Origin of the sequence: Riemerella anatipestifer, from assembly GCF_035666175.1 — a bacterium.
Taxonomy (GTDB): Bacteria; Bacteroidota; Bacteroidia; order Flavobacteriales; family Weeksellaceae; genus Riemerella; species Riemerella anatipestifer_D.
Genome location: NZ_CP142016.1, coordinates 749257 through 806927 on the forward strand (window position 1 = coordinate 749257; position 57671 = coordinate 806927).

Here is a 57671-nt window from a genome sequence, read left to right on the forward strand (position 1 = left end):
GGTACTTATTAAAGACTTCATCTTTCAAGATTTCGTCTGTTCTTAATAAATCTTTAGGTAAAGTACACGCTTCTTTTATATTGATTTTGAAACTTTGCTTCGCTTTAAAGTTTGCAAAAGCATCTAGCAATTTTTGTAGCTTATCTTCAGTACAAGCCTCATTGAGTGCGATACTTACGATGCCTTCGGTAAAGTAGTTTAGGTTGATACTCTGACCTCTCATTAGCATCATCAAGTTAAGTTTTTCTTCCTCCGAAAGTGCTATTTTAACAGTATCAAAACTAGCTTCTTCTACCACTTGATAACCTAATATTTTTAAAGACTCTGCAAGTGCATTCGCTTTATAATGAATTTGGTCTGCAATAAACTCTAGACCTTTCGGTCCGTGATACACACAGTACATTCCTGCCATTACCGCTAAAAGAACTTGTGCTGTACAGATGTTAGAAGTCGCTTTTTCTCTTTTGATATGTTGTTCCCTGGTCTGTAATGCCATTCTTAACGCTCTCTTACCGTACATATCTTGAGAAACTCCTATAATTCTACCAGGTATATCTCTCTTGTAAGATTCTTGACAAGCAAAAAATGCCGCGTGTGGACCACCATATCCCATAGGAATACCAAATCTCTGTGTAGTACCTACCGCACAATCCGCACCCATAGAGGCAGGAGATTTCAGCTTAACCAATGCCATTGGGCTACAAGCCACCGCTACTTGTAGATTGTTTTCTTTATACTTAGCAATAGACTCTGTATAGTCTAATACCACTCCGTTTTTACCTGGATATTGAAGTAGCACACCAAAAAATCCTTCGCTTAGATTTTCTTTTTCGTGGCAACCTACTACAATTTCTATTCCTAGCCCTTCAGCTTTAGTTTGAAGTACAGCTACTGTCTGTGGCAACACCAATTCTGATACAAAAAAACGATTAGCTTCTGCTTTTTTCTGCTCTCTAGTTCGGTTTTCAAAGAACATATGCATAGCCTCTGCCGCTGCTGTACCTTCATCTAATAAAGAGGCATTAGCTAACGGAAAGCCCGTTAATGACGACACCACTGTCTGGAAATTAAGTAGTGCTTCTAGCCTACCTTGTGCTATCTCTGCCTGATATGGAGTATAAGCCGTGTACCAACTAGGATTTTCTAAAATATTTCTCTGAATTACCGACGGTAATATTACATTGTGATAACCAAACCCAATGTAATTATCAAAAAGATAATTCTTAGAGGCTAACTCCTTAGAATGAGAAAGCATTTCGTACTCCGATAAGGGTTCTGAAATGCTTAAATCTTTGTCCGCTCTAATGTCTGCTGGTATGGTTTGAGAAATGAGTTCCTCTATTGAAGATACTCCTATCTTAGAAAGCATCGCCTGTGTGTCTTGCTCGTTAAGACTAATGTGACGATTAACAAAGGCTTGTGTATTCATAAATTTTCTATTGTTTTTTTTATTAGATTACAGAGCGTAAATTTATTACTTTTTGGTTTTCTATACAAAGATTTTGTGTGCTTATATACCAATATTTTGTATTTGCACTGTGCTAATAGCCCCATTGTACTGAATTTTAAAAATCCCTCCACAAAGACACTTGACAAAAAAATCACAAGAACCAAAAATCCTTGTGATTTTAATAATAGGCTAACCCTTTCTAAATTATTTATCAGGATACGCTGCTTTAAAATCCAAGTGAATAGGATTTTGTTTTCTCAATCTATTTTTAATCATTTCTTCACTTACTTTTAAATTATCCTTGGTCAATAGAGTACCATCTTCTAATCGAATAGGTTGATTCCTATTTATCAAGCCTTTGGTAATACCACCAAAAGGATCATTGTAATTTTGGAGGAGCATTTTCTTAAATTTATCAATAGAAATAGTTACAGAATTGGTTTCTAATGTGGTTAAGAAATCAATGGTTTGAGTGGCAGGGAAATTTTGAACACCAATTAATTCAAAATGAAAATGACTCTGCGTATCCTTCAGACTCACTATCAATCCTGGCAAACCACTAAAAAGGTACGGTCCTACATAAAGAGGAAAATCCTTATCCCACCAAGCTTCCCATTGCCTTCCTCCGTAGTCTATCGTTGCTTTTTGCAGTGTCCTATTCCCCTCCAGACGAGTTTCTTTTTCTATCTTCCAATCTTTTGATTTTTTTATGTGGATTTTAAAAATATCTACACTCAGCATTTTATATTCTTCTGCATCGTCACTATTGGCAAAATTCACTTTTACAAAATCCGTCATTTTGAAATCCGAAAATCCAAACTCTCCTGTCTTTTTAAAAATAGAATCATTTACAAAGTAATTTCTATTGTAATAAATCCCAGTTTTCTTATGGGTATCTACATCAAGATAGTAAATTTCATCAACCCGTTCAGAACCAACACCTGATGACACCCTGTACACCAATCTCGTGGTTTGAGCATGAATAAAAATGCTGGTAAAAAAGATAAAAAAATATAAATATTTCATGATAATCAATTAAAAATTAAAAGGCTGTTATAAACAATTTTTTATAGTTTAAGATTTCTATTAGAACTCTTCCATTAGGTTTTACTTAACTGCTTTCTTGAAAACTTTGTTAAAGTCTTCATAATTGTAAAAATATTTAATTATGTGACTCTTAGCTCTTCAAATATAGAAATAATTTCTAATTTAACAAGATTTTTTTCATAGCATTATAAACACACTATGTAATACAAATAAAATATCATTAAAAATTCCCATATAATAATACATAGACAAATACTCGTTGTGCATTTTAAATAATACTGATTTTTAGATGATTTAATTTTCTTTGGAAGATAAATTTATTGATATATTGAATAACCGTTGCGGCGGTTATTTTACTGATTATCCTTGTTTTAAAGCCTTCAAAAGTTTTAGCATTGTTTCTTTTAATCATAAATTGGTCGCAAAGTTGAGAGAAAAATGTCTCAATTCGTTTTCGCTTTTTCTTGTACAATGAAAATTGAGGAATATAATCTTTCTGATTACTTCTCATTGGTGTATCTAATTTAATATTAGCATAGTTAAATAAATCTATTTGAACTTTTGCTGATAAATAGCCTCTATCTCCAATTAAAGTACAGTTTCGCATTTGCTCACCAATATCTTTTAAATAGTGGATGTCGTGAACGGATGCAGGGCTTATATCAAAATTCTTAATCACACCATTTAAAGAACATACTGCGTGTAGTTTATAGCCATAGAAATATAATTTCTGTGAAGCACAATAACCATATGTTGGTGAAGAATAGGATTGCTCTTTACAAATTTTTGAACGAGTAGAACGAGCGTTTTCACAAACTTTCATTGGCATGCTATCAACGATAAAAATATCTTCAAACTCATTGAACTCCATCGAAATACGCTGTCTAATTTGCTCTGTTTGTAGGGATAGTCTTCGTTTTCGCTTATTGTAAACACTTCTTTCAATTTTGTTTATCAGAGAGTTTGGCAATTTTCTAAATAACTGTAATTCGCTATCAATACTCAAGTATTCAGCAGTAATATTAAGACTTATGACTTCTAAATCGCTCATTTTAGGTGTTCTTCTCTGATAACTAATCAGTTGATTTTCTGAAAAAAGTCCTAAAACTTCCAAAATTCTTTCATATATTTGCTCTATGTTGTTCATTTATATCGTTTTATAGCAAAAACAATATACTGATTTTCAGTCTAATAAACAACTCTTGTTTTTTTCATTTCATAATGCACAACGGGTTTATCTAAATGATTTTCTAACTGGTCTAAAGGTATGTTGATGGCTCCATTAGCACTGCCTTCTGCAAATTCTTCTGGAGTCCTTACATCCACCAAAATACTATTGGGAGCATTTATAATTTTTTTGATATTTGCTTCGCTAGTATTTTTTGTATCGGCTACACACCAGATAATTCCAGTATCTTTGGCTTTACTAGTTGTTTGGCAGGAGGCAAGCCCCAGAGCTAAACCTCCGCCAAGTATCAACAGATGTATGGCTTTCATGGTTTAGAATTTAATTTTAGATTGACATACAAAATCAGTGGTAGGTACTGAAGTCTCCTTAATTTTAGCAAAACCACCATCTACTTCTGTAAAGTTTCGGATACCTCTAGAATTGAGTATGCTAGAGGCTATCATACTACGATAACCTCCTGCACAATGGATGTAGAAATGTGTATCGTCTAGTTCTTTTGCCCAATCGTTAATCTCCATAAGAGGGCGGCTAAGGGCGTCTTCTACATGCTCAGCAGAGTATTCTCCTATATTTCTTACATCTACTACTTTTGTGTCTTTGTGGTATTCATTCGCAAAGGCTTCGGCAGAAATTCTTTTAATAGTATCTATTTCTTTTCCTGAATTTTTCCACGAGTCAAAACCTCCTTTGAGGTAGCCCACCACATTATCAAACCCTACACGAGCGAGTCTAGTAATGGCTTCTTCTACGGTACCTTCTTCACAGACTAGTAGCAGGGGTTGTTTAACATCTACAATCATTGCACCTACCCAAGGCGCAAAACTGCCTTTAAGACCAATATTGATAGAGTTAGGCACAAAACCTTGGTGGAAATCAGCGGCATTTCTAGTGTCAAGGATTAAAGCTCCTGTATTCTCTGCCACGGTTTCAAAATCTCCTACAGATAGAGCCTCTTTACCATTTTTTAAAACTTCATCAAAGCTGGTGTAGCCTCCTTTGTTCATAGCTACATTCATTCCGAAGTATTGAGGAGGAGCGGTAAGCCCGTCTAAAACAGCGTCTATAAAAGCCTCTTTACTGGGTTGGTTGAGGGCATAGTTTATTTTCTTTTGGTTGCCAAGGCTGTCTACGGTTTCCTTCATCATATTTTTACCACAAGCAGAACCCGCTCCGTGTGCTGGATACACGGTAACCTCATCTGGTAGGGGAAGTATTTTGTTGTAAAGACTTTCGTACAATAGTCCAGCTAATTCTTCTTGAGTAAGATTAGTGGCCTTTTGTGCCAAGTCAGGACGCCCTACATCACCTAAAAATAGTGTGTCGCCACTAAACAATGCGGTTTCTTTTCCGTTTTCATCAAGGAGTAGAAAACACGCACTTTCCATCGTATGTCCTGGAGTGTGTAGCACTTTTATTTTAACATTTCCTAACTCAAAAATTTGATTGTCCTCTGCAATAATAGCTTCAAAACTAGGCTTTGCAGTAGGTCCGTAGATGATAGGAGCGCCTGTTTTTTTACTCAAATCTAAATGTCCTGATACAAAATCAGCATGGAAGTGAGTTTCAAAGATGTATTTTAGGGTAACACCATCTTTCTCTAAACGCTCTAAGTAAGGTTGTACTTCACGCAGTGGGTCTATAATGGCTGCTTCGCCGTTAGAAGTAATGTAGTAGGCTCCTTGTGCAAGGCAACCTGTGTATATTTGTTCTATTTTCATAATGATACTATTTTTATTTTAAAATTAATTCTTTAATTAGGATATAAACTCCCATACCTAACACAAACCAACCAAAAGCAGGTTTGAGTTTTTTACCATCTACTCTTTTAGATAAAGCCAAACCCAATAAAACTCCTAGAATAGATAGCCCTGTAAAAGATAAGAGAAATTGCCAGTCTATGGCAACTTTGTCTAAAGAGCTTATAAAACCTATGGTACTACTAAGGGTAATAATAAGTAGTGAGGTACCAATAGCTTCTTTCATTTTTAACCCTAAAATCATTACCAAAGCAGGAATGATAAGAAATCCTCCACCAGCACCTACCAGTCCTGTAATAATGCCTACCAACAGCCCTTGGGAAATAAGCAAGGTATTTCTAGATGGAGAAATCTCTAAGGTACTTGGTTCAGTTTTACTTCCCACAATCATTTTGTAGGAAGCCGAAAGCATCAGCGAGGCAAATAAGATGAGAAGGAACATATCTTTAGTGAGGCAAATGCCCCAACGGTTGATGATGTATTCGGGTAGATGTGGTACAACCACCCTCCTAGAGAAAAGCACTCCTAAGACGGAAGGGATACCAAATAGTAAAGCGGTATTGAGGTGTATTTGTTTCTCTTTAAAGTATCCCAAAGAGCCTACTAATCCATTACAAGCAACTACAAATAAAGAGAGTGTGGTTGAGGTAATAGCATCTAACCCAAAAAGGTAGGCAAAAACAGGTACGCTTAAAATACTACCGCCACCGCCCATAAGACCGAGTACCAAACCAATGATGACAGCAAAAAAATAACCTAGTAGTTCCATAATTTTTTACAAAGGTAAGACTTGTGCCGTTATAAGTAATGAAACTTGGGTTACAGAAGTCTGTTTTTTAACTAAGCTATGTCTATAATTTCAATTTGATGAGAGCCAAAATCAACCTTATCGCCAACTTTAGTGTCTTTTATTTTTGAATAAATAGGAGCCTCTTCGGAAATACAAATTACATCTTTTCCTTCATATTTGAACGGTGGCACTGAGATTCCAATAAAAATATAACTTTTGTCGGTTTTAATAAGGCAACCACTTTCAATACTTGTATGGTGTTCTTGGGTAGAATGTTCTATGAATGCTAAATGATTTTTTGCCGTATTTGCCATCTGTTCAAACCTAAGCTGCATATCTTTAGCCTCTGTTTGATGTGAAAAGTCTTCAGGGTTGTGGGTAGCATCTTCATCTATGTCAGACTCTATACGGTAGCGCTCTACAGATTTTTGTAGGTTATCCACTATCTTTTGTTGCTCGTTAGCAATGGCTTTTAAAATGATTTCTTTTTCCATAAGGATTATATCTTTTATAGAGTAACAAATATAAACAAAATCTACCATATTTAGGACTGGTTTGTCCTAGATGAGATTATTTAAGATAGATAAAAGAGCTATTATTCAGTTTTATTTCTTAATTTTATCCATCAAAAAATGTAAAATGGCAGACAAAACTAAATTTATAGAAGAACTAAGCAGTAGATATAGCTCCAAAGGAGATAGTATTATCCTAGGGAAGGGAATGCTAGATGGAGAGGTAATAAAAGAGGTAGATGTAAAACTTCCGTTAAAAACCTTAAACCGTCATGGTCTTATAGCTGGGGCTACAGGAACGGGAAAAACGAAGACTATACAGGTCTTTGTGGAGCAGCTTTCTCATGCAGGGATACCGTCTTTAGTAATGGATATTAAAGGTGATTTTTCAGGAATAGCAGAGGCTGGGGAGGAAAATAACATCATTAAAGAACGCTATGCTAAAACAGAGTTGCCGTATAAAGCTCAGCCTTTTCCGGTAGAGTTAATGACGATTTCTGGGGCTAAAGGTGTTCAGTTGAGGGCTACGGTTACAGAATTTGGACCAGTGCTACTTAGTAAAATATTGGGGCTTAATGATACCCAAAGTAGCATTATGTCTATAGTCTTTAAATATTGTGATGATAAAGGCTTACCTCTAATTGATTTAGAAGATATTAAAAAAGTATTACAGTATGTAACTACGGACGATAATGGTAAGAAAGAAATAGCAGAAAATTACGGCTCTATTGCACCAGCATCTTTAGGGGCTATTTTGAGGTCTATTGTAGCTTTAGAACAAGAGGGAGCAACAGCGTTCTTTGGTGAGCCGAGCTTTGAGGTTAATGATTTGTTACAAACTAGAGATGGGAAAGGTGTGGTAAATATTATGCGTGTAGATGACATTCAGAATAAACCGAACTTATTTTCTACCTTTATGCTGTCTTTGTTTGCCGAGATTTATCTTACTTTTCCAGAAGAAGGCGATAGTGGAAAACCGAAATTGGTGCTTTTTATAGATGAAGCTCACTTAATTTTTAAAGAAGCCTCCAAAACCTTGCTTTCACAGATAGAAACTATGGTGAAACTTATCCGTTCTAAAGGAGTTGGTATTTATTTTATTACTCAAATCCCTGGAGATGTGCCAGAGAATGTTTTAAGTCAGTTAGGTCTTAAGATTCAGCATGCATTGAGAGGATTTACAGCTAAAGATAGAAAAGAAATAGAAAAAGCCATACAAAACTATCCTGTTACAGAGTATTATAAGGCGGAGGAACTCATCCAAAATTTAGGAATAGGAGAGGCGTTTGTAACGGCATTAGATGAAAAAGGTATCCCAACACCTTTGGTGCAAACTTACCTTATTTCACCAGAAAGTAGAATGGGAGTATTAACGGCTACCGAGATAGATAATCTAACGGCAGGGTCAGCTTTAGTTAAGAAATATCAGAATAGTATAGATAAAGAAAATGCTTACGAGATTTTATCTAAAAGAATGGTTCCTGTAGCTGAGGGAAGTCAGGCGTCTCAAGAAGCACCTAAAACAACCGTGACTAAAGAACAAGAAGAACCTAGCCTATTTGATACTGTATTGAAAAGTCCTATGGCTAAAACTTTTGGTACAACTTTAATGAGAGAAGGAGCAAAAGCTATACTAGGTATGCTTGGATTAAAATCCACTTCTAGGAGAAGGTACTAAAAGTTAATATCATAACCTATAAAATTAAATGATTCAGATTTAATCTGAATCATTTTTTTTGTGGATTAAGCGGTGGTTAAATTTGCATTTAATGAAAAATATCCGCAAGTTTGCACCCTTTGATATTGTGAGATTGTTTTATTTTAAAAACTAAATGTATTCGGTAATAGACATAGAGAGTAATGGTGGTGCATTTCGAGAGGAGTGTATTATAGAGGTCGCTATTTATCGTTATGATGGGCATAAAATAGTAGACCAATTTATCTCTATGGTAAATCCAGAAGCCGATATTTCTCATTTTGTGCAAAAACTGACGGGTATTACACCTAAAATGGTTAAAACTGCTCCTAAATTTCACGAAATTGCTAAAAGAATTATAGAAATTACGAAAGGAAGCACCTTAGTAGGGCATAATGTAGATTTTGATTATAGAATGTTGAGGCAATCTTTTAAGAGGTTGGGCTATCATTTCAGTATAGAAACATTAGACACCATACCTTTAGCCAAAAAACTCATTCCTAATGAAGAAAGTTATTCTTTGGGGAAATTGGTGAAATCTTTAGGAATACCTTTAGCAGAACATCACAGGGCAAGTAGTGATGCCAGAGCAACGCTAGACCTTTTTAAACTGCTAATGACTAAGGATAAAGATAACGAGATTATCCAATCCCATTTTGAGGAAGCTAATGCAAAAACCTACCTCAATAAAGTTAAAACACTTACCCAAGATTTACCAGCAGAACGAGGGATTATTTATTTTCAAGACGCTAGTGGTAAAGTGATTTTAGCTGAAGCAACAGATGGTATTTATAAGTTTGCGAAGAAGATATTTAATGCTAAGTCGAAAAAGTGGCAAAAAATACAAAATGAAGTAGAACAGATTTCTTATGAACTAGTGGTGTCAGAGTTGTTTGCAAAGCTGATTATGAACACTAAAGGTCTTGCCAAAAAGATACATTTGCCGTACGGACTTTTTTTTGAAAATGATGAATGGTTAGTCAAACGAGTGCGTAGAGATATATCATTGTCGCCTATGATTAAATTTAAAACCCATTCGCAGGGGAGAAAAGTGCTTAATTTTATTAAAAATCACGAAGTTTTAAACAGTAAAGAAGCTCTCGAACAGTTTTTAAGTTTTAAAGATAAAAGTATGCTCCTTACAGGACAGGGCAGGACGAGAGGCGAAAAATCATTTTTGTTGATAGAAAAAGGACAAGTGTCGGGCTATGGATTTTACGATTGGTATCACCAGATAAGCACTTACGATAAACTTTCGAAGTTAAAAATAAGAGTAGACAAAGTTTCTTCTGATTTGAAAAACGAAATAAAGTTAGCCTTGCTCAGAAATGAGTTTAAAAAACAGGAGATTCCTAGCTAATATTTTCTTTCAGAGCTGAAAGTTAAATTCGTATTTTTGTACCTATGCTGAATAAAATTTACATACAAAATTTTGCCCTTATAGATAAATTGAGTTTAAATCTTAATAAGGGTTTGCAGGTCATTACAGGAGAAACGGGAGCTGGTAAATCTATTATTTTAGGAGCTTTAAGGTTGATACTTGGCGAGAGAGCTGACTTGAAAGCAGTGGCAGACGCAGAACAAAAAAGTGTTGTAGAAGCCGAATTTGAAGTTTCTAACGACTTAAAATCCTTTTTTGATGAAAATGATTTGGACTTTGAAAATCCCACCATCATCAGACGAGAGATTCTCCCAAGTGGCAAATCTAGGGCTTTTGTGAACGATGTCCCTGTAACATTAGATGTTCTTAAAAATTTATCATCTAAGTTGGTGGATATACATTCGCAGTTTGAAACTTCGTTGTTATTTACGGAGGCTTATCAGTTTAAGATTATAGATGGCATTGCACAAAATCAGTCTATTTTAGCAGAATATCAAAAGACTTTTTCGGCTTATCAGAATTTAAAGAAGGATTTAGAAGAAGCTCAAAATCATTTATCAGAAGGACTTAAAGAGAGAGATTATAAGTCTTTTCTACTCCAAGAATTAGAAGAATTAGCGTTAGATAAGATAGATTTTGAAGAGATTAAAAATCAATTAAATACGCAAGAAAATGCGGAATTTATATCGGAGAATTTAGCTGCGGTGATTTCTCGTTTTCATCAAGAGGAGATTGGGGTATTAGATGCTTTAGCGGACGCTAAAACGAAACTGTATAGAGTATCGGAGGCTTCCTCTCAATTTGATGAGGTTAGTCAGCGTTTAGATTCTGTGTTTGAGGAGTTTAAAGATATTGTAAGCGAAGTAGAAAATCAGGTAGAAAAAATAGAAATGAATCCACATTTACTATCTGAACTTACAACGATAGTTAATAAAATCAATACACTATTTGTAAAGCACCAAGTAGATACAGTGGAGGATTTACTAGCTATTAAAAATAAACTGTCCGAAGAGCAAAATAGCTTTGATACATTAGAGCAGAGGATAGGTGATATTACTCAAAAATTGGAACAATCTTTAACTCAGCTAGAAACTTTGTCAAAAGAATTGTCTTCAACTAGAGTTAATGCCAGTCTTGTGTTTAAAGATAAAATAGAGCAGCTACTGAAACAGTTAGGTCTAGAGAAAGCAAAAATAGAAGTTAGTTTTTCGGAGGTAGAAACATTTAATTCCTTTGGGAAAGAGAGCATCAATATTTTATTTCAAGCCAACACGGGGTTTCCGCTTAAACCTATACAGTCCGCAATTTCTGGCGGAGAGCGTTCTAGAGTGATGCTAAGTGTTAAGAAAATAATGGCGGAAACGACAGCTTTACCAACTTTAATTCTTGATGAAATAGATACAGGCGTTTCTGGAAGAGTGGCAGAGGAAATAGGAAAGGTGATGAAAGAAATGGCTAAAGATATGCAATTGATAGTGATTACCCATTTGGCACAGGTAGCGGCTAAAGGACACCATAATTACAAAGTGGTTAAAAGCGAGGTGGAAGGCAGAACGCAGTCTAGAATTATCTCGTTATCAGAAGATGAAAAACTACACGAGATAGCCCAAATCTTATCAGGAGCCAAGATTACAGACGCTGCTCTAGAACAGGCTAAGGAGCTGATGAAATAAGAAAAACAGTAATTATGTTGTAACAAATCCAATGGTTTTGCTACTTATTGTTTAGAATAAAATTTTAATTATGAAAAAAATAAATCTTTTAGTGTTACTTCTTTTAGCAGGGTTGTTTTCTGCACAGGAGGTTAATCGTTTCTTTTATGAAATGACTTTTAAACCAAGCAAAGATTCTGCTAACAAGGTGGAAAAAGAGCTTACGGTATTAGATGTGTGGAAAGATAAATCGGTTTATAGAGATTATATGGCGGTTTCTCAAGATTCGCTGATGAAGGCTTTTATGGAACAAGTTAAGAAAACAGGTAATATGTTTGACCAAGAAAAATTTGGATTAAAACAAGGTAAATTTACTTATTCTATAGTAAAGCCTTACCCAATTAAAGAGGTAGCTTATGAAGACTTTATTTTGGAAAAAAAGTTTGTATATAAAGAGCCTGTAAAACTAGATTGGAAAATAGAAACAGAAAAAGCTACGATAGAAAATTACTCTACACAAAAAGCAACCACTTCTTTTGGTGGAAGAAATTGGGTAGCTTGGTTTACTACAGATATTCCTTTTGCTGATGGTCCGTATAAATTTTATGGTTTACCGGGGCTTATTGTTAAAATAGAAGATACCCAAAACCACTATCAGTGGGTGCTTAAAGGAAATGAGAAACTTTCTGAAGAAAAAGCAACGCCATACTCTGAAAAAATGATGAAAGAATTTGGTATGGGGAATGGGATAGAGGTAACTCGCGAGAAGTTTGATAAAGCTTATCAAGCCTATAAGCAAGACCCATTTGCTTCTATCAAAACACATTTTAATAATCCAGCAATGAAAGAATATAAACTTCCAGACGGTTCTTATTTTGTAGATAAAATAAAAGAAGCGGAAGTGAAACTGAAAAAGTTTTTAAACGAAAATAATAACCCTATTGAACTAAAATAGGCTTTTGCTAAGAAAGTAAAATTAGAAGAGCAGTACATATAGATTTATTTGTACTGCTTTTTTGTGGAATGTAGAATGTATGAAATTTATTAAATTATGCTCCATAAAAATTAGACCTATGAAAAAAATATTTATGTTTTTGAGTTTTATCTGCTTTGTTTGTTTTGTTCAGGCTCAGACGGATTCGTTAAGTACTAAACCTAAGCCAATCACTTCTATTAGGAGTAATGATGTTATGATTAGTCCTTTTCCTTTAATAGCTGGAGGAGCTATAAATGTTTCTTATGAGAGACTTATTGATGATAGTTCTGGTGTTGGTTTAGATATTATTTTAGGTTTAGGAGACATATCTGGTAATAGTCAATTTTCTCCTTATTACAGAAGATATTTTGGAAAAAAATATGCTTCAGGATTTTTTATAGAAGGTTTTCTTCCTATAACAACCTCTCGTGATGAGAAAATAGATTATTATTATAGTCCTTATAGTTACTCATTTTATCCTGTACATACAGAATCAACTAATACAACTATAGTATAGGTTTTGGTATAGGGGGTAAGTGGGTAACGCGTAGTAATATCACTTTTGAAACAAGTATCGGTTTGGCAAGGAGATCTACTAAAGGAGAAATGGTAAGTCCTGTGGCAGGAAAGCTGATGTTAGGTGTAGGATATAGATTTTAGTAGTGTTTGTTAAATACAAATAAAAAAGCCTCAAAATTTTGAGGCTTTTTTATTTATGATTTTTAATCTCTCCTATCCATTAGCATAGAAGCAAAGTAAATTAGCTGAGCTAATGAACCTAATGCTGCAACTACATAAGTTCTAGCAGCCCATTTTAGAGAGTCTTCAGCACCAGCATATTCTTCTGTGGTTACAGTACCTGTACTCTTTAGCCATTTTAAAGCACGATTACTTGCATCGTACTCTACAGGGAGCGTAACGAATGCAAATAATGTTGTTATGGCAAATAGCACAACACCTATAGCTAATAGGGTTTTATTGCCACTTGCAGCCATTACAGCGATACCACCTATAAGGATAAATTGCAATAAGTTAGAACTGATATTAACGATAGGAACTAACTTAGAACGAAGCTGCAACATAGAATATCCTATGGCGTGCTGTATAGCGTGTCCACATTCATGGGCGGCAACGGCAGCGGCAGCAGCATTTCTCTGCACATAAACCGCTTCGGACAGATTTACCGTTTTGTTCATAGGATTATAATGGTCTGTAAGTTGCCCAGGAATAGAGACTACCTGAACATCGTGTATGCCATTGTCTCTTAACATTTTTTCTGCCACTTCTTTACCAGAAAGTCCGTTACTGAGAATTACTTTAGAGTAGTGATTAAACTTTGATTTTAACCTCGCCGAAACAAGCCAACTTACTAGAGTGATGATTCCTAAAATAATATAATAACCCATAATAATTTAATTTTTAGCCACTATTCAGAAAAAATTATGCCAAACTTTTATGTTATATTTGCTGTGAAAAAATGACCGAAATATGGCATCTATAGTAGTAAAAAAGGTAACTAACGACAAAGAATTACAGGATTTTATAAAATTCCCAAACAAGCTTTATAAAGAAAATCCCAACTATGTGCCACCACTTAACAACGATGAAAAGAATATTTGGAAGGCTGAAGAAAATCCCGCTTTATCTTACTCTGATACAGAACAATATTTAGCATATAGAAATGGAGAAGTGGTTGGGCGTATTGCACTTATGGTTAATTATAAGGAAGAAAAGGAGTTAGGCATTAAAAAGTTGCGTTTTGGGTGGCTGGATTTTATAGATGATATAGAGGTTTCAAAAGCATTGATGGATAAGGCTATAGAAGTAGCTAAATCTAAAAATCTTCCCAAGATTGAAGGTCCAATGGGATTTACTAATTTGGATAAAGCAGGAATGTTGGTGATGGGGTTTGACAAATTGGCAACTATGATAGGAATATATAATTTTGAATATTATCCCACTCATTTAGAGCAACTTGGACTTAAAAAAGAAAAAGAATGGGTAGAGTTTGAAATTGATTTTCCAGAGCAACTGCCAGAAAAAGTAACCAAGTTTAGCGGTCTTATTAAAGAAAAATATAAGCTTAAGGTTCTTAGGTTTAATCATAAAAAAGAAATATTGCCCTTAGTAGAGCCTATGTTTAAATTACTAGATGAAACTTATAAAAATTTGTCTACCTACACGCCGATTTCAGATGAGCAAATCAAGACTTATAAAGAGAAATATTTTGGTTTTATAGACAAAGATTATATTATTTGTATTGCTGATGAACATGATGATTTAATTGCTTTTGCTATCACAATGCCATCTTATTCTAGAGCTTTGCAAAAGGCTAAAGGTAAGTTGTTACCGTTTGGGTGGTGGCATTTTCTACAGGCAAGTAAAAAGAATGATAGAGCTAACTTTTACCTAATAGGCATTCGTCCAGATTATCAGCGTAGAGGGGTTACTTCTATTATCTTTGAAGAGATTTATAAAGTGTTTAAGAAGAAAGGAGTGAGGTTTTTAGAAACCAATCCTGAGCTTGAAGAAAATAAAAATATTCAACTTTTGTGGCAGGATTATAATCCGGTTAATCACAAACGAAGAAGAACTTATTCACTAGACATTTAAAGCATTTTCAATGAAAAAACAACTTTATTTCTATGCGATTTTAATTGTCGCATTTGTATTATATAATACCGTTTTTAAAGTCGAAGACGATAGGGTGAACGCTATCGTTAATATTACCTTTGCAAGTGTTCTGTTTTTGTATATTGCTTATATAGCTTGGGTGATATTAAAGAAAATGAAAAACAGATAAAACATCTATTTAAAATAATTCTAAATTAACTAAATATAAGTTATTTTGCTTTTAAAAAGGAGGTGGCCTTTTTAGTTTTAAGGTTTAATTTCTTAGCTTTGCAAGTCAAGAATTAAAATTATTATGAGTATTCCAGAAAATTATATTCCAATTTTAATACAAGCTGCTGTAGGCTTGGGGTTTGTGTTGATTTCTTTGGTAGCTTCTCATTATTTGGGTCCTAGGCTGAATGGCGGAGTTAAAGATGATGCTTTTGAGTGTGGGGTAGAGATTGAAGGAGATGCTAGAACACCATTCTCTGTTAAATATTTTCTTACAGCTATTTTATTTGTTTTATTTGATATAGAAATAGTTTTTTTCTACCCTTATGCGGTTAATTTTAGGGAGTTTGGGGTGGAAGGCTTTTTAGCTGTTCTTACATTTGTAGCAGTATTTTTTATCGGATTTTTCTATGTTCTTAAAAGAGGAGCTTTAGATTGGGATAAGTAAGAATGTTTAAGTAACTATTATATTTAAAAATTAGAAAAACGAGATGTCTAATAAACCTATTATAAAAACAGATGCACCAGCTCCTCCAGGATATTCAGGAGAGGGGTTCTTTGCAACAAAATTAAGTAGCCTTATAGGAATGGCTCGTTCTTATTCCTTATGGCCACTACCATTTGCAACTTCTTGTTGTGGTATTGAGTTTATGGCAATGGCGATGCCTACTTACGATATGGCAAGATTCGGTGCGGAAAGAATGTCTTTCTCTCCAAGACAAGCAGATTGTCTTTTGGTTTGCGGAACTATATCTAAAAAATTAGCACCCGTGCTTAAGCAAGTTTACTCTCAGATGGCAGAACCTAAATGGGTAATAGCGGTGGGAGCTTGTGCGAGTAGTGGTGGTATTTTTGATACTTATTCGGTACTACAAGGGATAGATAAAATTATACCTGTAGATGTATATGTGCCAGGATGTCCGCCTAGGCCAGAGCAGATATTAGAAGGGTTTATGCAGGTTCAGGCATTGGCACAGAGTGAAAGTCTTAGAAGAAGAGATATGCCAGAGTATAAGGCATTGTTAGAAAGTTACGGTGTTAAATAAACTGAGATAATTTGAAATTGAGAGCTAGATTATCAAAAAATTAAAAAAGTTAAATCATTGTCAAATTATCATATAAAAAGATATGAACAACGAATTTGTTTTAGAGGCCATAAATAGAGAATTTCCAGAAGCGGTATTGTCAGTTTCTGAGCCTCATGGTCTGTTAACATTAGAGGTAAAAAAAGAAGAGGTAAAAAAACTTATTCATCATCTAAAAGATTCTTCTTTAGAGATAGGTTTTCTTACAGATATATGCGGTATCCATTATCCTCAAGATAAGGCTAAAGAGTTAGGAGTTATCTATCATCTTCATAATATGAAGACTAATTTTAGAGTTCGTCTAAAAGTGTTTATGCCGATAGAAGAAGCAGAGGTAGATACCATTTCAGATTTATACTCAGGAGCTAATTGGATGGAGAGGGAAACATTTGACTTCTATGGTATTAGATTTAAGGGGCACCCTGATTTAAGAATTATCTTAAACGACCCAGATATGGGCTACCACCCAATGCTTAAACAGTATCGTTTAGAAGATGGTACTAGAGAGGATAAAGATGATAAAATGTTTGGTAGATAGAACTATTGGATATTTTACCCAAAATAAAATGAATTATGAAAGATAACGAACTATCTAATATACTTAACCAATACGAAAGTAGTGAGCAAATTGATGGGCAATTATATACCCTTAATTTAGGACCTACACACCCTGCAACACACGGTATATTCCAAAATGTACTAACAATGGATGGGGAAAAGATACTTCACTCTGAGCAGACGGTAGGCTATATTCATCGTGCTTTTGAGAAAATATCAGAGAGAAGACCTTACGCCCAGATTACTACGCTTACAGACCGTCTTAATTATTGTTCAGCTCCAATCAACAACTTAGGATGGCATATGACGGTGGAAAAGCTCATCGGTTGTAAAGTACCGAAGAGAGTAGATTATATGCGTATCATCATTATGGAGTTGGCTAGGATTGCAGACCATTTGGTATGTAATGGGGTAATAGGAGTAGATACAGGAGCAATTACAGGGTTTACCTATGTATTCCAAGACAGAGAGCGTATTTACGAAATGTACGAGCAAATCTGCGGAGCTAGAATGACTACCAATATTGGTAGAATAGGTGGTTTTGAGAGAGATTTTAGCCCTAAATTTCACGAATTAATTAAAGATTTTATTAAAAACTTCCCAAAAAGATTCCAAGAGTTTTGTAACCTAATGGAACGAAACAGAATCTTTATGGATAGAACTATCGGGGCAGGACCTATTTCGGCAGAGAGAGCTCTTAATTATAGCTTTACAGGACCAAATCTTCGTGCAGCTGGGGTAGATTATGATGTGCGTGTAGCACAACCTTACTCATCTTATGATGATTTTGATTTTATCATTCCAGTAGGAACGGCAGGAGATACTTATGATAGATTTATGGTTCGTCAGCAGGAAATATGGGAAAGTTATAAGTTGGTTAAAAATGCTTACGAAAATCTTCCAGAAGGTGATTATCACGCAGATGTTCCAGAGTTTTATTTGCCAGCAAAAGCAGATGTTTACACTAAAATGGAAGCGCTTATCTATCACTTTAAAATTGTTATGGGAGAGCAAGATATTCCTAAAGGAGAGGTGTACCATTGTGTAGAGGGAGGAAACGGAGAGTTAGGTTTCTATCTTATTAGTGATGGTGGAAGAACGCCATACAGACTACACTTTAGAAGACCGTGTTTTATATACTACCAAGCGTTCCCAGAGATGATAAAAGGCTCTATGATTTCTGATGCCATTGTAACTATGAGTAGTATGAATGTAATTGCAGGAGAGTTAGACGCCTAAAATTTTGCTAAAACTAATATAAAGACTAGAGTACAAAGTACTTTTACAAGATAAAAAAATGAACGAGACAGTTATAGCTTTTAAGCCAGAAACCTTAGAAAAGGTTCATAAAATCATCGCTAGATATCCTGAAGGGAAACAAAAGTCGGCACTTATTCCTGTTTTGCATATTGCACAAAAGGAATTTGGAGGATGGCTTAGTGTTCCTGTGATGGACTATGTGGCGGAGGTGCTTAACATATTACCAATAGAGGTGTACGAAGTGGCTACTTTCTACACGATGTTTAATATGAAGCCGGTAGGTAAATATGTGCTAGAAGTGTGTAGAACAGGACCTTGTATGCTCAATGGGAGTGATGATATTTTAGACCATATCCGTAAAACACTTAACATTAAGGATGGAGAGACTACGGAAGATGGTTTGTTTACATTAAAACCAGCGGAATGTTTAGGGGCTTGTGGCTATGCACCGATGATGCAGTTAGGGAAATTTTATCATGAACATTTAACTAAAGAGAAAGTAGATGAAATCCTTGAGCTATGCAGACAAGGAGCCATTGCTTTGGATTAAATAAAAGAAAAAATGAGTAAAAAACTTTTACTTAAAGATGCACATATAGAGGATATTCGTTATTTTGATGTTTACCGCAAACAAGGAGGTTATCAAGCGGCAGAAAAGGCACTTAAGATGACTCCTGAAGAAATTTTAGAAGAAGTAAAAACTTCTGGACTTAGAGGTCGTGGAGGAGCAGGTTTCCCTACGGGGCTTAAGTGGAGCTTTTTAGCGAAGCCAGAAGGAGTGCCTAGACACTTGGTAGTGAATGCCGATGAGTCAGAGCCAGGTACTTTTAAAGATAGATATTTGATGGAATTTATTCCTCATCTTTTAATTGAAGGAATGTTAATTTCATCTTACTGCTTAGGTTCTAATGCTTCTTACATCTACATTAGAGGAGAATATTCTTGGATTCCTGATATTTTAGAGGAAGCTATTGAGGAAGCTAAAAAAGCAGGATTTTTAGGTAAAAATATATTAGGTTCTGGCTTTGATTTGGAAATTTATGTCCAAAGAGGAGGTGGAGCTTACATCTGCGGAGAGGAAACCGCTCTTCTAGAATCATTAGAAGGAAGAAGAGGCAATCCTAGACTAAAACCCCCATTTCCAGCAGTTAAAGGTCTTTGGGAAAGACCTACGGTAGTTAACAATGTTGAATCTATTGCGGCAGTAGTGCCTATTATCAATATTTCTGGAGCAGAGTATGCTAAAATTGGAGTTGGGCGTTCTACAGGAACTAAACTCATTTCAGCTTGTGGTAATATCAATAAACCAGGGGTTTACGAGATTGATATGACTATTACCGTAGAAGAATTTATATATTCTGATGAATATTGTGGTGGAATACCTAACGGAAAGCGTCTTAAGGCATGTATTCCTGGAGGTAGTTCTGTGCCTATTGTTCCAGCTAATTTATTGCTTAGAACCATAGATGGCAAACCAAGATATATGAATTACGAATCTCTTTCGGAGGGAGGATTTGCTACGGGGACGATGATGGGTTCAGGAGGTTTCATCGTTTTGGACGAAGACCAATCTGTGGTAAAACACACCATGACTTTAGCTCGTTTCTACAACCACGAAAGCTGTGGACAATGTACACCTTGTAGAGAAGGAACGGGGTGGATGTATCGTATCCTGAAAAAAATTGTAGAAGGTAAAGGAGAAATGTCCGATATAGATTTGCTATGGGATATCCAAAGAAAAATAGAGGGTAATACCATTTGTCCGTTAGGAGATGCGGCAGCGTGGCCTGTAGCGGCAGCTATTCGCCATTTCCGTGATGAGTTTGAATGGTATGTTAAAAATCCAGAGCTGGCATTAACTCAAAACTATGGTTTAGGGAACTATGCAGATCCTATTCCTTTAAAAGTGGAAGAATAAATTTTCTCAGATGTAATAAAGAAGTATTACTAGTAAAGAGAAATGTATATATAAAATAACACAGTCAATTCATAGCCTATTTTTGAAAAGGTTAATTATAGAAAATTATGAGTGAGGAAGTTAAAAAGTTTAAAGTAACTATAGATGGGCAGACTACAGAGGTTGCTCCTGGTACTAGTATCCTAGAGGCTGCTAGACAAATTGGGGGGAAGTCTGTGCCACCAGCAATGTGCTATTATAGTAAATTGGAAACTAGTGGTGGTAGATGTCGTACTTGTTTGGTAGAGGTTTCCAAAGGGTCTGGGGCTGATCCAAGACCAATGCCTAAACTTGTGGCAAGTTGTCGTACAACAGTGATGGACGGTATGGAGGTGAAAAATTTAACTTCTGAGAAAACTCAGGAGGCTAGAAAAGCCGTTACCGAATTCTTACTTGTTAACCACCCGTTGGATTGTCCAATTTGTGACCAAGCTGGAGAGTGTCATCTTCAAGACTTAGGCTATGAGCATGGAGTAGAAAATACAAGAACGGAGTTTGAAAGAAGAACTTTTGAGCCAGAAGATATAGGTCCTTATATTAAACTTAATATGAACCGTTGTATCCTATGTGCTAGATGTGTCTTAGCGGCTAATCAGCTTACTAAAGAGAGAGAGCATGGGATATTATTTAGAGGAGATCATGCCGAAATATCTACTTATCTTAATAAGGCATTAGAGAATGATTTTATAGGTAATGTGATTGATGTTTGTCCTGTGGGAGCTTTAACGGATAACACGTCTCGTTTTGCGAGTAGAGTGTGGTTTACAAAACCTATGAACGCGACTTGTAAGTGCGAAAAATGTAGTGGTAAAGCGGTATTGTGGATGAAGGGTGATGATGTTATTAGAGTAACGGCTAGAAAAGACGAATATGGTGAAGTAGAGGAATTTATTTGTAATGATTGTCGTTTCCATAAGAAAGATGTTAAGTATTGGAATGTTGAAGGACCGAGACATATCAGCAGACATTCTGTAATTTCTGCTAATCATTACGAAGATTCAACTAATGCTTATGAACTTTTGGAGGATAATACAGCTAAAGAAATAGAAAGCTCTACAGAAAATAAAAATCAAGAAGAAGAAAAATAAGTTATGGATTTATTGACCTTTAAAACGATATTGGTAATCTCTCTTTTTATTCTGTCTCTTACAGTAGCGGCTTATTCTACTTGGGCAGAAAGAAAGGTGGCGGCATTGATGCAAGACCGTATTGGTCCTAATAGAACAGGTCCATTGGGATTATTACAGCCTTTGGCTGACGGTGGTAAATTTTTCTTTAAGGAAGACTTTATTCCTAAAAATTCAGAGAAGTTTTTATTTATTTTAGGTCCTGGTTTAGTGATGTTTATATCACTTATTACAGGAGCGGTTATCCCTTGGGGGAAAAGCCTTAACATAGGCGGAGAGTCGTTTAGTTTACAAGTAGCTAACATAGATGTTGGGGTGCTTTACCTTATAGGTATGGTATCCGTGGGAGTTTATGGTATTATGATAGGGGGTTGGGCTTCTAATAACAAATATTCGCTTATAGGTGCCATTCGTGCATCTTCTCAGATGATATCTTATGAATTGGCCATGGGGTTAGCATTGTTATCTATCATCATGATGGCGGGTTCTTTGGATTTAAAGGTAATTACAGAAGTGCAAAGTACAGGCAAACTATGGAGCGTAATTCCTGTAGGTTCTGGAATGAATTGGAATATTTTTTATCAACCTGTAGCCTTCTTAGTTTTCTTAGTGGCTGCATTGGCAGAGTGTAACCGACATCCGTTCGACTTACCAGAATGTGAGGCTGAACTTGTGGCTGGTTTTATGACAGAATATTCTGCGATGAAGCTAGGATTATATATGTTTGGAGAGTATGTTAATATGTTTATATCCAATGCTTTAATGGTGGTTTTATTCTTTGGTGGTTATAATTATCCAGGTATAGAATGGGTAACAACTACCTATGGTGAAAATGTAGCAGGAATTTTAAGCATTGTTGCATTTTTGAGCAAAACATTCTTCGGTATCTTCTTGTTTATGTGGATTAGATGGACGCTTCCTCGTTTCCGCTACGACCAGCTGATGCATCTTGGTTGGAAAACTTTAATCCCATTAGCATTAGTTAATTTATTGATAACAGGAGCGGTAATATTAGCATTTGGAAGTTAATACCGAATTTATAAAATTGAAATACAGGATAAAGACAATTAAATAATGTCTAACATCTAATATCTAATAGATAATGAAATTAACAAATAGATCAAAAGTAGTTTCTAATAAAAAGATGACTTTGGCGGAAAAGGCTTATCTCCCTGCTATAGTTAAGGGTATGAGCATTACACTAAAGCATTTTTTTAAGAAAGATAGTACGATACAATATCCAGAACAGGAAAAGCCAAGAGCTAAAGTATGGCGTGGGAGACATGTTCTTAAAAGGGATGATGAAGGTAGAGAAAGATGTACCGCTTGTGGACTTTGTGCGGTTGCTTGCCCTGCGGAAGCCATTACGATGACTTCGGCTGAAAGAACTAAGGAAGAAAAACATCTTTATAGAGAAGAAAAATATGCTTCTACCTACGAAATTAATATGTTGAGATGTATTTTCTGTGGATTGTGTGAGGAGGCTTGTCCCAAATCAGCGATTTATCTTACAGATAGATTAGTAGATGTAGAGTCTAACCGTGGTTCTTTTGTCTATGGAAAAGACAAACTAGTGGAGGATATGAACAATAGAATAGATATTAGTGAAAGACAAAAGAAATCTTATTAAGTAATGGAGCAGATTGTTTTTTATATTATTTCAGGTTTAGCGGTTATTAGTGCTATCTATTTTGTAGCAGCTAAAAACCCGTTATATAGTATATTGTCTTTAGTAATTACATTTTTTTCTATAGCAGGATTGTATATATTACTTAATGCTCAATTTTTGGGAATTGTGCAAATTATAGTATATGCAGGAGCTATTATGGTTTTATTCTTATATGTGCTTATGATGCTTAATCTAAAGGAGAAAGACGAAGGCAAAAAGAATAACCTAATGAAATTTGCAGGAATTTTCTCTGCAGGACTTCTTTTAGTAGGTTTTGTAGGAGCTTTAAGAGGTTATGTAGGAAATGAATTCCCTGTAACTGAGATTACAGAAGGTGTAGGGCTTACCAAAAATTTGGGAAGATTATTGTTTAATGAGTATGTATTGCCGTTTGAGTTGGCTTCAATTTTAATTCTTTCGGGGATTGTAGGAGCGGTGCTAATTGGTAAAAAAGATTTATAAAATATTATGGAAATGAATTCTTTTGTACAGAACATTCCTTTGGATTATTATGTAGTTTTATCTACATTTTTATTCTGTTTGGGTGTTTTGGGTGTTTTGTTAAGAAAAAATGCCATTGTTATTTTGGGATGTGTAGAGCTTATGCTTAATTCTGTAAATCTATTATTAGTAGCATTTTCTACCTATTACGGAGATGCTCATGGGCAGATGTTAGTGTTTTTCATTATGGTGGTAGCTGCGGCAGAAGTAGCTGTGGGACTGGCTATTATTACTATGATGTACCGAAATATAAAATCAGTAGATATTAGTATTTTAAATAAATTAAAAGGATAAAAGAAATATGGAAAATATAGTTTATGCAATTGTTCTTTTTCCTTTATTAGGCTTTTTAATCAACGGGTTACTAGGGAAAAGATTACCTAAAATTGTAGTAGGCGGTTTGGCTACTGCGGTGGTATTTGTTTCATTTTTACTTTCGGTTTATATCTTTACACAGTTCAATTCGGATAGCCCAGCTTTAGTGGTAAAGGCTTTTGAATGGTTCCGTGTTAATGGTATGCAGGTTAATTTTGGGTTTCAGGTAGACCAGCTTTCTTTAATGATGATGATGATCATTACAGGGATTGGTTCTTTAATCCATTTGTATTCTATTGGTTATATGAGCCACGATGAAGGCTTCTATAAATTCTTTACTTACCTCAACCTGTTTATATTTTCTATGTTACTTCTAGTAATGGGAAGTAACTATTTGATTCTGTTTATCGGTTGGGAAGGTGTTGGTCTTTGTTCTTATTTATTGATTGGTTTTTGGTATAAAAATCAAGAATATGGTAAGGCGGCTAGAAAGGCTTTCATTATGAACCGTATAGGAGATTTAGGTTTGTTGATAGGTATTTTTATGTTAGCATCTGAAGTGAATGCGGTAGATTATCTAAGTGTAGCTCAAAACTCATCTAAATTTGCCATTGATAGCCCAGTGGTTATCTTCATCACATTGAGTTTATTTGTAGGAGCGGTAGGTAAATCAGCACAATTGCCGTTATTTACATGGTTACCAGATGCCATGGCAGGACCTACTCCAGTATCTGCTCTTATCCACGCAGCTACGATGGTTACAGCGGGTATTTATTTGGTAGTTCGTTCTAACTTCTTATATTCTTTAGCACCTACAACATTAGATGTTATCTTGTATATAGCATTGCTTACAGCAGCTTTAGCAGCGTTTATGGCGTTAAAGCAAAACGATATTAAAAAGGTATTGGCTTACTCTACTGTATCTCAGCTAGGGTTTATGTTTGTAGCTTTGGGAGTAGGAGCTTATACAGCGGCTATGTTTCATTTGATGACACACGCTTTCTTCAAGGCATTACTATTCTTAGGTTCGGGTTCTGTAATCCACGCAATGAGTGGAGAGCAAGATATGAGATTTATGGGAGGACTTAAAAAGTATATTCCTATAACTCACGCTACTTTTCTTATAGGTACATTGGCTATATCGGGAATGCCGTTATTTTCAGGTATGATTTCTAAAGATGAAATATTGGTATCTGCGTATGCTAAAAATCCAATATTTTGGGTAATTCTTTTCGTAATAGCAGCTATGACGGCTACTTATATGTTTAGATTGTATTATCTTACTTTCCACGGTTCTTTCAGAGGAACAGAGGAGCAAAAACATCATCTCCACGAAAGTCCACTTAATATGACTTTACCATTGATAGTTTTATCAGTGCTGTCTTTGTTGGGTGGTTTCTTGAATTTGCCTCATTTTATAGCTCACGGAGAATACCAAACTTTACACCATTGGTTAGAAGGGTTGTATTATGTTTACACAAAGGAAATGGTTGAAGTTCAATTTAATGTAGAAATGATTTTACTAGGGCTTACAATACTAATGTTCTTTATGGTTTGGTTTGCCGTAAGATATTTGTATGTTATTAAAAACAAACAGCCTAAAGCTGAATGCACAGGTTGGGAAAAACTGTCTGCTCAAAAATTGTATATAGACGAAATTTACAATGCTGCTGTAGTAAAACCAGTAGAAGGTTTGGGTAAATTGGCTTCTACGTTTGATAAAGGAATTTTAGACCGTTTAGTAACACTTGTAGGTTTAGGTTCGGTAGGTTCAGGTAGAGCATTCAAAAAAGTTCAGAATGGAAATGTAGAAAACTATATTTTAATTATGTCTTTGGCGATAGGTATTATTTTAATTATTAACTTTTTAGTTCTATAATAGATGTTATTATCATTATTACTATTACCTCTTGTAGGTTCAGGATTGGTTTTTGCTTGGAAGAGCTCTCAGAGTAGGTATTTGGCATTTGGTATAGCTTTAGCTCAATTGTTGCTGGCATTTGTGATGTTGTTTAATTTCAACTACGCAGATTCTGTAGATGGCGAAATGCAGTACCAAATACAGCACGATTGGAGTTATTTGATAAGAAGTAGCTTAAGCTTCGGTGTAGATGGTATGGGAATGCTAATGATATTGCTTACCAATATTTTAGTGCCTTTTATCATTCTGTCTTCGTTTAATCAACAGACATCTTATAGAAATACTTTTTATGGACTTATTTTATTGATGCAGTTTGGTCTTTTAGGCGTTTTCACTGCGTTAGATGGTCTATTATTCTATATATTTTGGGAAGTTACCCTTATTCCGATATGGTTTATATGCGGAATTTGGGGGCAAGAAGACCAAAGAATTAAAACAACTACTAAGTTCTTTGTTTATACTTTCTTCGGTTCTTTATTCATGTTGGTAGGTTTAGTTTATTTATACAATCATTCAGACTCTTTTGCTCTGATAGATTTATATAATGCGGCTCTGAATACTGAACAGCAAACCTTTGTTTTCTGGTTAATTATGATGGCGTTTGCGGTTAAGTTGCCGTTGTTCCCTTTCCATACTTGGCAGCCAGATACTTATACTTATGCACCAACGCAAGGCTCTATGCTTTTGTCGGGGATTATGCTTAAAATGGCAGTTTATGGAGTACTAAGATATCTAGTACCAATAGCTCCAGAGGCTGTACTAGGTCTTTCTGGAAAAATAGTAATGGTAATGGCAATAGTAGGTATCATCTATGGAGCGTTGATAGCCATTGTGAATAATGATGTTAAGAGAATTATCGCTTATTCATCTCTATCGCATGTGGGGCTTATGGTAGCAGGAATTTTTGCTTCTGCTATCGTTACACTTAATGGAACATTTACTTATGAGGGTGCTGAGGGTGCTATGGTACAAACTTTTGCACACGGTATCAACGTAGTAGGATTATTCTACTGTGCTGATATTCTTATCAAAAGATTTGGTACAAGAGACCTTCGTCAGATGGGTGGATTGGCTAGAGTAGCTCCTAAGTTTGCAGTACTGTTTATGATTATTTTATTAGGGTCTATGGCGGTTCCATTGACAAATGGATTTATCGGAGAATTTATGTTACTAAAAGCCGTATTTAGCTACAATACATTAGCAGTAATAGTTTCTGGATTAACAATAATCTTAGCAGCAGTATATATGTTAAGACTTTATGGTAAAGCAATGTTTGGAGAAGGAGATGAGACTGTTTTATCACAAGTTAAAGACCTTTCAGCGGTAGAATTTTCGGTATTAGCAGGGTTATCTATTTTTGTAATAGTGTTGGGAGTATATCCTAACATCATTATAGAAATGGTGCAAAGTTCGTTAAAGTTTATTTACTTATTTGTGATAAGTTAACAAAATGATATTTTAAAAAGATGAGTGTTTTAATTACTATATTTATCACAGCAGTTATTGCTTTGTTTACGGGTGTTTTTAATCAGGGTAAATATGCTAGGTATGTAGGAATTCTTGGTTTGGGAATTGCGTTATATGTTAGTTTCCTTCCTGATTGTACTTTTTTTGAAAAATACAATGCGATGTTTAGCTATAGTGCTAATACAGCATTATTTACCAAAATATCTTTGGTGGTAACTCTTTTATTATTTTTTATTGCAGGTTTTGCATTTAGTAATCATAGAAGTCACCAGTCGGAGCTTTATGCTTTAATGCTATTTTCTCTTTGTGGAGGTATTATTTTGTTTGGATTCCAAAATATGGTTACTCTATTTTTAGGGATAGAGATACTGTCTATACCGCTTTACGTTATGGCAGGAAGTGCTAAAACCAACCTTCGTTCTGTAGAAGCGTCTATGAAATACTTTTTGATGGGTGCTTTTGCTACGGGCTTTTTGCTTTTCGGTATCGCTTTGATTTATGGTAGTACAGGCAGTTTTGATTTAGCTACTATCCACCTTTTTGGAGGAGCACACGGAGCTACAAGCAAGATGTTTTTATTAGGAATTGTAATGATGTTGGTGGCTATGGCGTTTAAAGTATCTTTAGCACCATTCCATATGTGGAGTCCAGATGTATATCAAGGAGCACCGTCTATTATAACAGGCTTTATGGCATCAGCGGTTAAGATAGCAGGATTCTATGCGTTTTTCAAAGTGATGACTTTAGCGTTTATCGGAGGTTTTTCTATGTGGATTAACATTGTGGCTGTGCTTATTATCTTAACGCTTATTCTGTCTAATATTATGGGATTAGCACAAACCAATGCTAAGAGAATGTTGGCTTACTCTAGTGTTTCTCATGCAGGATATATAGCTCTCATATTTTTCGGATTTAATAGTCTTTCTGTATATAATTTAGCATTCTATCTATTTGCTTATTCTTTAGCAACAGTTGGGGTATTTATGTGTTTGATATGGGTAGAAAAAATTAAAAGAGAAACTTCTTTCGAGGTATTTAATGGTTTGGCGAAAACAGAACCTTTATTAGCTGTTGTAGCTTCTGTATCTCTGTTGTCAATGGCTGGTATTCCGCTTACGGCAGGGTTTATAGGTAAATTTAATGTTTTTAGTCAAGCTATTTCGGGTAATGCTACTGTACTGGTAATTGTAGCCATCTTGGGTTCTGCCTTGAGTATCGCTTATTATTTAAGATTGATTATAGCGATGTTCTTTTATCAAGAAAGTTCATTTAAAACCAGTGAAAAGGTAAGTATTACTTATAACATTATGGCGGTAGTACTTGTATTGTTACTAGTAGCAATGGGAGTATATCCAGATTTATTTGCTATGCAATTTGGACTTTATTAAGAAAATAAAACTAAGAGTCAATTAGTTGATATATAGAGCGTAAACTTTTCGGAGTTTACGCTTTTTTGTTGGTGTTTATTAGGATAGTAAAGCTAAAAATAGGTTTGTAAGAAATTTATATTTATTTTTGATAAATATTAAAACATTTAAAAATGGCAAAACTAACTTTAAAAGGTAATGAAATTAGTAGTGTAGGAGAGCTTCCTAAACTAGGAGAAACAATAAAAGACTTTAATCTAGTAGCTTCAGATTTAAGCGAAAAAACTAAAAATGACTTTTTAGGAAAAAGAAAAGTACTTAATATTTTCCCAAGTATAGACACGGGAGTATGTGCCGCTTCGGCGAGAAAATTTAATGAGGAAGCATCTAAGTTAGATAATACGATAGTGATAAATATCTCTAGAGATTTACCATTTGCGTTGGGGCGTTTTTGTGCTGCAGAAGGTTTAAGTAACGTAGAAACATTATCTGATTTTAGAAGTAATTTTGGGGAAGAATTTGGCGTTACTTTAGCAGATTCACCGCTTAAAGGATTGTTGAGTAGAGCGGTTGTTATCACTGATGAAAATGATAAAGTGATTTATACAGAACAAGTATCCGAAATTACTAACGAGCCTAACTACGAAGCCGCTTTAGCGAGCTTAAAATAAATTCTTTTTGAAGGGAGAGTCTGCACTGGTTCTCCCTTTTTGTATTTTAGCGAGATGAAAAAAGCAGTAGTTATTGGTGGGACGGGAGCTACAGGTAAGGCTCTATTAAATACACTTTCTAACGATTTGTCGTATCAATCGGTGGTGGCGTTATCTAGGAGAAAGGGTACTTCGTTGTTGCCAAAAGTGGAAATTTGTAAAGTAGATTTTAATCATTTAGAACAAAGTTCGGTTATTATCAGTGGAGATGTTGCATTTTCTTGTTTAGGAACTACACTTAAAGACGCTGGAAGTCAAGACGCTCAGTGGCGTGTGGATTATGATTACCAATATACATTTGCTAAAATAGCCAAAGAAAGCGGTATTTCTACATTGGTTTTAATTTCTTCTATGGGAGCAGATAAAAATTCGCCAATTTTCTATTCTAAAATGAAGGGTAAACTAGAGGAGGCTATTACAGAGCTTAATTTCCCTAGCCTCATTATTTTAAGACCTAGCCTACTTATACGTCCTGAAACCAAGAGATTGGGAGAGCTTATTTCACTACCTATATTAAACATTTTTAATAAAGTAGGACTGCTGAAAAAATATCAACCTATATCAGTGGAAGATTTAAGTAAAGCAATGGTAAAATCGGTGGAAAGATACAAAACAGGCACTCATATTTTAGAACTAAAACAAATTTTGGAATTGGTTTGAGGTGAAAAATTACTATTACTTTTTAGGAATTTCGGAAGAGGCTACATCGGAAGATATTAAGAAGGCTTACCGAAAGTTATCACTTAAATATCACCCCGATAAAAACGAAAACGATTCATTTTTTGTGGAGCGTTTCAGAGAAGTTCAAGAGGCTTACGAGGTGCTTATCAACTCAAGTAGTAGAAGTTTATATAACCAAAAACTAGCACAAATACAACAAAACATCAAATCAGACCAACCACCTTATATCAAGACTTTTCACGCGAATAAACTCCGAGTGAAAAAAGGCGAAGAAATTATCCTGAATTGGCAGACACAAAATGCCGATGTGATAAAAATAATCCCTTTTGGTCTAGTAAAAAACTATGGAGAAAAAAAGGTAAAAATCACACAATTTGATGCCAACGGAGAGTGCCGAATTTTACTGAACGCTACCAATACACTATTACAAAAAACCGTTGCTAAAGGCATTACTATAAAAGAAACACAGGAAGTGGAAACACCTTTCTATGAAACTCAATTTACCAATACAAAACAACAATCTAATATTGCCAACTGGCCTAGTAAACTTCCGTATATCCTAGCTCTGTTGTTGGTGATACTACTTTTATTTTGGCTTTCTCGTTAAGCCATTTTCAATCTGCCAGGGCATTTTTTGCACCTTTTGCCCTTTTTAAACTTTTTACAACATTTCTTTTTGCTGCAAAACATCTCTTGTTCAGCCGAAAATGCTGGCGTAAGCACAGGTACTTTAAAAGGAATTACTGCTGTATTCATGCTGCAAATATAATCTAATTTGGATTAAATACAAATAAAAATAAATCCATCAATTAGCTGATATTTATCAGATTTTATTTAGGAGCTATTTCCCGCTATCCGCTCATACTCCTCGCTCAGAGGCTCCGCTTCGCTCCGCCTCTTCGCTGTGGGGTATCCGCTTCTATCGGGGCTATTAGCACGGTGCAAATCTTAAGTGTTGCAACCGTAATAGTAGAACTTTGCTCGCCTTTTTTTGTATTCAAGTGAAGTTTGAATAAATTAAAAATTAATTTGTGCTAAATGTACAACAATAATTAATTTCGGTTGTGAGTATTACATATAACAATTAATTTTAACACTAGGAAAAGAATAATTGAAAAAAGTGAATGGTGGGAGCTATGAAGACATGTGTATGTCATGTAAAAATGTGTTTGTGAGTAATATGGTCTATCCTGTGGTGGTTTATTGCAGTTTGTGAGTGGTTTGCATTGAAGCTGTTTATATAGTTATATTATTCTCTTAGGAAATGTATATATTTTTTATATGAAGAAGATAAGGTTAATTTTAAAAATCTATCTTTTAATTTGTTTTGTTCCTTTTATTTATGGGCAGAACTTAAGTATTTTATACGAGTTTAAGTTCAAAGACAACAAGGACTTTACAAAAACTAAAATCTATTATTTAGATATTTTAAAGCATGAGTCTGTATTTCGCTCTAGTCATCAGAGAATCTCCGATTCTTTATTGACCACGACTGGATATGGCTATGGTTATAGTACAAATATTGATGAACAAGTTTACATTCATAAAAAATTAGCTGATAGAGAAATTAAAAAAGTAGTAGTTTCCCCTATTACGAGAGATAAAGTTTTTGTTAAGATTTCAGATGCTATCAATTGGACGATTCTTCCAGATGCTCAAAAAGTTGGGTCCTTTAATTGTCAAAAAATAGAAACAGACTACGGAGGCAGACATTGGGTAGGTTGGTTTACTAGAGATGTGTCTCTTTCAGAAGGACCTTATGTGTTTAATGGTTTACCAGGATTAATTGTACAAATTAATGATAGTGAGGGAATTTTTGATTTTAGTTTAGTCAGTATTAAAAATAATAGACAAGAAAACTTATATCTTCCCAATACTGGCAAAGAAGTAAGCTGGGAAGAACTAAATAAAATAAGAAAAGATTATTATACAGACCCTTTCTCTTATGTGAGATTAATTGGTGCTAAAGCAATGGAAGATGATGGTAATGGTGGAATGAAAAAAATAAATTTTAGAGAAAAAATAGAAGGAATTAGAAAATCCATTCGTAATACTATCCCGATAGAATCTGATTATAAAATAGATTATGAATAAAAAATAATCTGTACATAAATTATTTTTTTTATGTTTATCCCAAGTTATTATGACCTTTTTGGGGGATGTTACCAAGGGCTTGATACATAGTTGTCAGTCTATTTAAACCGAGCAAGGAAGCCAGTGGAGAAGCTCTTGGAGATATTTACTCAGATTTTAAATATATATTGATAAATAGTTTAGTGAGAGATTAGCCTAAAAATAGAACTTAATATTTGTCTACCCGTTGTGCATTATGAAATGAAAAAAACAAGAGTTGTTTATTAGACTGAAAATCAGTATATTGTTTTTGCTATAAAACGGTATAAATGAACAACTTAGAGCAAATATATGAAAGAATTTTGGAAGTTTTAGGACTTTTTTCAGAAAATCAACTGATTAGTTATCAGAGAAGAACACCTAAAATGAGCGATTTAGAAGTCATAAGTCTTAATATTACTGCTGAATACTTGAGTATTGATAGCGAATTACAGTTATTTAGAAAATTGCCAAACTCTCTGATAAACAAAATTGAAAGAAGTGTTTACAATAAGCGAAAACGAAGACTATCCCTACAAACAGAGCAAATTAGACAGCGTATTTCGATGGAGTTCAATGAGTTTGAAGATATTTTTATCGTTGATAGCGTGCCAATGAAAGTTTGTGAAAACGCTCGTTCTACTCGTTCAAAAATTTGTAAAGAGCAATCCTATTCTTCACCAACATATGGTTATTGTGCTTCACAGAAATTATATTTCTATGGCTATAAACTACACGCAGTATGTTCTTTAAATGGTGTGATTAAGAATTTTGATATAAGCCCTGCATCCGTTCACGACATCCACTATTTAAAAGATATTGGTGAGCAAATGCGAAACTGTACTTTAATTGGAGATAGAGGCTATTTATCAGCAAAAGTTCAAATAGATTTATTTAACTATGCTAATATTAAATTAGATACACCAATGAGAAGTAATCAGAAAGATTATATTCCTCAATTTTCATTGTACAAGAAAAAGCGAAAACGAATTGAGACATTTTTCTCTCAACTTTGCGACCAATTTATGATTAAAAGAAACTATGCTAAAACTTTTGAAGGCTTTAAAACAAGGATAATCAGTAAAATAACCGCCGCAACGGTTATTCAATATATCAATAAATTTATCTTCCAAAGAAAATTAAATCATCTAAAAATCAGTATTATTTAAAATGCACAACGAGTTTATTTTAGGGATTATGTATAGGATAAAAAAAAGTTCTTGCACACCAGATAACACAGAGGCAAGCCTCTGTAGAAAAAGCACCAAACCCTTGCGGTTCTCCTTTTGGCGGTATTAGTCCTTGAGGCAGCGGACGCTAAAGCCGTTTGCACGATTGTTGTTGTTGCCCGCGTTGCTATTGCCGCTATTGAACCATAGGTTCCACGAGTTGTTGCTATTGTTCTGCTCGCTGCTCCACAGCCAACCGTTGCTGCTCTGATTGTTGAGCGTGGCATTGTTGGCGTTGCGGTTACCACCGGCCGGCAGGCTTAGCCCTCCTCCCGAAGGGCTAAGCCGTGCGGCAACGCCAGACGGCACAGCCCGCCAGCCCCTAACGCAAGTAAGACCTACTGGCGACTGCTTCCCAAGCCTTTGGAAAGCAGCGAATGCCCACTCCTCACTCTTATCCCTATGGCGTAGGCTGCCACAGGGGCAGGTCTGGATTAACTACCAGCCAAAGTGCCGCCTAAAAAGGCACACTCTTAATAGCCAAGCTCAAGAGGTTCAGCCGCCACTAATGCCTTGGTGCAGGATAGGGAAAGCCTCCGCACCTGCATTAGTTTTGTTTTTCATACCCGGATGGAAGAGCCCTCCTGACTCCAATGGCTACCGGCTTCTTTTTCTTAATTATCTGATGTGTCAAAGAACTCCGCTTGGAGAAAAACGCCGAAGTGCCCCCTAAAAACGGGTTGCCCCATTTCTAAGTAAGTGGGCGGTGCTCCCCGGCTATTTTTTCTCTTCGCTAAGCCGCTTTTACTTTCCTAAGAGCGGCTCTTGGGTTGTATTTTTATTTCGGTGAGTTTCGCGGGCGGGCTTGCCCGCCCGCGAAACCAAAAACCACCAGTGGTTTTTTACATTTCTTTACAAACTCCCGCCAGCTTGCCTTCGGCGGGCTGGCGGCAAACCGCCGAGAACGCACGGTTAATCCTTGAGGCAGCGGACGCCAAAGCTGCTTGCACGATTGTCGTAGCCGCCGATGCTACTGCTGCTATTGAACCATAGGTGCAACGAGCTGCTGCTAGTGTTCTGCTCGCTGCTCCACAGCCAACCGCTGCCGCTCTGATTGTAGAGCGTGGCATTGTTGACGTAGCGGCTACCACTGGCCGGCAGGCGGAGCTTCTGCTCGTTCCACATTTTATTGGAATTAGTGTAACTATTACCTATATCATAACCTAAAATCGCATTATGCAAAGCCTTCTGCTCCGCGTGAGTAGGAACGTGATAACCCGAAGGACAAGGATTGTTAGAACCATTCACCTGCCATAAATTATGAGGACCTGATTGGTTGGTTGAACTATTTACCCATGAAATCCCTGAATTATTGCCAGGAATAAACCTATTAGTCCCAGCGTTAGTCCAAGATGAGGATACAGAACCAGAACCTGAGTATTTAGGTGTGCCACCTGTGGCATTTGTCCAAGTGATGAGTTCGTGCCCGTCGGGGTTTCGCTGCCATTGGAACAATGAACCGTATGCCCGCCAGTCTTTTTTAATCTGGTCGGCAGTCGGGTTAGAAAGCGGCACGGCGGCGGTGGTCTTTGTATAATCTAAAGCTCCTGCCTGACGCGTTGGGTTAAACCATTGGGAGCCTACACGAGCGTACTCCGCACCGAGGTTGTTGTTAAGCCAAGTCTTACCATCGGGACCTGTAACGGGAATATAGATAAACTCGTGTTCTTTAACATCTGCTCCATAACCTACACATTGTTTGGTGGTCTTACCAAAACAACGGTCAGGAATACCGCCAATGCCTTTAAGTACTACACTATACTGCTGTCCGTTTAGTGTGTAAGGTATGGTTGCTATTTCGTACTCTTGCCCTGGTGGTAACAAACGAACCTTGTATTGGCTGTCTGTACCACCCACGACAATGGTAGCGTCCAGCGAGCCTTTAGCCATAAAATTACCCTGCGGAATGGTGAGCTTTACTGTATTGGTATCACCGTCTTGTCCTATAGCTGTGGTTACTTCTTGAGAAGTTACGGCATTGTAAGAACCACTCCCATTTTCGTAAGGGATTTTGACCACCAATTTATTAGTCCCATTATCCAATAACCCCGGTATTGGCGTTGTACCTGCATAAGTGAGCGATAAAATATACTCCGTCTTAGGGCTGGTAATGCTGGCAGAACCTAAACCGACTTGACCGACTTGGGTCTGTTGGTCGGCTTGGGCGCCGAGTTTACTAAAGTTAGCTTGCAACACTCCTGTTTCGGGCGTGCCACCCATCGTGTAAGTTAATAATGCCGCCTGCCCCGAAGCTAAATTGATGGTGCTAGTTCCCGAGCAATCACCGCCTCCTGTACCCGGAGGCAGTAACTTCCAAGTACAACCAGTAATACTGATATTTGCCGTTCCATTCTGAATGCTTACCGCATCGGCAAACGAAGAATTAACACTAGAAAACGAATTGTTCTCTAACTTAAACTTAACCTTTTGGCTGTTGTTACTGAAAGCAACTCCCCCAATATAAGAGCCCTCAAACCCTTGTGGGCTTACCGCTACGCTTTGGGCTTTGCTGCTCCCCACATCGGGCAAACACGCCCATTGGTGCACGTCTGAATCTAAGCCCAAGTACATTTCTAAGCATTTTTTGTCTGCGTTGTAAATTACCGTACCTACTTCGGCTGCCCCAGAAAATTTCAAACGCTCCTCCGAGGTGAATTTAGGAAATAGCACCCCTTGTGGCTGGGTGTTAGGGAGATTAGTGTTTTTCTTCACCTCTAAGGTGGCTTTGGGGTCATTGGTATTGATGCCCACTTGTGCCTGTAATGCCAGCGGCAGAAACATCGCACAGAATAGAATCTTTTTCATAATGTTAAAGTTTATAGATATTAGATATTAGATGTTAGATGTTAGACTTTAGATATTAGATTTTAGAGGTTAGACTAAGGGTTGAGGTGATAAGTTCTAAACTCTGAAATCTAATATCTAACTTCTATTTTTTTGCCTTCTGCAAACGCCTTTGTAGAGGGCTTTCACGAGGCACCCCAAAAACACACGTGTTTTTGGAGAAAAACACGCGTGCGGATTTTTTTTTCACGCGTGTTTTTTCCTCCAAACACGCTACATTTTTTCATACTTCAGCGTAGCCAACATTTTTTTCAGGTCAGAACCTGGTGTAAAAACCACCTTGGCATTTCTAATGGTGGCTGGGGTTACTTCCTCTTCTTTGGCTTTGCCCTCGCTACTGATGCTTACCCGCATACTGCCCATTTCGCCTAGCCTTACCACTTGCCCCTCTGCTAGAGAAGTCTGCATTACATCTACCAAAGCGTATAAGACTGCACGAATATCAGCACCGCTTACGGTGGAAATTTTCTCGATGTCCTTGGTAAGTCCTGCTAAAGTTTTCTCACTTACCGTGTTTGCAGAAGCGTAATATTTCTTTTCGCCTCCACCGGCAACCCCAGGTTGCCCTTTCTGAATCACTTTGTACTTGATTGACATATGTTTAATATTTAAAGTTTAAGGTTTAAGGTTTATAGAGGTTAGATATTGGATATTAGATTTTAGAGGTTGGAGGTTTAGCTGTTCAAAGTTTAAGAGTTCAAAGTTTAAAGAGCTGAAGCTGTTCAAGGTTCTATGTTTAAGGTTTAAGGGATATGTACGCTTATTCAACCTTGAATATTTGAACTTTAAACCTTGAACTCTTGAACCAATAAGAAAACGCCTCCCCCCTCTCAACACACACAAAACGAGGAGGAAGGCTAAAACAGAAAGGGAAAAATACCCCTTCTGCACGCTAGAAGCCCCAAACAAGAATAATCTATTCATCTGATGAAAAAGATGGACTTCTAGCAGATATTTATGAAAACAAAACTTAGCGTGTGCTAAATACCAAACGCCCCCAACGGAAGCTAGAGGCACATTATTTATGATTGATGATAAAAATCTAGATAAAAAGTAGTAAATACGCGTGTGCGCGTAATATATATGTGTGTTTACACAATTATTTGGAACTACCAAATTTTTGCACCACTTTTTTTTACTTTTTTGTATGTTGCTACTAGTGTATCGCATAAATAGGGAGCAAATGTATAAGCATTTTTTAAGATATGCAAATTATATGTAGCAAATACTCGTTGTGCATTTTAAATAATACTGATTTTTAGATGATTTAATTTTCTTTGGAAGATAAATTTATTGATATATTGAATAACCGTTGCGGCGGTTATTTTACTGATTATCCTTGTTTTAAAGCCTTCAAAAGTTTTAGCATAGTTTCTTTTAATCATAAATTGGTCGCAAAGTTGAGAGAAAAATGTCTCAATTCGTTTTCGCTTTTTCTTGTACAATGAAAATTGAGGAATATAATCTTTCTGATTACTTCTCATTGGTGTATCTAATTTAATATTAGCATAGTTAAATAAATCTATTTGAACTTTTGCTGATAAATAGCCTCTATCTCCAATTAAAGTACAGTTTCGCATTTGCTCACCACTATCTTTTAAATAGTGGATGTCGTGAACGGATGCAGGGCTTATATCAAAATTCTTAATCACACCATTTAAAGAACATACTGCGTGTAGTTTATAGCCATAGAAATATAATTTCTGTGAAGCACAATAACCATATGTTGGTGAAGAATAGGATTGCTCTTTACAAATTTTTGAACGAGTAGAACGAGCGTTTTCACAAACTTTCATTGGCATGCTATCAACGATAAAAATATCTTCAAACTCATTGAACTCCATCGAAATACGCTGTCTAATTTGCTCTGTTTGTAGGGATAGTCTTCGTTTTCGCTTATTGTAAACACTTCTTTCAATTTTGTTTATCAGAGAGTTTGGCAATTTTCTAAATAACTGTAATTCGCTATCAATACTCAAGTATTCAGCAGTAATATTAAGACTTATGACTTCTAAATCGCTCATTTTAGGTGTTCTTCTCTGATAACTAATCAGTTGATTTTCTGAAAAAAGTCCTAAAACTTCCAAAATTCTTTCATATATTTGCTCTAAGTTGTTCATTTATATCGTTTTATAGCAAAAACAATATACTGATTTTCAGTCTAATAAACAACTCTTGTTTTTTTCATTTCATAATGCGCAACGGGTTAGCAAATATTAAATCTCTAAGCCTACCTGCTTTTGCTCAATTAAAATATCCTGCTTACTTTTGTGGCTCCATAAGAGATTTTAATGAAACCTTTACATAGAATTTTAAGCTTCGCCAAACCACACCAAAAGTACCTTTGGGGTAGTATGTTTTTCAATATTTTGTACTCTATCCTCCAGATATTTTCGGTGCTTTCTATGCTCCCCGTTCTAAGGATTATCCTGAAACTAGATAAAATAGACACTACTAGAGAGCCCATCTACAATGGTAACATCGGCAGCTATTTTGGCTACCTAAAAGATTTGGTCTATTATAAAATACAAGTATACAACGATATTTATGGCGGCAGCACCGTGCTGGCGTGGGTGTGCGTAATTACAGGCGTGGCGTTTTTGCTTCGTAATATCTCTAGATACCTTGGGTCTTTTCTCCTTGTAAACTACCGTGTGGGGATTACTAAAGATTTAAGAAGTGCCATCTATCACAAATTTCTAAAACTCCCCGTATCGTTCTTCACAGAACAAAGGAAGGGCGATATGATGTCTAGAATCTCTAACGATGTCGGTGCTATAGAAAGTGGTATTATGGGAGCATTAGTAGATATTGTGAATGCTCCATTCATGATTATTTTTTCGCTCACCGCCTTGTTTTTACTAGATGCCCAGCTTACGCTGTTTTCACTCATCGTCTTCCCTATTATGGGGTGGTTGATTTCGTGGGTTGGTAAAAGTTTAAAAAGACAAGCTAACTCGGCACAAGAAGAACTAGGCAATCTATTCTCTTTAGTAGATGAAACCTTAAAATCTTCCAAAGTCATCAAAATATTTAATGCGGATAAAATCCTAGAAAAAAGATTTGATGCTACCACCAATCTTTGGCAAAAATATGCCATAGGTATGAGCCGAAGACGAGAGCTCGCCTCTCCAATGAGTGAGTTTTTGGGGTCTATCACGATGTTACTTATCGCTTGGTTTTCGGGCATCAGTGTTATCAACGGGACTAATAACGACCCAGCTACTTTCCTTATTTTCTTGGGGATTTTCTATCAAATCCTTGCGCCTGCCAAACAACTATCTAACTCCATATCGTCTATACAAGGCGGAATGGCAAGTCTGGAGAGAGTTTCGGAAGTTTTAGATTATGATTTAAAGGTGGAAGAAACTGCCAATCCTATCGCTATTGATAATCTCAACCACAGCATTGAGTTTAAAAATATCAGCTTTTTCTACGACCAAGACCATAAGATTTTGGAAGACTTCTCTATGTCTTTACCAAAAGGGAAAACCGTGGCATTGGTGGGACAGTCTGGGAGTGGTAAAACTACCGTCGCCAACCTCTTGGCAAGGTTCTACGATGTCAATAACGGGAGTATAGAGGTAGATGGCAACAACATCAAAGATTTAAAACTAAAAGACTACCGAAGCCTGCTTGGAATGGTTACGCAAGAGTCGGTATTGTTTAACGATACAGTCTATAATAATATCTTAATGGGTAAGCCAGAGGCTTCCGAAGAAGAAGTCATCGCTGCGGCTAAAATAGCCAACGCACACCAATTTATAGAAAGCCTTTCTGCAGGGTACAACACCAATATAGGCGATGATGGCAATAAATTATCAGGAGGACAAAAGCAAAGAATATCCATCGCAAGAGCGGTGCTCAAAAATCCACCTGTGATGATTTTAGACGAAGCCACCTCTGCCCTAGACACCGAAAGTGAAAGAGCTGTACAAGATGCTCTAGAAAAAATGATGGAGAACAGAACTTCACTCATCATTGCCCACCGACTGTCCACCATACAAAAAGCAGATTTAATCCTAGTAATGGAAAAAGGAAAGGTAATAGAACAAGGCAACCACAACGACTTAATGGCTAGAAACGGTGTTTACAAAAAGTTGGTAGAGCTACAAAACTTTGATTAAATCTCCTTAATATTGGGAGGCTAAATTGATTTTCTTTTGTAAGATTAAATAAAAAGCCTTAGTTTTGCAAAGAAAGTGCTATGCCTATACAAGACAAAATTGTAGAAACAGCCATTACTTTCGATGATGTGCTTCTAGTACCGTCCTTTTCTGAGGTACTTCCCAATCAAGTTTCACTTAAATCTCGTCTTACCGACAAAATTACGCTGAATGTACCTATCGTTTCAGCAGCGATGGATACCGTTACCGAATCCGACTTAGCTATTGCTTTAGCTCGTGTGGGTGGTTTAGGATTTATCCATAAAAATATGCCGATAGAGGAACAAGCTGCTCAAGTAAACAAGGTAAAACGTTCGGAAAACGGAATGATAGCCGACCCTGTAACGCTTTCTAAAGACCATACTTTAAGAGAAGCTAAAGAGCTGATGTCTAGATACAAAATCTCTGGTCTGCCTGTAGTAGATAACAATAATACGCTTATAGGCATTATTACCAATAGAGATGTAAAATACCAAGAAAACTTGGATATGAAGGTGGAAGAGTTGATGACTAAAGATAATCTAGTAACTTCGGACAAGAATACCACTCTTGAAACGGCTAAAAATATCCTTCTAGAAAACAGAGTAGAAAAACTCCCTATCGTTGATGAAAACTTTAAACTCGTAGGGCTTATCACCATTAAAGACATAGATAATCAACTAGAATATCCTCATGCTAATAAGGATAAAAACGGCAGACTCATCGTAGGTGCGGGTGTAGGCGTAGGCGAAGATACGATGGAGCGTGTAACTGCCTTAGTTAAAGCTGGTGTGGATATTATCGCCATAGATTCTGCACACGGACATTCTAAAGGGGTTTTAGACAAAATAAAGGAAATCCGACAAGCCTTCCCAGACCTAGACATCGTAGGTGGAAATATTGTAACCGCAGAAGCTGCCAAAGACCTCATCGAAGCTGGTGCTAATGTTCTAAAGGTAGGTGTAGGTCCAGGTTCTATCTGTACCACGAGAGTGGTGGCTGGTGTAGGTGTACCTCAACTTTCGGCAATATATAATGTTTATGAGTACGCTCAATCTAAAAATGTTGCCGTAATCGCAGATGGCGGGATTAAACTTTCTGGCGACATCGTGAAGGCTATCGCAAGTGGTGCTAATGCAGTAATGCTAGGTTCTCTATTCGCTGGTACCGATGAAGCTCCAGGTGAGGAAATTATCTTCCAAGGAAGAAAATTCAAATCTTACCAAGGTATGGGTAGCTTAGCTGCAATGAAAAGAGGCGGTAAAGAACGTTATTTCCAAAGCGAAGCTAAGAAATTTGTACCCGAAGGCATCGAAGGTAGAGTGCCACACAAAGGTAAATTAGAAGATGTGGTATTCCAGCTTACAGGTGGACTGAGAGCTGGTATGGGATACTGCGGTGCGAAAGATATTAAATCACTACAAACCGATTCTAAAATGGTAAAAATAACGGGTAGCGGTCTTAAAGAATCTCACCCTCACGATGTGATTATTACTCAAGAAGCTCCTAATTACTCCTTGTAATCATAAAAGTAAAAAAGCGATAATCAAAATTTGATTATCGCTTTTTTATTAAATACTGATTTTTCGTTTGTCTATTTCAAAATAAAATTTAACTTTGCATTTCAAAGTTCTTTTATGATTAAAAATAATTATCAAGAAGATTTATCTCATATCCGCTCTATGATGGAGCGAAGTACTCGTTTCATTTCGTTAAGTGGTTTTTCTGGTATTTCAGCAGGGCTATTTGCAATACTCGGAGCATCTTATGTTTATTTCTTATTTAAAAAGTCAGGGGTTGAATATTTTAACCCTTATCAGAATATTGAACTTGCTCCACTCATCCCTCATTTAATTATTACCGCCATTGTAGTGTTGGTTCTATCCATTGGATTTGGAATATTTTTTACCGTAAACAAAAGTAGAAAGAAAAATCTCCCTATTTGGACGAACACCACGAAAGATTTACTTTACAACTTATTTCTGCCATTGGTCATTGGTGGGCTATTTTGTATCGGACTGATATACCATAGTTATTTTGTACTATTAGCTCCTGCTACGCTTATTTTTTACGGGTTGGCACTTATCAATGCTTCAAAATATACTTACTCTGACATCAAATTTTTAGGAATTACAGAGTGTGTTATAGGAGTACTTTCTATGCTTTTATTAGGTTGGGGATTGCTGTTTTGGAGTTTAGGCTTTGGAGTCGCTCATATTGTGTATGGGATTATTATGTATAAAAAATACGACTAGTCTATTTTACACTTTAAATCTATTTTATGATTGATATTAACCAACTCAATAAAGAATTTGAAAATAGGGTAAGGCTAGGAATAATGTCTGTACTCATAGTGAATGAATGGGTTGATTTTACGGAAATGAAAACGATTTTACAAGTAACCGATGGTAACTTGGCAAGCCATAGTAATGCACTAGAAAAAGCTGGATATATAGAAATGAAAAAAGAATTTGTAGGAAAAAAGCCTAAAACCTCTTATAAAGCCACACTAGAGGGCAAAGAAGCATTTAATAACCATATCAATTTATTAGAACAACTTTTAAAAAAATAAACTTTTTTTACTCTTTCACTTTGAAATTCAAAGAACTTTAAAATAAAAATATTATGAAAAAACATTATTTAATTTTCGGAAGCACACTGGTGTTTGTTATTCTTTTTTACCAAGAGAATCTCGGCGTTAATCTAGGAATTTTGGGAGTCTTACTAAGTCTTGTTACTCTCATTATCACTCCAAAACAAAGAAAAACCAAAACCTTTCTAAGTCTCTTTGTGCTAAGTCTATTTTCGTCTTTTGCCTTTGCTTGGTATGGGGACTTTGTTTCTTTTGCCGCCCTCATCACTTCCGTTTTATTACTCAGATATAAAGCTCAAAATAGAAATATGAAGGCAATCCTAGCACTTCCCATAGGCATTATAAATGGATTTACATTTGTATGCAAATTCTTTAATTTTGACTATTGGCTTGATGTAAAATCTTCTTCTTCGGACTCAAGAAAAGGGCGGTTATTTATCTGGCTTATTCCTTTGTTATTTTTTGTTACCTTTTTCTTCATTTACAGTACCGCTAGTAAACATTTTTCTGACTTGCTCAACTTTGATTGGAATCTAGATATTCCTCAAATCCTTGCACTAAGTGCTTTAGGTTTTTACCTCACTTTTAACTATTGGTTATTCTCTGCCGAAAAATTCAGTTTAAAATACAATCGTTTACTTAGTAACCAATTTGAGAAAAATTTTCATTTAAAAAAGCCTACTCCCACCTATTCTTTTATTGATATAGATTCTGAAAGAATGAGCGGCGTAGCCTCTTTTGTGGTGCTTAATTTACTTCTCCTCATCTTTATTTGCACCTTTAATTATGAACAGTTTTTTGAAGACAGAATCTCTGCAAGTCAACTTTCTTCAGATACTCATCAGCGCATCAACACCATCATCATTTCCATTATTATGGCGGTATTGGTAATATTATTTTATTTTAAATCTCACTTTAATTTTGATGAAAAAGCCAAACACCTAAAACTATTAGCTAAAGTTTGGCTACTACTCAATGCTGTTTTGGTAATATCAGCAGGCATAAAAAACACTGAATACATCTTACATTTTGGACTTACTTACAAAAGATTAGGTGTTTATATATTCCTTATTTTATGCATCATAGGACTATTTTTCACCTATCTTAAGGTCATCAATAAAAAGACTAACGCTTACCTTTTCAACTATATGTTTTGGTATTTCTATGGCACTATTCTAGCGTGTAGTTTTATCAATTGGGGAAGCCTAATTACTACCTATAATATAAATACAGGAAAAGGGCAAGATTATGATTTTATTCAAAGTCTTGACTTTAATCATCAGCAAATTATTGATAACTATTACCGTAAAAATCCACAAATATATTTCCACGATAAGGAATATATGAAGCAAGACATCAAGAGTAACAAAAATAATTCGTTCCTATCCAAAAGCATTTATTATGAAACTTTGCCTTCTGATTTTTAGATAGCTATTACCTCTCATAAATACAAAAAAACCAAAGGATTTTTGCCTTTGGTTTTTTAGTTTACTTTAATATTTGGATAGCCATCATTACTTAGCACCGTCTCTCCTTTGAGCATCTAGTACTGCTATTGTGGCTAAATTTACAATTTCATCTACACTAGAACGCATTTGTAATACGTGTACAGGTTGTTTCAGTCCCATAAGGATAGGTCCTATGGTTTGTGCCACTCTCATTCCTCTAATAATCTTATACGAAATATTAGCCGACTCTAAATTCGGGAAAATAAACACATTAGCTGGTGTATCTCCTAATTTAGAAAACGGATAATCTGCTAAGTGGTCTGAATTCATCGCAAAATCTGGCTGAATTTCACCATCTACCACCATATTAGGATATTTCTTATGTAATATTTCTACCGCTTTAGCTACCTTTTGGGAAGTCTCGGAAATACTAGAGAAATTCTCGTAAGACAACATCGCTATTCTTGGCTCTATGGCAAAAGATTTTACCGTAAGCTCCGACATTTTAGCAATATTAACTAAATCTTCTGCTGTAGGGTTTTTGTTGATGGAAGTATCCGCAAAAAATCTTGGCTTTTTCCCCGAAAGTATCATCATCATAGAGGCTACTTTATCCACACCTGGCTCTTTCTCTATCACTTCCAAAACAGGCTTTAGTACAGAAGAGTAATTCTTTGAGAAACCAACAATCAGGGCATCAGTATCGTCATGTTTCAGCATTAAAGGTCCGAAATAATCTCTGTTTCTCACAAACCTCTTAGCTTTATACTCGTTGATTCCTTTTCTGTTGCGTAACTTCCAAAGGGTTTCTCTGTACTTTCTTCTGTTTTCTTGCTGCTCCTCATCGTTAGGGTCTACTATCTTCACATTAAGCTCTATCCCAAATTCTTTCATTTTCTCTTTGATGAGCTCTTTGTCTCCTAATAAGATAGGCTCTGCAATACCTTCTTCGTAAAGGATTTGTGCTGCTTTAATCACATTATATTCTTCCCCATTACCTAGTGCTACCCTCTTAGGATTAGAACGAGCTCTATTCTGCATCATTCTGATGAGCTTTTCATCTTTGCCCATTCTGTCTAAAAGATGATTTTCGTAGGCTTCAAAATCTTCTATGTTTTTCCTAGCAATACCACTCTCCATAGCAGCCTTTGCTACCGCCACAGACACTCTAGTTATCAATCTATTATCAAAAGGTTTCGGAATGAAATAATCTCTACCGAAGTTCAGTCCTTTAAGGTTGTAAGCCAAAATAACGGCTTCTGGTACTGGCTCCTTTGCCAAATCTGCAATCGCTTTTACGGCAGCGAGTTTCATTGCCTCGTTTATCCCTTTAGCCTGAACATCTAATGCTCCACGGAAAATGTACGGAAAGCCCAAAACATTGTTCACTTGATTAGGATAATCGCTTCGTCCAGTTGCCATAATTACATCACTTCTGGTGGCTTTAGCTAAATTGTAATCTATCTCTGGCGTTGGGTTTGCCAGACCGAATAAAATAGGATTTTCTGCCATAGAACTCAACATTTCTGCCGACATCACATCGCCTTTAGATAATCCCACAAAAACATCGGCTCCTTTAAGGGCATCTTCTAAAGTTTCTAAATCGGTTTCGGCTACAAAGTCTAGTTTTTCAGGTGTTAAGTTTTGTCTTTTGTGATTGATAACGCCCTTGCTATCACACATCAAGATATTTTCTTTTCTAAGCCCTAGCTCCATATAAAGTTTGGTACACGCTATGGCTGCCGCTCCTGCCCCATTTACCACGAGTTTTACTTCTTCTATCTTCTTCCCTGCCAACTCTAGTGCGTTGATGAGTGCCGCCGCAGAGATGATTGCCGTCCCATGCTGGTCGTCGTGCATTAGCGGAATATCCAGCTCTTCCTTTAACCTTTGCTCTATATAGAATGCCTCTGGAGCTTTAATGTCTTCTAGGTTGATACCACCAAATGTTGGAGCTATTGCTTTTACAATTTGAATGAATTTATCTGGGTCTCTCTCGTCTATTTCAATATCAAACACATTGATATCTGCAAAGATTTTAAATAGTAACCCTTTGCCTTCCATCACGGGTTTAGAAGCCTCTGCACCTATATCTCCTAAGCCTAAAACGGCTGTTCCGTTAGAAATTACCGCAACTAGGTTGCTCTTCCCCGTGTATTCGTAAGCCATTGCAGGGTCTTTTTCTATTTCAAGGCAAGGTTCTGCCACCCCTGGTGAATACGCCAAACTTAAATCTCTCTGTGAGGAATGTGGTTTTGATGGAATTACTTCTATTTTACCTTTAGGCTCTGCTCTATGATAATCTAAAGCCGCTTGTCTAAAGTTTTTTTCGTCTCTATTGGTTTTACTTGACATATAAATCGTTATATAATTAAGTTTAAATTTCTAGTATGTATTTTTTGTGATAATTTACCAAACTTTCTATGGGTCTTTGCACGATAGTCCCTACCCTAAGATTGAGTTCTGCCGCTGCTGCCTTCAAAGAGTCTTCATAAACATAAGCTATGGAGCCTATAAAATTAATTTCTGCCTCTTTGGCTTCCTTGTAAGGCAACACATGATAGTCTAAGAAGTTTTTCATTTCGTCAAAGACTAAATTTTGCAAATAAGGGTGCTGTTTTCTTTCAGCAATGAACTGATTAAAACTAGCTAAATACGCATTAGCCCTAGGATTATGATACATATTTTTAATCGCCTCTTCTATACTTAGGTTATAGGTATCTACAAAATCCTGATGCAAATCGGCAGGGAGCTTCTTCATAAAAAATCGTCTTAAAAGGTGCTTCCCTAAAGCACTGCCACTCCCCTCATCACCGATTAAAAACCCTAAGGAGGGCAAATCGCTTCTCACATTTGTCCCATCAAAATAGCAAGAGTTGGAGCCTGTACCCAAAATACAAACAATGGCAGGTACGCCTCTATAAGCGGCATAGGCTGCTGCTGTAAGGTCTTCGCTCACTACTATTTTTGCATTGGTAAATACCTTTTTTAGCTGCTGCTCTACCACCGCCTTATTCTCTGCGATGCCACACCCCGAGCCATAAAAGAACACTTGAGTAACGCTAGTCTGAAGCTGGTTTAAATCCTGATTTTTAACGATTTCTTTTGGAATTAAATCAATCTGAATGATATTAGGATTAAAACCAATGGTTTCTGTTTTAAGTTTGAAACTTCCGTTAGGGTTAAGAATTACCCAATCACACTTCGTGGAACCTCCATCTACAATTGCTATCATAAAAAACAATTTAATTCGCTAAGATATAAATAATAAATATTAAAAGGAGCAAAAAATGCTCCTTTTTTCCTTTAAAAGTATCCATAATCTTAGTTTTTAAAGACCTTGGATAAGCCCTGTATCTTCTTTTTTATCCTTATTCAAAAGGTTAGGGGTTTCTTTTGCTAGGCGGTTTTTAGTTGGGATTTTGTAGTTTATAGAAAGTCCGAAGCTACGGCTATCCCACTTATTAAAGAGTACTACATTGGGCGTTTGTGCCATAGAACGCACCTGCATTCTTTGTCCGTTTAAAATATCATTAGCAAATACCGAAACACTCAAACGGTCGTGCATAAACTTCTTGGAAAGTGTAAGGTCTAGCGTGTTCATAAACGGTTTATCGGCTACAAAATAGTAGTAGTTTCCGTTCGGTGTAAGGTATCCAAAATTAGCTACTAGCTTGATATCTTTTGGAAGTATAAACTGCGACATTAGGTTCAAAATCCAAAATCCCTTGGTTTTCACTTCTGAAATTTCGTGTTTTTGGTAGCCCGCATAGAGGTACATAAAGTTGATTTTGTCTGGGTTAAAATTCATCTTCATTACCTCGCTTAACGGTTTATGGAATAGCATAAACGGCAACGGAAGCCCTACATTAAAGTTGTGGATTCTAAATTGTGGTAAATTATCCTGACGATGAACAACCGCATCTCCCTGACGAATAATCATCTGAATGAGCTGATTTTTAGCCACGCTTACATTATAGCCGATAAAGGCATAGTCAAACGCAGAAAGTTTAGCCTCATAGTTGTCAAAAATCGTCGGTTGGAGTTCGGGATTACCCGTCGTCCAAAGGTTTCCGTTAGCAAAGGTATTGTTGTTAGGGTTAAGGGCAGAAATGCTAGGTAGCGTAATTTTTTTGTTATAATTTAAAGCAAAATAAACCTGCTTACCAAAGTTGTACTGCACACTTGCATTGGGGAAAAACCTAAACTGATTAAATGGGATTAGTTGTTTATTAGACTTTGTAGTTACATTGTAAGCCTCTCCTGAAATATCGTAATCTTCGGCACGAGTTCCTGCTATGAAATCAAATTTCCCTAAAGTGGCTTGTAACTCTACATAAGACGAGGCGGTTTGCCTTTGATAATCTAGATTAGTAATACCTCCAGATTGGGTATTAAAATTCAGCTTCTCGTATAACCCACCAAAACTGATTTTACCTTCATCTAAAATATTTATCGGTTGAGAGTAATCTACCTTAAAAGTAGAAATTCTGGCATCTGATAGATTGTCTAATGTCAATTCACTTCTTCCAACGCCGTTAAATATTTGATTTTCCTGCTGGAATTTGTTATCATTCTTATTGAATGAAAATTTAAAATCTAATTTTTTATTTTTATCATCGAATTTCTTCTGATAAGTGGCGATAAACTCGTGTCTATCTCCCAATGAATTGGTTTCGTCTAATCTTTCGTAAGGCACTCCTAAAATAATACCACTACTATTTGTTCTAGCATCATTGTTATTATGGTTAAGGTCGTAGTTTAACAATAATCTGTCTTGACCAATATCCAGAGTCATTGCCGCTTTAATAAAAGAACCACGCCCCCATCGGTCGGTAAATACAGAGGTAATATTATCGGTATTCCCTCTAAGTAGAGATTCTCTGTAATTTTGCCCCACATTAAGCTGCCAACCAAACCATTTATTTTTAGCGTTAAGTAAAACGGAGTTATTAGTTCGGCTGCGTACTTTTTCTTCATTGGTAAAAGAGTAATTGCCAGAATAAGTAGCTGTAAGGTAATTTTTAGCCGTTTTGGAAGTGATAATATTAAGGATTGCTCCTCCAGAAGTTGCAGGAAATTCTGCCCCTGGTTGTGTGATAATCTCTATACGGTCTATAGAATTAGCTGGCATACCTTCTAGAAAGGCATTCAGTTCGTTACTGGAAATATTCAGCGGTCTGCCGTCCATAAATACATCTAACATCTTACCTTGATAAAGCATACCTGCCACATCAGATGACACAAGCCCTGGCAGTTTTTTTATCCCATCTAAAGCTGTCCCTGAATTAAGTTGAGGCTGTTCCGAAAAGTCAAAAATCGTTCTATCTGCTTTTTGTTCTACCGCCTTTTTGGTTTTGGTGATGGTAACTTCTTCTATCCTTTTCTCTTTTGAGCCACCTTTTTCTTGTGCCATCACACACAATGAACTCACCAAAGACAACAGAATTAATTGTTTTTTCATAGTTTTTATTTTAATAACACAATAAGTCGCAAAGCATCTATATTTTGTTACATTTTATAAAAAAACTCCACTGGATATTTTACATCTTTAAATTATTAAAGTTAAATTTGCCACTTTATGAAACAGCATCTACTGAAACAAAAACAAATTCTATTCTTTATTATAGCAGGTGGTTTGAGTGCTATAGTAGAGATAGGTTCTTTTAAATTGTTTAGTATCTTTATTCCTCAATGGCTTCCTATGGAGGTAGATTTGATGGGAGTACATTACCCGTTGAGTAATATTTTATCTACCAGTAGTGGTATTATTACCAACTATTTCTTGAGTATATGGTTTGTATTTCAGAGGGGAAAACATTCTAAAAAGAGAGAATTTGCTTACTTTATGGGGGTCTCTGTTTTTTCTACTTTTTTGAGTCTTATATTCTTCCAAGTTTTCTTTTGGTGGGTTTTTGAAAGTTATCTTAAAATATGGTTTTTCACTTTCAGCCGAGAAATACTCAGCAAAGTATCAGCTATCGCTCTAGTATCTATACTCAACTATAGTGTAAAAAAACGAGTGGTGTTCAACGGATAAAATTTTCAAAATTATGGTGGTATTGGTTTATCTATGGCGTTTATGGTTTGTGATACTAAACATTGTTCTAGTGTTAGCGCTAGGACCTTGGGTTTATCTTTTTTCATTTAGAAAGGGGCACTACAAAATTTGTTATTTTTTTATTAGGCTTTGGGCGTTAGGTGTATTCTATGGTATGGGCTTTAGATACGAGTTAATTAAGAAAACTTCAAAAAATCTTAATCCCAAAACACAATACATCGTAATTGCCAACCATACTTCTGTGATTGATGTTATGCTGATGGTTATTTTGTTACCTAATCATCCTATTTGTTTTGTAGGAAAAAAAGAGTTGGTAAAAATCCCCATCTTCGGAACTATTTACAAAAGAGTAGTTGTAATGGTGGATAGAAAAGATCCAAAAAGCAGAGCTGAAGTGTACACAAAATCTGCCGAAAGAATGAGAGGTGGACAAAATATGGTAATTTTCCCTGAAGGTGGTGTTCCTGATGATACAAACATTATTCTAGACAATTTTAAGAATGGAGCATTCTCTCTAGCGGTGGAACATGATATGCCGCTAGCTATATTTACTTTTATTGGATTAAAAGAAATGTTTCCTTTTAATAATTCTAAAGGTTACCCAGGTAAAGTGAAGGTATTTTTAAATAAGATTATTGACACTCCTGAAGCCTACAATATAGATGAACTTAAAACAAAGGCACATCAGCTTATCAAAAACACACTAGAAGAAAATACATTGTAAGATAATAATAATTATCTTTGCTCTCTTAACATTTATCAAATGGAACAAAATACAGCACAAACCAAATGGTCTCAGTTTATATCCCTAATTATTGTATTCTTCTTTTGGGGGTTTGTAGCCGCAAGTAATGATATTCTTATTCCTGTTTTTAAAAAGAGTTTTACTCTTTCTCAGGTACAATCTCAACTAGTCGCGTGGGCATTCTATGCAGCGTATTTCATTGGTTCAGTTATATTTTTCATTATATCGTTGTTTAGTGATATTCTGCAAAAATTTGGTTACAAGAAGACCTTAGCCTTCGGATTAGTAATCTCTGCTATTGGTGCCTTTTTATTTGTACCAGCAGCCACTAATCGTAGTTTTGGGTTCTTTTTAACTGCTTTGTTTATTGTAGGATTAGGATTTTCTGTGCAGCAGATTGTAGCCAATCCTCTCGCTATTAAAATGGGAAGCCCCGAAACTGGAGCCCACAGGCTAACCTTAGCAGGAGGCATCAACTCTTTGGGAACTACCATTGGTCCTATTTTATTAGGATTAGCCCTTTTCGGCACGGGAGGTAATGGAGACACTAGTCTAAACCTCAACGATGTTAAATTACCGTTTATCATACTTGGTATTGCTTTTATACTAGTAGCAGTATTTATGCTATTTTCTAAAATAGAAGATCCTGCTAAAGACATTGCTTCAGATGAAGTAGATAATACAGATAAAGATTCCTCTTTCAATATATTTAATTATCCTCAACTATTGTTGGGGATGCTTGCCATTTTCATTTATGTAGGTGTTGAGGTTTCTATTATTAGTAATTTACCTGCTTTGCTACACACAGCAGAATTTGGTAAAGTTTTAGAGCATGATATTGCTCCTTTCGTATCGCTTTATTGGGGTAGCTTGATGATTGGAAGATGGAATGGAGGCATCAATGTTTTCAACACCTCATCTTCTACTAATTTAGCTTTAAAGTTTATTGTGCCATTCGTAGCATTCGGAATTATTTTAGGAGCTAACCATCTAAGTGGAAAGGATATTTCTGCATTTTACATCTACCCTATTTGGATTTTTATTTTTATCGTTATGAGTTTCCTAGGTGGTAAAAATGCAGGAAAAACACTAATGATTTTTGGTGTAGCAGGTGCAGTAATGATGGTTTTAGGTTTATTTTACCCAGATAAAGAAATCGCCAAATATTTCTTTATTTCAGGTGGTTTATTTTGCTCTATTATGTGGCCTTCTATTTTTGATTTAGCAATCGCAGGACTTGGTAAAAATACAGGTAAAGCCTCTTCGTTCTTGGTAATGATGATTCTAGGAGGAGGTGTTATCCCTCTAATACAAGGGTGGGTTTGCGACCACGACCTTACTTCTCCAAACGGAATTTTAGGAATGACTTATACGCACTTCTCATACATCATTCCTGTAATATGCTTCAGTTATTTAGCATTTTATGGTTTTATTACTCCTAAAATTCTTAAAAAGAAAGGCGTTATCTTATCTGAGAACTCTAATAGTGCACATTAGTAGTTTACATAAAAAGAAAAGATTTTGGGCAGGCGTTTTGTTTGCCCAATTTGTTTTATTCTATATTCTATCCAAAATTTCTTTAGCCGTTAAATTCTTCAACTCTCTTTTTGAACTAAAAAAAGAAGTACATCAGTATCTTTCATCTTTGTTTCCGTTTTCTATTGGAGATATATTGTACATTGTTTTATTTGTAGATCTCATTTATAACTTAGTTTCAATATTTAAAAAGAAAAAACAATCATTACTAAAGCTATTAGCGGGAATTAATATATTCTATTTCACTTATCAATGTTTTTGGGGAATGACTTATTTTCAACCACCAATAATAAATCTTCTACCTAAAGAAGAATCTAGTATCATCGAGGCTAAAACTCTCGCTATTAAATACCTCAACTTATGCAAAGAAAGTAGAGCACAAGTCACCGAAGATTCTAACGGTATTTTTAAGATAAAAAATTTAAGTATTATAACCTCTGAAATTCTTAACCAACAGAAGCAACTTCCTTTAGGTTTAAACTCTAAACAAACAACTGACATCTCCAACTTCAAACCTAGTATTTTTTCCTTTATAATGAATAATGATACAGGCATTTTAGGATATTACAATCCTTTTTCTGCCGAAGCTCAATATAACCCTAATCTTCCTGACACTTATTTACCATTCACTCTAGCCCACGAAAGTGCCCACCAGCTAGGTTACGCAAGGGAGCAAGAAGCTAATTTTATAGGTTATCTCATAGGAATTAACAGTGATAATATTGACCTAAAATATAGCACTCAATATTTTACTCTCAAAAGTTTACTTAATTCATTAGTGGATACGGAACCTCAATTCGTTGAAAAAATCCTTAGTGAATATTCTGACGGAATGAAACGAGACCGAGCTTATGAGAAAGACTTTATAAATAAACATACAGGACTCATTTCTGATTTTTTTGGACTAACCAATCATCTATTTCTAAAGTCTAATCAGCAAGAAGGCAGAATTACTTACTCTTACTTTATTGAACTTTTAATCAAATACGAACGACTTTCTATCACTAATTAAAAAGAGTCATACTATAATAGCATGACTCTCTTAAAAACACAAATGATGAAAAAAAATATTACTCAAAGGAAAATTTCCTCCCTTTTCCTTAGGTCCCCCAAATATACATTTTTTTATTTATATTACAAATGCTAACAAATCATTTATGTAAGATTTATCATCAATCATTTATTTAGCAATGCTTTATAAAAAATCAATACGACTAACTTTACCCTTTCAATGACTTTAAGAAATGGTGCTGTGAGAATTTGTTTATAATCATTTATTGTTAAATTTTGAACAAGACTTCTAGCACTGTCCTCTTGTAACATTTTTTTTATAATCCCAATAGCTCTTCGCTGCAAGATAACATACATTTCACTATCTCCTCTATAATAGAATAAAACTTCTCTCTCTTTATATAGTTGCATCAGTGACAACATCTTTTCTAAGTTCATTTTCGTATTGGTTATACTATTGTTAACCCTTCGATAAAAATACAATGGCTCATCATGAGTATAAACAACATTAAACTCTAAACCACGGTTTCCATATAAATCATTAAACAAAAACTCATCTTCATGTACCATTTTTTCTCTAAATCTCAACTCTTTGAATAAACTATGGGAATATAGTTTATTGCAAGTAATTACATTATTGACATGGTATACCTTGTTATAAAGTGTAGCAAAGAATTCATCTCTCGTAAACACTTCAAAAGAAGTTTCTTCTTTTAGAAGTTTAGTAGCATTAAATACTCCTGATATTTCTGCATAATCTGAAAACATATAATATTTACAACAGCTAACACTAGATTTAGTTTTTTGGATAAGATTATAAAGTATTTCCAAAAACTGCGGATGTATAATATCATCACTATCTATAAACGAAAAATAAATCCCTTTAGCATTTTCTATCCCTACATTGCGAGTGTTTGACAGACCTCCATTAGATTTATGTATTACCCTAACTCTACTATCCGTCATAGCGTATCTATCACAAATAACTCCACTATTATCCGTAGAGCCATCGTTTATCACTATAATTTCAATATTTCTATAAGTTTGATTAGAGATGGATTGTAAACATTCCTCTACATAATTTTCCGCATTGTAAACAGGTACAATTACAGAAATTAACGGATTCTCACCTTGACCTACATCCATAAATTAAATTTTCTATAACTCGTTGTGCATTTTAAATAATACTGATTTTTAGATGATTTAATTTTCTTTGGAAGATAAATTTATTGATATATTGAATAACCGTTGCGGCGGTTATTTTACTGATTATCCTTGTTTTAAAGCCTTCAAAAGTTTTAGCATTGTTTCTTTTAATCATAAATTGGTCGCAAAGTTGAGAGAAAAATGTCTCAATTCGTTTTCGCTTTTTCTTGTACAATGAAAATTGAGGAATATAATCTTTCTGATTACTTCTCATTGGTGTATCTAATTTAATATTAGCATAGTTAAATAAATCTATTTGAACTTTTGCTGATAAATAGCCTCTATCTCCAATTAAAGTACAGTTTCGCATTTGCTCACCAATATCTTTTAAATAGTGGATGTCGTGAACGGATGCAGGGCTTATATCAAAATTCTTAATCACACCATTTAAAGAACATACTGCGTGTAGTTTATAGCCATAGAAATATAATTTCTGTGAAGCACAATAACCATATGTTGGTGAAGAATAGGATTGCTCTTTACAAATTTTTGAACGAGTAGAACGAGCGTTTTCACAAACTTTCATTGGCATGCTATCAACGATAAAAATATCTTCAAACTCATTGAACTCCATCGAAATACGCTGTCTAATTTGCTCTGTTTGTAGGGATAGTCTTCGTTTTCGCTTATTGTAAACACTTCTTTCAATTTTGTTTATCAGAGAGTTTGGCAATTTTCTAAATAACTGTAATTCGCTATCAATACTCAAGTATTCAGCAGTAATATTAAGACTTATGACTTCTAAATCGCTCATTTTAGGTGTTCTTCTCTGATAACTAATCAGTTGATTTTCTGAAAAAAGTCCTAAAACTTCCAAAATTCTTTCATATATTTGCTCTAAGTTGTTCATTTATATCGTTTTATAGCAAAAACAATATACTGATTTTCAGTCTAATAAACAACTCTTGTTTTTTTCATTTCATAATGCACAACGGGTTTTCTATAATAAAAAAATCTATTCTTTTTGATCTATTAACTATTATAAACCTTACTCTTTATTTCTTCAGTAACGAAACACAAATCATCGGACATATTTGTTCCTAGCAAATACATATTTACAGGTATTTTATCCTTTGAATAAGCTGGTTGAATATAACTTTTATCCAAAATTACAAATCCGTTACGCTGGTAAAAATTCAATCTTCTAGAAGCCAATTCTCCTAAGCTATCAGGCTCTGATTCCAAGATTACCAATGGAAATTTATTTTTTAAATAATTCAATACTTGAGAGCCTAAATTTTGATTTCTAAAAGAAGTATATATCTCAAAATGTTCTACAAACAAACATAAAGATAAATCCCACACTATAATATAACCTACACTATCTTCTCCCCTTATAATTTCTCTTATAGGAAAAAATTCTTTTCTAGCTAAAGCCCGAAAACCCGCTTCATCTCTGCGTTCGTCTTTTGGAAAAGTATTTATATAAGATTGACAGATTTCCTGTAATTTAGTAATATTATTACTATCCACAGGCTTTATTTGTATCTCCATCATAAATCAAATACGCTAGGTCTTCTCACAATGAAAATATCTTTTATCCAAAGAAGAAATGCCAGCCCCAAATAAAGAAGGAAAAATACTCCTGCCGTTGCAAATGTAGAATAAATAAAGAAGACTCTTAATTTTGATACAGGAATCCCTAGTCTAGAACCCATTCTGGTAAGTACACCAAACCATTCACGCTCAAATCTGTGTCTTAAATTTTCAAACATAAAACCTCTATCTTTTTAAAAGTTGATATCCAATGTCGCAAGTTAGACATTTTTTCTGACTACAAAAGTTTTTATACTGAAATAAATAAGCTTGGCTGTCCACCGCTGTCTTAATAGGAACTTTTAAAGCTTCCCACTGTTCTATGATACTATTTTTTTCTGGTTTAATATTTTGGTAAAAACCTAAAATAGTTTCGGAAATTTCTTCCTCCGAATGTTTATGATAAGTATATTTTAAAGGGAGAACCGCATTAAGAATAACTAAATCTATGAAACTCTTCGTCAGTTTTTTAACTGATTTTTTATCCGTTGGTTTTCCGAAATTATAATGATTATCCCAATACTCCGATGCTTTAATTGGTGTAAACAATTCATAAAGCTCCTCAAGGCAAGACGCTTTAATTATTTTTGAAAATAAATTTTGATGCAAATGGTAAAGATGTGCCAACTGAGACAGCCTTATTGTAGGAAAATTTGCAGGTCTTAATCTTAAAAATTTAGGAGTCACAAAAGTATCATTCAGTTGATATTTGGCTTTCAAAAAATCAAACTCTCTTTTCCACATCTCGGTTTCCGTATCGGAAGGCTTTTCTAGCCAGCCACTCAACCCGAAAAATAAAGCTTCTAATTGATTTTGATGGTGCCTTATTTTATTTACAATAGCAAAACCTACACTTTCCGCCATTTGTTTGAAAATGGAAGCGTTGACTTTAAGTCCAAAAGCATACGCCAAATTTTGAAATAAAACTTCTTCGTAATTATTTTTAGTTTTAACGAGTTCTGTTTCTATTTCCAAAGACTTTTGGTCAAGTTTTTTGAGTAAAATTTCCTCTGAAAACTGAAACGGAATTTTAGAAACCTCTATCAACTTCTCACACGGAATAAACTCATTTTGAGCCTTTAACTGCTGATATTTCTCTAGTGTAGAAATTTCCAAATAATCTTTAAGCTCTAATGTTGGGATATTTTTCCCAACTAGCTCTTCCACATCTTTATCATGAGTGTAGACCACATGCAAAATAATATTATCGTATTGTCTATTCAAATGATGTTGATGCTGTTGATAATCCGAAGATTTCAAATGCAATTCTATACTCCCTGCTAAAACAATATT

53 protein-coding genes (2 of these 53 only partly in view) are annotated in these 57671 nt (G+C 35.5%); 34 read left to right on the plus strand and 19 right to left on the minus strand.

Annotation, left to right across the window (positions count from 1 at the left end; genetic code table 11):
• From gcvP to VIX88_RS03805, 7 genes are all read right to left on the minus strand, one after another.
• On the minus strand, nt 1–1429 hold the 5' portion of the coding sequence (gene gcvP / locus VIX88_RS03775; RefSeq protein WP_222535143.1) for an aminomethyl-transferring glycine dehydrogenase. The gene continues 1430 nt to the left of window position 1, outside the view; 1429 of the gene's 2859 nt are visible here — the first part of the coding sequence; the start codon lies at nt 1427–1429; the stop codon falls past the left edge of the window.
• A gap of 225 nt (nt 1430–1654) precedes the next feature.
• Complete coding sequence (locus VIX88_RS03780) at nt 1655–2476, minus strand: GLPGLI family protein (RefSeq protein WP_064970617.1); 822 nt, start codon at nt 2474–2476, stop codon at nt 1655–1657.
• A gap of 289 nt (nt 2477–2765) precedes the next feature.
• Complete coding sequence (locus VIX88_RS03785) at nt 2766–3644, minus strand: IS982-like element ISRa1 family transposase (RefSeq protein WP_127919812.1); 879 nt, start codon at nt 3642–3644, stop codon at nt 2766–2768.
• Between the two features lie 41 nt (nt 3645–3685).
• The gene (locus tag VIX88_RS03790; protein WP_237190403.1) at nt 3686–3994 is read right to left on the minus strand and encodes a rhodanese-like domain-containing protein; all 309 of its coding nucleotides are present in this window, start codon (nt 3992–3994) and stop codon (nt 3686–3688) included.
• 3 nt (nt 3995–3997) lie between these two features.
• Complete coding sequence (locus VIX88_RS03795) at nt 3998–5404, minus strand: MBL fold metallo-hydrolase (protein WP_064970358.1); 1407 nt, start codon at nt 5402–5404, stop codon at nt 3998–4000.
• Nucleotides 5405–5417: 13 nt separating this feature from the next.
• A complete protein-coding gene (locus tag VIX88_RS03800; protein WP_064970359.1) occupies nt 5418–6212 on the minus strand; it encodes a sulfite exporter TauE/SafE family protein in 795 nt (264 codons plus the stop codon).
• Nucleotides 6213–6283: 71 nt separating this feature from the next.
• Complete coding sequence (locus VIX88_RS03805; protein ID WP_064970360.1) at nt 6284–6727, minus strand: hypothetical protein; 444 nt, start codon at nt 6725–6727, stop codon at nt 6284–6286.
• Nucleotides 6728–6872: 145 nt separating this feature from the next.
• Between VIX88_RS03805 and VIX88_RS03810 the strand changes: the two genes are divergently transcribed.
• The 5 genes from VIX88_RS03810 (at nt 6873) to VIX88_RS03830 (ending at nt 12967) form a co-directional block, all read left to right on the plus strand.
• On the plus strand, nt 6873–8423 hold the full coding sequence (locus tag VIX88_RS03810) for a helicase HerA-like domain-containing protein (protein ID WP_038694309.1): 1551 nt from the start codon (nt 6873–6875) through the stop codon (nt 8421–8423).
• A gap of 154 nt (nt 8424–8577) precedes the next feature.
• Nucleotides 8578–9801 carry a PolC-type DNA polymerase III gene (locus tag VIX88_RS03815; RefSeq protein ID WP_064964801.1) on the plus strand — a complete coding sequence of 408 codons (1224 nt, stop codon included), beginning with the start codon at nt 8578–8580 and terminating at the stop codon, nt 9799–9801.
• 44 nt (nt 9802–9845) lie between these two features.
• Nucleotides 9846–11495, plus strand: coding sequence for a DNA repair protein RecN (gene recN, locus VIX88_RS03820; protein ID WP_064970361.1), 1650 nt, complete (start codon nt 9846–9848; stop codon nt 11493–11495).
• A 70-nt stretch (nt 11496–11565) separates the two neighbouring features.
• Entirely contained in the window at nt 11566–12429 is an 864-nt protein-coding gene (locus VIX88_RS03825) for a GLPGLI family protein (protein ID WP_064970362.1), read from the plus strand.
• 118 nt (nt 12430–12547) lie between these two features.
• The gene (locus VIX88_RS03830; protein WP_127919828.1) at nt 12548–12967 is read left to right on the plus strand and encodes a hypothetical protein; all 420 of its coding nucleotides are present in this window, start codon (nt 12548–12550) and stop codon (nt 12965–12967) included.
• A gap of 205 nt (nt 12968–13172) precedes the next feature.
• Here VIX88_RS03830 and VIX88_RS03835 read toward each other — a convergent pair whose 3' ends face one another.
• Nucleotides 13173–13856 carry a zinc metallopeptidase gene (locus VIX88_RS03835; RefSeq protein ID WP_064970364.1) on the minus strand — a complete coding sequence of 228 codons (684 nt, stop codon included), beginning with the start codon at nt 13854–13856 and terminating at the stop codon, nt 13173–13175.
• 82 nt (nt 13857–13938) lie between these two features.
• Between VIX88_RS03835 and VIX88_RS03840 the strand changes: the two genes are divergently transcribed.
• The 20 genes from VIX88_RS03840 to VIX88_RS03940 all read left to right on the plus strand — a co-directional run bounded on the left by VIX88_RS03840 (nt 13939) and on the right by VIX88_RS03940 (nt 33193).
• Complete coding sequence (locus tag VIX88_RS03840) at nt 13939–15063, plus strand: GNAT family N-acetyltransferase (protein WP_064970365.1); 1125 nt, start codon at nt 13939–13941, stop codon at nt 15061–15063.
• Between the two features lie 313 nt (nt 15064–15376).
• Complete coding sequence (locus tag VIX88_RS03850) at nt 15377–15742, plus strand: NADH-quinone oxidoreductase subunit A (RefSeq protein WP_004918335.1); 366 nt, start codon at nt 15377–15379, stop codon at nt 15740–15742.
• Nucleotides 15743–15785: 43 nt separating this feature from the next.
• Nucleotides 15786–16340 carry an NADH-quinone oxidoreductase subunit B gene (locus tag VIX88_RS03855; RefSeq protein ID WP_004918338.1) on the plus strand — a complete coding sequence of 185 codons (555 nt, stop codon included), beginning with the start codon at nt 15786–15788 and terminating at the stop codon, nt 16338–16340.
• Nucleotides 16341–16422: 82 nt separating this feature from the next.
• Nucleotides 16423–16917 (plus strand): NADH-quinone oxidoreductase subunit C, encoded by a 495-nt coding sequence (locus VIX88_RS03860; RefSeq protein ID WP_004918340.1) that lies wholly within the window; start codon nt 16423–16425, stop codon nt 16915–16917.
• Between the two features lie 35 nt (nt 16918–16952).
• Entirely contained in the window at nt 16953–18176 is a 1224-nt protein-coding gene (locus VIX88_RS03865) for an NADH-quinone oxidoreductase subunit D (protein ID WP_064970368.1), read from the plus strand.
• Nucleotides 18177–18234: 58 nt separating this feature from the next.
• On the plus strand, nt 18235–18747 hold the full coding sequence (gene nuoE / locus VIX88_RS03870) for a complex I 24 kDa subunit family protein (protein ID WP_004918343.1): 513 nt from the start codon (nt 18235–18237) through the stop codon (nt 18745–18747).
• Between the two features lie 12 nt (nt 18748–18759).
• Entirely contained in the window at nt 18760–20115 is a 1356-nt protein-coding gene (gene nuoF / locus VIX88_RS03875; RefSeq protein ID WP_109475182.1) for an NADH-quinone oxidoreductase subunit NuoF, read from the plus strand.
• 107 nt (nt 20116–20222) lie between these two features.
• Nucleotides 20223–21242 carry a 2Fe-2S iron-sulfur cluster-binding protein gene (locus VIX88_RS03880; protein ID WP_064970371.1) on the plus strand — a complete coding sequence of 340 codons (1020 nt, stop codon included), beginning with the start codon at nt 20223–20225 and terminating at the stop codon, nt 21240–21242.
• 3 nt (nt 21243–21245) lie between these two features.
• A complete protein-coding gene (gene nuoH / locus VIX88_RS03885; RefSeq protein ID WP_109475183.1) occupies nt 21246–22310 on the plus strand; it encodes an NADH-quinone oxidoreductase subunit NuoH in 1065 nt (354 codons plus the stop codon).
• 73 nt (nt 22311–22383) lie between these two features.
• A complete protein-coding gene (locus VIX88_RS03890) occupies nt 22384–22911 on the plus strand; it encodes a NuoI/complex I 23 kDa subunit family protein (protein WP_013446881.1) in 528 nt (175 codons plus the stop codon).
• 3 nt (nt 22912–22914) lie between these two features.
• Entirely contained in the window at nt 22915–23412 is a 498-nt protein-coding gene (locus VIX88_RS03895) for an NADH-quinone oxidoreductase subunit J (protein WP_064970373.1), read from the plus strand.
• 6 nt (nt 23413–23418) lie between these two features.
• The gene (nuoK, locus tag VIX88_RS03900; RefSeq protein ID WP_004918357.1) at nt 23419–23745 is read left to right on the plus strand and encodes an NADH-quinone oxidoreductase subunit NuoK; all 327 of its coding nucleotides are present in this window, start codon (nt 23419–23421) and stop codon (nt 23743–23745) included.
• A gap of 7 nt (nt 23746–23752) precedes the next feature.
• The gene (gene nuoL / locus VIX88_RS03905; protein ID WP_109475184.1) at nt 23753–25645 is read left to right on the plus strand and encodes an NADH-quinone oxidoreductase subunit L; all 1893 of its coding nucleotides are present in this window, start codon (nt 23753–23755) and stop codon (nt 25643–25645) included.
• Nucleotides 25646–25648: 3 nt separating this feature from the next.
• Complete coding sequence (locus VIX88_RS03910; protein WP_064970375.1) at nt 25649–27133, plus strand: complex I subunit 4 family protein; 1485 nt, start codon at nt 25649–25651, stop codon at nt 27131–27133.
• 20 nt (nt 27134–27153) lie between these two features.
• Nucleotides 27154–28542, plus strand: coding sequence for an NADH-quinone oxidoreductase subunit N (locus tag VIX88_RS03915; protein WP_064970376.1), 1389 nt, complete (start codon nt 27154–27156; stop codon nt 28540–28542).
• A 152-nt stretch (nt 28543–28694) separates the two neighbouring features.
• Nucleotides 28695–29192, plus strand: coding sequence for a thiol peroxidase (tpx, locus tag VIX88_RS03920; protein ID WP_064970377.1), 498 nt, complete (start codon nt 28695–28697; stop codon nt 29190–29192).
• A 54-nt stretch (nt 29193–29246) separates the two neighbouring features.
• A complete protein-coding gene (locus VIX88_RS03925) occupies nt 29247–29891 on the plus strand; it encodes an NAD(P)H-binding protein (protein WP_064970378.1) in 645 nt (214 codons plus the stop codon).
• A gap of 1 nt (nt 29892) precedes the next feature.
• Nucleotides 29893–30519, plus strand: a complete 627-nt coding sequence (locus VIX88_RS03930) for a J domain-containing protein (RefSeq protein ID WP_064970379.1) — start codon at nt 29893–29895, stop codon at nt 30517–30519.
• Nucleotides 30520–31193: 674 nt separating this feature from the next.
• Complete coding sequence (locus VIX88_RS03935; RefSeq protein ID WP_064970380.1) at nt 31194–32006, plus strand: GLPGLI family protein; 813 nt, start codon at nt 31194–31196, stop codon at nt 32004–32006.
• A 308-nt stretch (nt 32007–32314) separates the two neighbouring features.
• On the plus strand, nt 32315–33193 hold the full coding sequence (locus tag VIX88_RS03940; RefSeq protein ID WP_079207434.1) for an IS982-like element ISRa1 family transposase: 879 nt from the start codon (nt 32315–32317) through the stop codon (nt 33191–33193).
• 972 nt (nt 33194–34165) lie between these two features.
• On the opposite strand, the gene VIX88_RS03945 is transcribed toward VIX88_RS03940, so the two are convergent.
• The 3 genes from VIX88_RS03945 to VIX88_RS03955 form a co-directional block, all read right to left on the minus strand.
• Nucleotides 34166–36058, minus strand: coding sequence for an FISUMP domain-containing protein (locus VIX88_RS03945; protein ID WP_324711496.1), 1893 nt, complete (start codon nt 36056–36058; stop codon nt 34166–34168).
• Between the two features lie 252 nt (nt 36059–36310).
• Nucleotides 36311–36694, minus strand: coding sequence for an HU family DNA-binding protein (locus tag VIX88_RS03950; protein ID WP_214194040.1), 384 nt, complete (start codon nt 36692–36694; stop codon nt 36311–36313).
• A 644-nt stretch (nt 36695–37338) separates the two neighbouring features.
• Nucleotides 37339–38217 (minus strand): IS982-like element ISRa1 family transposase, encoded by an 879-nt coding sequence (locus VIX88_RS03955; RefSeq protein WP_127919813.1) that lies wholly within the window; start codon nt 38215–38217, stop codon nt 37339–37341.
• Between the two features lie 171 nt (nt 38218–38388).
• Here VIX88_RS03955 and VIX88_RS03960 point away from each other — a divergent pair, with 171 nt between their 5' ends.
• The 5 genes from VIX88_RS03960 to VIX88_RS03980 all read left to right on the plus strand — a co-directional run bounded on the left by VIX88_RS03960 (nt 38389) and on the right by VIX88_RS03980 (nt 44262).
• A complete protein-coding gene (locus tag VIX88_RS03960; protein ID WP_153926359.1) occupies nt 38389–40224 on the plus strand; it encodes an ABC transporter ATP-binding protein in 1836 nt (611 codons plus the stop codon).
• Nucleotides 40225–40304: 80 nt separating this feature from the next.
• Complete coding sequence (gene guaB, locus VIX88_RS03965; RefSeq protein WP_214194041.1) at nt 40305–41765, plus strand: IMP dehydrogenase; 1461 nt, start codon at nt 40305–40307, stop codon at nt 41763–41765.
• Between the two features lie 30 nt (nt 41766–41795).
• Nucleotides 41796–42497 (plus strand): hypothetical protein, encoded by a 702-nt coding sequence (locus tag VIX88_RS03970; protein WP_013447115.1) that lies wholly within the window; start codon nt 41796–41798, stop codon nt 42495–42497.
• Between the two features lie 26 nt (nt 42498–42523).
• Nucleotides 42524–42814, plus strand: a complete 291-nt coding sequence (locus tag VIX88_RS03975) for a winged helix-turn-helix domain-containing protein (RefSeq protein ID WP_014937459.1) — start codon at nt 42524–42526, stop codon at nt 42812–42814.
• Between the two features lie 53 nt (nt 42815–42867).
• The gene (locus VIX88_RS03980; protein ID WP_013447114.1) at nt 42868–44262 is read left to right on the plus strand and encodes a DUF4153 domain-containing protein; all 1395 of its coding nucleotides are present in this window, start codon (nt 42868–42870) and stop codon (nt 44260–44262) included.
• A gap of 87 nt (nt 44263–44349) precedes the next feature.
• Here the strand turns inward: VIX88_RS03980 and VIX88_RS03985 are convergent, their stop codons facing one another.
• From VIX88_RS03985 to VIX88_RS03995, 3 genes are all read right to left on the minus strand, one after another.
• A complete protein-coding gene (locus VIX88_RS03985; RefSeq protein ID WP_222535145.1) occupies nt 44350–46638 on the minus strand; it encodes an NADP-dependent malic enzyme in 2289 nt (762 codons plus the stop codon).
• Between the two features lie 22 nt (nt 46639–46660).
• A complete protein-coding gene (locus tag VIX88_RS03990; protein WP_064970841.1) occupies nt 46661–47518 on the minus strand; it encodes a BadF/BadG/BcrA/BcrD ATPase family protein in 858 nt (285 codons plus the stop codon).
• Between the two features lie 96 nt (nt 47519–47614).
• Nucleotides 47615–49747, minus strand: coding sequence for an outer membrane beta-barrel family protein (locus VIX88_RS03995; RefSeq protein WP_064970839.1), 2133 nt, complete (start codon nt 49745–49747; stop codon nt 47615–47617).
• Between the two features lie 117 nt (nt 49748–49864).
• Here VIX88_RS03995 and VIX88_RS04000 point away from each other — a divergent pair, with 117 nt between their 5' ends.
• The 4 genes from VIX88_RS04000 to VIX88_RS04015 are packed head-to-tail and all read left to right on the plus strand — an operon-like array spanning nt 49865 to nt 53637.
• On the plus strand, nt 49865–50323 hold the full coding sequence (locus VIX88_RS04000) for a GtrA family protein (protein WP_013447108.1): 459 nt from the start codon (nt 49865–49867) through the stop codon (nt 50321–50323).
• A 13-nt stretch (nt 50324–50336) separates the two neighbouring features.
• Nucleotides 50337–51068, plus strand: a complete 732-nt coding sequence (locus VIX88_RS04005; protein ID WP_064970837.1) for a lysophospholipid acyltransferase family protein — start codon at nt 50337–50339, stop codon at nt 51066–51068.
• A gap of 39 nt (nt 51069–51107) precedes the next feature.
• Nucleotides 51108–52586 carry an MFS transporter gene (locus VIX88_RS04010; protein WP_064970835.1) on the plus strand — a complete coding sequence of 493 codons (1479 nt, stop codon included), beginning with the start codon at nt 51108–51110 and terminating at the stop codon, nt 52584–52586.
• Entirely contained in the window at nt 52576–53637 is a 1062-nt protein-coding gene (locus VIX88_RS04015) for a DUF3810 domain-containing protein (RefSeq protein ID WP_064970845.1), read from the plus strand. The genes VIX88_RS04010 and VIX88_RS04015 overlap by 11 nt, the downstream gene beginning before the upstream one ends.
• A 164-nt stretch (nt 53638–53801) precedes the next feature.
• On the opposite strand, the gene VIX88_RS04020 is transcribed toward VIX88_RS04015, so the two are convergent.
• The 5 genes from VIX88_RS04020 to VIX88_RS04040 form a co-directional block, all read right to left on the minus strand.
• Nucleotides 53802–54782: a glycosyltransferase family 2 protein gene (locus VIX88_RS04020; protein ID WP_064970833.1), complete on the minus strand. Its 981-nt coding sequence runs from the start codon at nt 54780–54782 to the stop codon at nt 53802–53804.
• Between the two features lie 31 nt (nt 54783–54813).
• On the minus strand, nt 54814–55692 hold the full coding sequence (locus VIX88_RS04025; RefSeq protein WP_010891297.1) for an IS982-like element ISRa1 family transposase: 879 nt from the start codon (nt 55690–55692) through the stop codon (nt 54814–54816).
• Nucleotides 55693–55814: 122 nt separating this feature from the next.
• Nucleotides 55815–56315: a GNAT family N-acetyltransferase gene (locus VIX88_RS04030; RefSeq protein ID WP_237190407.1), complete on the minus strand. Its 501-nt coding sequence runs from the start codon at nt 56313–56315 to the stop codon at nt 55815–55817.
• Between the two features lie 20 nt (nt 56316–56335).
• On the minus strand, nt 56336–56557 hold the full coding sequence (locus tag VIX88_RS04035) for a PspC family transcriptional regulator (protein ID WP_064971271.1): 222 nt from the start codon (nt 56555–56557) through the stop codon (nt 56336–56338).
• A 7-nt stretch (nt 56558–56564) separates the two neighbouring features.
• Nucleotides 56565–57671, minus strand: partial view of a DUF2851 family protein gene (locus tag VIX88_RS04040; RefSeq protein WP_109475437.1) — the 3' portion only. The gene runs 156 nt beyond the window's last position; 1107 of the gene's 1263 nt are visible here — the last part of the coding sequence; its start codon lies beyond the right edge, outside the window; its stop codon occupies nt 56565–56567.

Excerpts from the sequence above, each read along its gene's own strand:
- VIX88_RS03780 (WP_064970617.1), bottom strand. The coding sequence starts at position 2,476 with ATGAAATATTTATATTTTTTTATCTTTTTTACCAGCATTTTTATTCAT.
- VIX88_RS03785 (WP_127919812.1), bottom strand. The coding sequence starts at position 3,644 with ATGAACAACATAGAGCAAATATATGAAAGAATTTTGGAAGTTTTAGGA.
- VIX88_RS03790 (WP_237190403.1), bottom strand. The coding sequence starts at position 3,994 with ATGAAAGCCATACATCTGTTGATACTTGGCGGAGGTTTAGCTCTGGGG.
- VIX88_RS03795 (WP_064970358.1), bottom strand. The coding sequence starts at position 5,404 with ATGAAAATAGAACAAATATACACAGGTTGCCTTGCACAAGGAGCCTAC.
- VIX88_RS03800 (WP_064970359.1), bottom strand. The coding sequence starts at position 6,212 with ATGGAACTACTAGGTTATTTTTTTGCTGTCATCATTGGTTTGGTACTC.
- VIX88_RS03805 (WP_064970360.1), bottom strand. The coding sequence starts at position 6,727 with ATGGAAAAAGAAATCATTTTAAAAGCCATTGCTAACGAGCAACAAAAG.
- VIX88_RS03810 (WP_038694309.1), top strand. The coding sequence starts at position 6,873 with ATGGCAGACAAAACTAAATTTATAGAAGAACTAAGCAGTAGATATAGC.
- VIX88_RS03815 (WP_064964801.1), top strand. The coding sequence starts at position 8,578 with ATGTATTCGGTAATAGACATAGAGAGTAATGGTGGTGCATTTCGAGAG.
- recN (WP_064970361.1), top strand. The coding sequence starts at position 9,846 with ATGCTGAATAAAATTTACATACAAAATTTTGCCCTTATAGATAAATTG.
- VIX88_RS03825 (WP_064970362.1), top strand. The coding sequence starts at position 11,566 with ATGAAAAAAATAAATCTTTTAGTGTTACTTCTTTTAGCAGGGTTGTTT.
- VIX88_RS03830 (WP_127919828.1), top strand. The coding sequence starts at position 12,548 with ATGAAAAAAATATTTATGTTTTTGAGTTTTATCTGCTTTGTTTGTTTT.
- VIX88_RS03835 (WP_064970364.1), bottom strand. The coding sequence starts at position 13,856 with ATGGGTTATTATATTATTTTAGGAATCATCACTCTAGTAAGTTGGCTT.
- VIX88_RS03840 (WP_064970365.1), top strand. The coding sequence starts at position 13,939 with ATGGCATCTATAGTAGTAAAAAAGGTAACTAACGACAAAGAATTACAG.
- VIX88_RS03850 (WP_004918335.1), top strand. The coding sequence starts at position 15,377 with ATGAGTATTCCAGAAAATTATATTCCAATTTTAATACAAGCTGCTGTA.
- VIX88_RS03855 (WP_004918338.1), top strand. The coding sequence starts at position 15,786 with ATGTCTAATAAACCTATTATAAAAACAGATGCACCAGCTCCTCCAGGA.
- VIX88_RS03860 (WP_004918340.1), top strand. The coding sequence starts at position 16,423 with ATGAACAACGAATTTGTTTTAGAGGCCATAAATAGAGAATTTCCAGAA.
- VIX88_RS03865 (WP_064970368.1), top strand. The coding sequence starts at position 16,953 with ATGAAAGATAACGAACTATCTAATATACTTAACCAATACGAAAGTAGT.
- nuoE (WP_004918343.1), top strand. The coding sequence starts at position 18,235 with ATGAACGAGACAGTTATAGCTTTTAAGCCAGAAACCTTAGAAAAGGTT.
- nuoF (WP_109475182.1), top strand. The coding sequence starts at position 18,760 with ATGAGTAAAAAACTTTTACTTAAAGATGCACATATAGAGGATATTCGT.
- VIX88_RS03880 (WP_064970371.1), top strand. The coding sequence starts at position 20,223 with ATGAGTGAGGAAGTTAAAAAGTTTAAAGTAACTATAGATGGGCAGACT.
- nuoH (WP_109475183.1), top strand. The coding sequence starts at position 21,246 with ATGGATTTATTGACCTTTAAAACGATATTGGTAATCTCTCTTTTTATT.
- VIX88_RS03890 (WP_013446881.1), top strand. The coding sequence starts at position 22,384 with ATGAAATTAACAAATAGATCAAAAGTAGTTTCTAATAAAAAGATGACT.
- VIX88_RS03895 (WP_064970373.1), top strand. The coding sequence starts at position 22,915 with ATGGAGCAGATTGTTTTTTATATTATTTCAGGTTTAGCGGTTATTAGT.
- nuoK (WP_004918357.1), top strand. The coding sequence starts at position 23,419 with ATGGAAATGAATTCTTTTGTACAGAACATTCCTTTGGATTATTATGTA.
- nuoL (WP_109475184.1), top strand. The coding sequence starts at position 23,753 with ATGGAAAATATAGTTTATGCAATTGTTCTTTTTCCTTTATTAGGCTTT.
- VIX88_RS03910 (WP_064970375.1), top strand. The coding sequence starts at position 25,649 with ATGTTATTATCATTATTACTATTACCTCTTGTAGGTTCAGGATTGGTT.
- VIX88_RS03915 (WP_064970376.1), top strand. The coding sequence starts at position 27,154 with ATGAGTGTTTTAATTACTATATTTATCACAGCAGTTATTGCTTTGTTT.
- tpx (WP_064970377.1), top strand. The coding sequence starts at position 28,695 with ATGGCAAAACTAACTTTAAAAGGTAATGAAATTAGTAGTGTAGGAGAG.
- VIX88_RS03925 (WP_064970378.1), top strand. The coding sequence starts at position 29,247 with ATGAAAAAAGCAGTAGTTATTGGTGGGACGGGAGCTACAGGTAAGGCT.
- VIX88_RS03935 (WP_064970380.1), top strand. The coding sequence starts at position 31,194 with ATGAAGAAGATAAGGTTAATTTTAAAAATCTATCTTTTAATTTGTTTT.
- VIX88_RS03940 (WP_079207434.1), top strand. The coding sequence starts at position 32,315 with ATGAACAACTTAGAGCAAATATATGAAAGAATTTTGGAAGTTTTAGGA.
- VIX88_RS03945 (WP_324711496.1), bottom strand. The coding sequence starts at position 36,058 with ATGAAAAAGATTCTATTCTGTGCGATGTTTCTGCCGCTGGCATTACAG.
- VIX88_RS03950 (WP_214194040.1), bottom strand. The coding sequence starts at position 36,694 with ATGTCAATCAAGTACAAAGTGATTCAGAAAGGGCAACCTGGGGTTGCC.
- VIX88_RS03955 (WP_127919813.1), bottom strand. The coding sequence starts at position 38,217 with ATGAACAACTTAGAGCAAATATATGAAAGAATTTTGGAAGTTTTAGGA.
- VIX88_RS03960 (WP_153926359.1), top strand. The coding sequence starts at position 38,389 with ATGAAACCTTTACATAGAATTTTAAGCTTCGCCAAACCACACCAAAAG.
- guaB (WP_214194041.1), top strand. The coding sequence starts at position 40,305 with ATGCCTATACAAGACAAAATTGTAGAAACAGCCATTACTTTCGATGAT.
- VIX88_RS03975 (WP_014937459.1), top strand. The coding sequence starts at position 42,524 with ATGATTGATATTAACCAACTCAATAAAGAATTTGAAAATAGGGTAAGG.
- VIX88_RS03980 (WP_013447114.1), top strand. The coding sequence starts at position 42,868 with ATGAAAAAACATTATTTAATTTTCGGAAGCACACTGGTGTTTGTTATT.
- VIX88_RS03985 (WP_222535145.1), bottom strand. The coding sequence starts at position 46,638 with ATGTCAAGTAAAACCAATAGAGACGAAAAAAACTTTAGACAAGCGGCT.
- VIX88_RS03990 (WP_064970841.1), bottom strand. The coding sequence starts at position 47,518 with ATGATAGCAATTGTAGATGGAGGTTCCACGAAGTGTGATTGGGTAATT.
- VIX88_RS03995 (WP_064970839.1), bottom strand. The coding sequence starts at position 49,747 with ATGAAAAAACAATTAATTCTGTTGTCTTTGGTGAGTTCATTGTGTGTG.
- VIX88_RS04000 (WP_013447108.1), top strand. The coding sequence starts at position 49,865 with ATGAAACAGCATCTACTGAAACAAAAACAAATTCTATTCTTTATTATA.
- VIX88_RS04005 (WP_064970837.1), top strand. The coding sequence starts at position 50,337 with ATGGTGGTATTGGTTTATCTATGGCGTTTATGGTTTGTGATACTAAAC.
- VIX88_RS04010 (WP_064970835.1), top strand. The coding sequence starts at position 51,108 with ATGGAACAAAATACAGCACAAACCAAATGGTCTCAGTTTATATCCCTA.
- VIX88_RS04020 (WP_064970833.1), bottom strand. The coding sequence starts at position 54,782 with ATGGATGTAGGTCAAGGTGAGAATCCGTTAATTTCTGTAATTGTACCT.
- VIX88_RS04025 (WP_010891297.1), bottom strand. The coding sequence starts at position 55,692 with ATGAACAACTTAGAGCAAATATATGAAAGAATTTTGGAAGTTTTAGGA.
- VIX88_RS04035 (WP_064971271.1), bottom strand. The coding sequence starts at position 56,557 with ATGTTTGAAAATTTAAGACACAGATTTGAGCGTGAATGGTTTGGTGTA.